Annotated in this window: 52 protein-coding genes (1 of these 52 cut by a window edge); 32 read left to right on the forward strand and 20 right to left on the reverse strand. The window is 68.3% G+C overall.

Annotated features, from left to right (window positions below; genetic code table 11):
- Nucleotides 1-1,078 carry the 3' portion of an MFS transporter gene (locus tag ABZU76_RS32530; protein ID WP_354876133.1) on the forward strand. 122 nt of this gene lie to the left of the window's left edge, so the window shows 1,078 of its 1,200 coding nt (coding positions 123-1,200); its start codon lies off the left edge, out of view; it ends in the stop codon at nt 1,076-1,078.
- On the opposite strand, the gene ABZU76_RS32535 is transcribed toward ABZU76_RS32530, so the two are convergent.
- Nucleotides 1,075-1,257: a DUF1918 domain-containing protein gene (locus tag ABZU76_RS32535; protein WP_220246197.1), complete on the reverse strand. Its 183-nt coding sequence runs from the start codon at nt 1,255-1,257 to the stop codon at nt 1,075-1,077. The two genes, ABZU76_RS32530 and ABZU76_RS32535, sit on opposite strands and share 4 nt — an antisense overlap.
- Before the next feature lie 74 nt (nt 1,258-1,331).
- Between ABZU76_RS32535 and ABZU76_RS32540 the strand changes: the two genes are divergently transcribed.
- The 4 genes from ABZU76_RS32540 to ABZU76_RS32555 all read left to right on the forward strand — a co-directional run bounded on the left by ABZU76_RS32540 (nt 1,332) and on the right by ABZU76_RS32555 (nt 4,076).
- Nucleotides 1,332-1,976, forward strand: a complete 645-nt coding sequence (locus ABZU76_RS32540; RefSeq protein WP_354876135.1) for a spermidine synthase — start codon at nt 1,332-1,334, stop codon at nt 1,974-1,976.
- Nucleotides 1,970-2,536 (forward strand): hypothetical protein, encoded by a 567-nt coding sequence (locus tag ABZU76_RS32545; RefSeq protein WP_354876137.1) that lies wholly within the window; start codon nt 1,970-1,972, stop codon nt 2,534-2,536. Before ABZU76_RS32540 ends, ABZU76_RS32545 begins: the two co-directional genes overlap by 7 nt.
- Complete coding sequence (locus tag ABZU76_RS32550; RefSeq protein WP_354876139.1) at nt 2,526-3,110, forward strand: HhH-GPD-type base excision DNA repair protein; 585 nt, start codon at nt 2,526-2,528, stop codon at nt 3,108-3,110. The genes ABZU76_RS32545 and ABZU76_RS32550 overlap by 11 nt, the downstream gene beginning before the upstream one ends.
- A 567-nt stretch (nt 3,111-3,677) precedes the next feature.
- A complete protein-coding gene (locus ABZU76_RS32555) occupies nt 3,678-4,076 on the forward strand; it encodes a hypothetical protein (RefSeq protein WP_354876141.1) in 399 nt (132 codons plus the stop codon).
- Between the two features lie 69 nt (nt 4,077-4,145).
- On the opposite strand, the gene ABZU76_RS32560 is transcribed toward ABZU76_RS32555, so the two are convergent.
- Genes ABZU76_RS32560 through ABZU76_RS32570 form a run of 3 tightly spaced genes read right to left on the reverse strand, consistent with a single transcriptional unit; the run spans nt 4,146 to nt 5,363 of the window.
- Nucleotides 4,146-4,745 carry a class I SAM-dependent methyltransferase gene (locus ABZU76_RS32560; RefSeq protein WP_354876143.1) on the reverse strand — a complete coding sequence of 200 codons (600 nt, stop codon included), beginning with the start codon at nt 4,743-4,745 and terminating at the stop codon, nt 4,146-4,148.
- A 34-nt stretch (nt 4,746-4,779) separates the two neighbouring features.
- The gene (locus ABZU76_RS32565) at nt 4,780-5,142 is read right to left on the reverse strand and encodes a DUF2203 domain-containing protein (protein ID WP_220246203.1); all 363 of its coding nucleotides are present in this window, start codon (nt 5,140-5,142) and stop codon (nt 4,780-4,782) included.
- A gap of 32 nt (nt 5,143-5,174) precedes the next feature.
- Nucleotides 5,175-5,363 carry a hypothetical protein gene (locus ABZU76_RS32570; protein WP_354876145.1) on the reverse strand — a complete coding sequence of 63 codons (189 nt, stop codon included), beginning with the start codon at nt 5,361-5,363 and terminating at the stop codon, nt 5,175-5,177.
- A gap of 530 nt (nt 5,364-5,893) precedes the next feature.
- Between ABZU76_RS32570 and ABZU76_RS32575 the strand changes: the two genes are divergently transcribed.
- Together ABZU76_RS32575 and ABZU76_RS32580 are read left to right on the forward strand one after the other, a co-directional pair.
- Nucleotides 5,894-7,117: an NADP-dependent isocitrate dehydrogenase gene (locus tag ABZU76_RS32575; RefSeq protein WP_354876147.1), complete on the forward strand. Its 1,224-nt coding sequence runs from the start codon at nt 5,894-5,896 to the stop codon at nt 7,115-7,117.
- 236 nt (nt 7,118-7,353) lie between these two features.
- Nucleotides 7,354-7,668 (forward strand): SH3 domain-containing protein, encoded by a 315-nt coding sequence (locus ABZU76_RS32580; protein WP_255638651.1) that lies wholly within the window; start codon nt 7,354-7,356, stop codon nt 7,666-7,668.
- Between the two features lie 31 nt (nt 7,669-7,699).
- Here the strand turns inward: ABZU76_RS32580 and ABZU76_RS32585 are convergent, their stop codons facing one another.
- From ABZU76_RS32585 to ABZU76_RS32595, 3 genes are all read right to left on the reverse strand, one after another.
- Nucleotides 7,700-8,257 carry a permease gene (locus ABZU76_RS32585; protein ID WP_354876149.1) on the reverse strand — a complete coding sequence of 186 codons (558 nt, stop codon included), beginning with the start codon at nt 8,255-8,257 and terminating at the stop codon, nt 7,700-7,702.
- A gap of 115 nt (nt 8,258-8,372) precedes the next feature.
- Entirely contained in the window at nt 8,373-8,942 is a 570-nt protein-coding gene (locus ABZU76_RS32590; protein WP_354876151.1) for a TetR-like C-terminal domain-containing protein, read from the reverse strand.
- A 42-nt stretch (nt 8,943-8,984) separates the two neighbouring features.
- Entirely contained in the window at nt 8,985-9,725 is a 741-nt protein-coding gene (locus tag ABZU76_RS32595; protein ID WP_354876153.1) for an MBL fold metallo-hydrolase, read from the reverse strand.
- 41 nt (nt 9,726-9,766) lie between these two features.
- Between ABZU76_RS32595 and ABZU76_RS32600 the strand changes: the two genes are divergently transcribed.
- Nucleotides 9,767-10,582 (forward strand): exodeoxyribonuclease III, encoded by an 816-nt coding sequence (locus ABZU76_RS32600; RefSeq protein WP_354876155.1) that lies wholly within the window; start codon nt 9,767-9,769, stop codon nt 10,580-10,582.
- A 126-nt stretch (nt 10,583-10,708) separates the two neighbouring features.
- Here ABZU76_RS32600 and ABZU76_RS32605 read toward each other — a convergent pair whose 3' ends face one another.
- Complete coding sequence (locus ABZU76_RS32605) at nt 10,709-11,428, reverse strand: chitinase (RefSeq protein ID WP_354876157.1); 720 nt, start codon at nt 11,426-11,428, stop codon at nt 10,709-10,711.
- 461 nt (nt 11,429-11,889) lie between these two features.
- Between ABZU76_RS32605 and ABZU76_RS32610 the strand changes: the two genes are divergently transcribed.
- The 6 genes from ABZU76_RS32610 (at nt 11,890) to ABZU76_RS32635 (ending at nt 15,857) form a co-directional block, all read left to right on the forward strand.
- Nucleotides 11,890-12,222 carry a hypothetical protein gene (locus ABZU76_RS32610; RefSeq protein ID WP_354876159.1) on the forward strand — a complete coding sequence of 111 codons (333 nt, stop codon included), beginning with the start codon at nt 11,890-11,892 and terminating at the stop codon, nt 12,220-12,222.
- 117 nt (nt 12,223-12,339) lie between these two features.
- The gene (gene trpS, locus ABZU76_RS32615; protein ID WP_220246211.1) at nt 12,340-13,362 is read left to right on the forward strand and encodes a tryptophan--tRNA ligase; all 1,023 of its coding nucleotides are present in this window, start codon (nt 12,340-12,342) and stop codon (nt 13,360-13,362) included.
- Nucleotides 13,363-13,386: 24 nt separating this feature from the next.
- Complete coding sequence (locus ABZU76_RS32620) at nt 13,387-14,100, forward strand: hypothetical protein (protein WP_354876161.1); 714 nt, start codon at nt 13,387-13,389, stop codon at nt 14,098-14,100.
- Nucleotides 14,097-14,279 (forward strand): hypothetical protein, encoded by a 183-nt coding sequence (locus ABZU76_RS32625; RefSeq protein ID WP_354876163.1) that lies wholly within the window; start codon nt 14,097-14,099, stop codon nt 14,277-14,279. Before ABZU76_RS32620 ends, ABZU76_RS32625 begins: the two co-directional genes overlap by 4 nt.
- Nucleotides 14,276-14,788, forward strand: a complete 513-nt coding sequence (locus ABZU76_RS32630; protein WP_354876165.1) for an AAA family ATPase — start codon at nt 14,276-14,278, stop codon at nt 14,786-14,788. Before ABZU76_RS32625 ends, ABZU76_RS32630 begins: the two co-directional genes overlap by 4 nt.
- A gap of 55 nt (nt 14,789-14,843) precedes the next feature.
- Nucleotides 14,844-15,857 carry a YhjD/YihY/BrkB family envelope integrity protein gene (locus ABZU76_RS32635; RefSeq protein ID WP_354876167.1) on the forward strand — a complete coding sequence of 338 codons (1,014 nt, stop codon included), beginning with the start codon at nt 14,844-14,846 and terminating at the stop codon, nt 15,855-15,857.
- A gap of 7 nt (nt 15,858-15,864) precedes the next feature.
- Here ABZU76_RS32635 and ABZU76_RS32640 read toward each other — a convergent pair whose 3' ends face one another.
- Complete coding sequence (locus ABZU76_RS32640; protein WP_354876169.1) at nt 15,865-17,040, reverse strand: serine hydrolase; 1,176 nt, start codon at nt 17,038-17,040, stop codon at nt 15,865-15,867.
- A 94-nt stretch (nt 17,041-17,134) separates the two neighbouring features.
- On the opposite strand from ABZU76_RS32640, the gene ABZU76_RS32645 reads away from it, so the two are divergent.
- Nucleotides 17,135-17,389, forward strand: a complete 255-nt coding sequence (locus ABZU76_RS32645) for an SCO4848 family membrane protein (protein WP_220246216.1) — start codon at nt 17,135-17,137, stop codon at nt 17,387-17,389.
- Between the two features lie 227 nt (nt 17,390-17,616).
- Here ABZU76_RS32645 and ABZU76_RS32650 read toward each other — a convergent pair whose 3' ends face one another.
- The 5 genes from ABZU76_RS32650 to sdhC form a co-directional block, all read right to left on the reverse strand.
- Nucleotides 17,617-18,498 carry a hypothetical protein gene (locus ABZU76_RS32650; RefSeq protein ID WP_354876171.1) on the reverse strand — a complete coding sequence of 294 codons (882 nt, stop codon included), beginning with the start codon at nt 18,496-18,498 and terminating at the stop codon, nt 17,617-17,619.
- 217 nt (nt 18,499-18,715) lie between these two features.
- A complete protein-coding gene (locus ABZU76_RS32655; protein ID WP_354876173.1) occupies nt 18,716-19,486 on the reverse strand; it encodes a succinate dehydrogenase iron-sulfur subunit in 771 nt (256 codons plus the stop codon).
- Nucleotides 19,486-21,240 carry a succinate dehydrogenase flavoprotein subunit gene (gene sdhA / locus ABZU76_RS32660; RefSeq protein ID WP_220246219.1) on the reverse strand — a complete coding sequence of 585 codons (1,755 nt, stop codon included), beginning with the start codon at nt 21,238-21,240 and terminating at the stop codon, nt 19,486-19,488. The genes ABZU76_RS32655 and sdhA overlap by 1 nt, the downstream gene beginning before the upstream one ends.
- A 50-nt stretch (nt 21,241-21,290) precedes the next feature.
- Nucleotides 21,291-21,707: a succinate dehydrogenase hydrophobic membrane anchor subunit gene (locus ABZU76_RS32665; protein WP_220246220.1), complete on the reverse strand. Its 417-nt coding sequence runs from the start codon at nt 21,705-21,707 to the stop codon at nt 21,291-21,293.
- Between the two features lie 2 nt (nt 21,708-21,709).
- Nucleotides 21,710-22,153 carry a succinate dehydrogenase, cytochrome b556 subunit gene (gene sdhC / locus ABZU76_RS32670; RefSeq protein ID WP_354876176.1) on the reverse strand — a complete coding sequence of 148 codons (444 nt, stop codon included), beginning with the start codon at nt 22,151-22,153 and terminating at the stop codon, nt 21,710-21,712.
- 698 nt (nt 22,154-22,851) lie between these two features.
- Between sdhC and ABZU76_RS32675 the strand changes: the two genes are divergently transcribed.
- The 6 genes from ABZU76_RS32675 to ABZU76_RS32700 all read left to right on the forward strand — a co-directional run bounded on the left by ABZU76_RS32675 (nt 22,852) and on the right by ABZU76_RS32700 (nt 29,681).
- Nucleotides 22,852-23,997 (forward strand): BMP family ABC transporter substrate-binding protein, encoded by a 1,146-nt coding sequence (locus ABZU76_RS32675; protein ID WP_354876178.1) that lies wholly within the window; start codon nt 22,852-22,854, stop codon nt 23,995-23,997.
- A 78-nt stretch (nt 23,998-24,075) separates the two neighbouring features.
- Nucleotides 24,076-25,641 (forward strand): ABC transporter ATP-binding protein, encoded by a 1,566-nt coding sequence (locus tag ABZU76_RS32680; RefSeq protein WP_220246223.1) that lies wholly within the window; start codon nt 24,076-24,078, stop codon nt 25,639-25,641.
- Nucleotides 25,641-26,738, forward strand: coding sequence for an ABC transporter permease (locus ABZU76_RS32685; RefSeq protein WP_354876180.1), 1,098 nt, complete (start codon nt 25,641-25,643; stop codon nt 26,736-26,738). The genes ABZU76_RS32680 and ABZU76_RS32685 overlap by 1 nt, the downstream gene beginning before the upstream one ends.
- 20 nt (nt 26,739-26,758) lie before the next feature.
- Nucleotides 26,759-28,018 (forward strand): ABC transporter permease, encoded by a 1,260-nt coding sequence (locus ABZU76_RS32690; RefSeq protein WP_354876182.1) that lies wholly within the window; start codon nt 26,759-26,761, stop codon nt 28,016-28,018.
- On the forward strand, nt 28,018-28,407 hold the full coding sequence (locus tag ABZU76_RS32695; protein ID WP_220246226.1) for a cytidine deaminase: 390 nt from the start codon (nt 28,018-28,020) through the stop codon (nt 28,405-28,407). The genes ABZU76_RS32690 and ABZU76_RS32695 overlap by 1 nt, the downstream gene beginning before the upstream one ends.
- A complete protein-coding gene (locus tag ABZU76_RS32700) occupies nt 28,404-29,681 on the forward strand; it encodes a thymidine phosphorylase (RefSeq protein ID WP_354876184.1) in 1,278 nt (425 codons plus the stop codon). The genes ABZU76_RS32695 and ABZU76_RS32700 overlap by 4 nt, the downstream gene beginning before the upstream one ends.
- A gap of 77 nt (nt 29,682-29,758) precedes the next feature.
- Here ABZU76_RS32700 and ABZU76_RS32705 read toward each other — a convergent pair whose 3' ends face one another.
- Nucleotides 29,759-30,853, reverse strand: coding sequence for a PA containing protein (locus ABZU76_RS32705; protein ID WP_354876186.1), 1,095 nt, complete (start codon nt 30,851-30,853; stop codon nt 29,759-29,761).
- A 211-nt stretch (nt 30,854-31,064) separates the two neighbouring features.
- Between ABZU76_RS32705 and ABZU76_RS32710 the strand changes: the two genes are divergently transcribed.
- Both ABZU76_RS32710 and ABZU76_RS32715 read left to right on the forward strand, forming a co-directional pair.
- Nucleotides 31,065-32,156, forward strand: a complete 1,092-nt coding sequence (locus tag ABZU76_RS32710; RefSeq protein WP_354876188.1) for an adenosine deaminase — start codon at nt 31,065-31,067, stop codon at nt 32,154-32,156.
- Between the two features lie 111 nt (nt 32,157-32,267).
- Nucleotides 32,268-33,482, forward strand: coding sequence for an MFS transporter (locus ABZU76_RS32715; RefSeq protein ID WP_354876190.1), 1,215 nt, complete (start codon nt 32,268-32,270; stop codon nt 33,480-33,482).
- A 22-nt stretch (nt 33,483-33,504) separates the two neighbouring features.
- Here the strand turns inward: ABZU76_RS32715 and ABZU76_RS32720 are convergent, their stop codons facing one another.
- Nucleotides 33,505-33,663: a hypothetical protein gene (locus ABZU76_RS32720; protein ID WP_354876192.1), complete on the reverse strand. Its 159-nt coding sequence runs from the start codon at nt 33,661-33,663 to the stop codon at nt 33,505-33,507.
- Nucleotides 33,664-33,810: 147 nt separating this feature from the next.
- Between ABZU76_RS32720 and ABZU76_RS32725 the strand changes: the two genes are divergently transcribed.
- Entirely contained in the window at nt 33,811-34,362 is a 552-nt protein-coding gene (locus tag ABZU76_RS32725) for a hypothetical protein (RefSeq protein WP_354876194.1), read from the forward strand.
- A 263-nt stretch (nt 34,363-34,625) separates the two neighbouring features.
- Here the strand turns inward: ABZU76_RS32725 and ABZU76_RS32730 are convergent, their stop codons facing one another.
- On the reverse strand, nt 34,626-35,873 hold the full coding sequence (locus ABZU76_RS32730) for a primosomal protein (protein WP_220246232.1): 1,248 nt from the start codon (nt 35,871-35,873) through the stop codon (nt 34,626-34,628).
- 154 nt (nt 35,874-36,027) lie between these two features.
- On the opposite strand from ABZU76_RS32730, the gene ABZU76_RS32735 reads away from it, so the two are divergent.
- Both ABZU76_RS32735 and ABZU76_RS32740 read left to right on the forward strand, forming a co-directional pair.
- On the forward strand, nt 36,028-38,532 hold the full coding sequence (locus tag ABZU76_RS32735; RefSeq protein WP_354876196.1) for a DUF3516 domain-containing protein: 2,505 nt from the start codon (nt 36,028-36,030) through the stop codon (nt 38,530-38,532).
- A 94-nt stretch (nt 38,533-38,626) separates the two neighbouring features.
- The gene (locus ABZU76_RS32740) at nt 38,627-38,758 is read left to right on the forward strand and encodes a hypothetical protein (protein WP_255638653.1); all 132 of its coding nucleotides are present in this window, start codon (nt 38,627-38,629) and stop codon (nt 38,756-38,758) included.
- 13 nt (nt 38,759-38,771) lie between these two features.
- Here ABZU76_RS32740 and ABZU76_RS32745 read toward each other — a convergent pair whose 3' ends face one another.
- Together ABZU76_RS32745 and ABZU76_RS32750 are read right to left on the reverse strand one after the other, a co-directional pair.
- Nucleotides 38,772-39,398 carry a hypothetical protein gene (locus ABZU76_RS32745; RefSeq protein ID WP_354876198.1) on the reverse strand — a complete coding sequence of 209 codons (627 nt, stop codon included), beginning with the start codon at nt 39,396-39,398 and terminating at the stop codon, nt 38,772-38,774.
- Nucleotides 39,399-39,453: 55 nt separating this feature from the next.
- Nucleotides 39,454-40,047: an NAD(P)-binding domain-containing protein gene (locus tag ABZU76_RS32750; RefSeq protein ID WP_354876200.1), complete on the reverse strand. Its 594-nt coding sequence runs from the start codon at nt 40,045-40,047 to the stop codon at nt 39,454-39,456.
- Between the two features lie 66 nt (nt 40,048-40,113).
- Here ABZU76_RS32750 and ABZU76_RS32755 point away from each other — a divergent pair, with 66 nt between their 5' ends.
- Nucleotides 40,114-40,425: a helix-turn-helix domain-containing protein gene (locus ABZU76_RS32755; RefSeq protein WP_354876202.1), complete on the forward strand. Its 312-nt coding sequence runs from the start codon at nt 40,114-40,116 to the stop codon at nt 40,423-40,425.
- Between the two features lie 77 nt (nt 40,426-40,502).
- The gene (locus ABZU76_RS32760) at nt 40,503-41,117 is read left to right on the forward strand and encodes a LysE family translocator (protein WP_354876204.1); all 615 of its coding nucleotides are present in this window, start codon (nt 40,503-40,505) and stop codon (nt 41,115-41,117) included.
- Here ABZU76_RS32760 and ABZU76_RS32765 read toward each other — a convergent pair.
- Nucleotides 41,109-42,092, reverse strand: a complete 984-nt coding sequence (locus ABZU76_RS32765) for a sugar-binding domain-containing protein (protein ID WP_354876206.1) — start codon at nt 42,090-42,092, stop codon at nt 41,109-41,111. The two genes, ABZU76_RS32760 and ABZU76_RS32765, sit on opposite strands and share 9 nt — an antisense overlap.
- A 131-nt stretch (nt 42,093-42,223) precedes the next feature.
- Here ABZU76_RS32765 and ABZU76_RS32770 point away from each other — a divergent pair, with 131 nt between their 5' ends.
- The 4 genes from ABZU76_RS32770 to ABZU76_RS32785 are packed head-to-tail and all read left to right on the forward strand — an operon-like array spanning nt 42,224 to nt 46,344.
- Complete coding sequence (locus tag ABZU76_RS32770) at nt 42,224-43,228, forward strand: zinc-dependent alcohol dehydrogenase family protein (protein ID WP_354876208.1); 1,005 nt, start codon at nt 42,224-42,226, stop codon at nt 43,226-43,228.
- Nucleotides 43,215-44,561 (forward strand): sugar ABC transporter substrate-binding protein, encoded by a 1,347-nt coding sequence (locus ABZU76_RS32775; protein ID WP_354876210.1) that lies wholly within the window; start codon nt 43,215-43,217, stop codon nt 44,559-44,561. The genes ABZU76_RS32770 and ABZU76_RS32775 overlap by 14 nt, the downstream gene beginning before the upstream one ends.
- Complete coding sequence (locus ABZU76_RS32780) at nt 44,558-45,493, forward strand: sugar ABC transporter permease (protein WP_354876212.1); 936 nt, start codon at nt 44,558-44,560, stop codon at nt 45,491-45,493. The genes ABZU76_RS32775 and ABZU76_RS32780 overlap by 4 nt, the downstream gene beginning before the upstream one ends.
- Complete coding sequence (locus ABZU76_RS32785) at nt 45,490-46,344, forward strand: carbohydrate ABC transporter permease (RefSeq protein WP_354876214.1); 855 nt, start codon at nt 45,490-45,492, stop codon at nt 46,342-46,344. The genes ABZU76_RS32780 and ABZU76_RS32785 overlap by 4 nt, the downstream gene beginning before the upstream one ends.
- The last annotated feature ends 102 nt before the right edge of the window (nt 46,345-46,446 follow it).

The following is a 46,446-nucleotide window of genomic DNA, read 5'->3' on the forward strand; positions in this document are numbered from 1 at the left end:
CGTGTCGGCCACCGCCGCCGCGCAGCTCGTCACGTCGTTCGCCATCGCGTATGCAATCGGCTCACCGTTGTTCGCCGCCGTCACCGGACGCTGGGAGCGCCGGACGCTCCTGGTGGCCGCGCTCGTCGTCACCGGACTCGGCAACCTGTTCGCCGCCGTCGCGCCTGGCTACACCACGCTGCTTCTCGCGCGGGTTGTCACGGCCGTCGGCGCCGCTGTGTTCACACCGGCCGCCAGCGCCGTGGCCGCGGAGCTGACCACGCCGGAACGCCGCGGCCGCGCAGTCGCGATGGTGTTCGGCGGGCTCACGGTCGCGTTGATCTTCGGGGTGCCGCTCGGCAGCCTGGTCTCGCAGCAGTGGGACTACCAGACCGCGTTCCTGCTCGTCGGCGTGCTGTCGCTGGCCGGCGCGATCGCCGTGCGGCTCGTGCTGCCGCGGGTCGCGCCGCCGCCCGCGGTGCGGCTGGCCGAGCGCTTCGCGGTGGCGCGCGACAAGCGCGTGGTCGCGCTGCTCGTCACCACGGTGCTCGCGTGCCTTGGCGCGTTCATGGTCTACACGCTCTCGTCGCCGCTGCTCGCCGTGACGGCCGGGATCACCGGCGGCACCGTGACCGTGCTGCTGTTCTGCTACGGCATCGGCGGCGCCCTGGGCAACTACCTCGGCGGCCGCGCGGCCGACCGGTGGGGCGCGCGGGTGCCGGTGCTCCTGGTGCTGGGCGGGATGACCGTCGTGCTGGCGCTGCTGCCGTTCACGTCGGTGACCGTGGCCGGCGCGGGCGTGACGTTCTTCGTGTGGGGCACGATCACGTGGGCGATCAACCCGCCGATGCAGCACCGGCTCATCGAGCTGTCCCCCGGGCACGCCGGGCTGGCCCTCTCGCTCAACGCGTCGGCGATCTACCTCGGCGTCGGGCTCTCCGGCATCGTGGGCGGCGCCGTGCTGACGTCGGCGGGGCCGACGGTGCTGCCGGAGATCGCCGCGGTGCTGAGCGCAGTCGCGATCGCGGTGATGGTGTTCTTCTGGGAGACGCGCCGCGCTCGTCGCGTGACGGCCCGGGAAGAAGTGGCCGTCGGCTAGTCGGTGACGATCTCGCAGTCGGGCCCGGGGTACAGCAAAGCTTCGTGTCCGTCGGCGAACCGGACCACGTACGGTGGTGAGCCGTCCGGGCCTCGCACCTCGAGGATCTCGGCGCGCTGCTCGGCAGCTCCCACCGTGCGGCCGTGGACCTGGATCTCGTCTCCTACCGTCGCGTGCATGGGGTTTCACCTCCGTGGTTGAGAGTAGGAGCGCTTTGCGGCCGCGTACAGGGCAATTGTGCGAAGCTGACGGCGTGGCTGAGGTTCTGGACGTGGCCCGCGGGTTGGGCGGTGAGCTCGTGCTCCGTCGCGAAGGCGCGGCGCTCGAGGTGATCGAGAACGGTGTGTTCCTGATGGACACGCGAAACGGGGAATCCGAACGGCCTCTCGTGACCGGGGCCGCCGACCTGCTGGCGCCGGGCGCCCGCGTGCTCATCGGCGGCCTGGGGGTGGGTTTTTCATTGCGGGCGGCGCTGGATCACCCGAACGTCGGGTCGGTTGTGGTGGTGGAGAGTGAGCCCGCGGTGATCGCGTGGAACCGCACGGGCCCGCTTCGCGCGGTGCACGGTGCGGCGCTGGAGGATCACCGGGTGTCGCTGGTGGAGGCGGATCTGGTGTCGTGGCTGCGTTCTTCGGGGGAAACCTTTGACGCCCTGTGCCTCGACACCGACAACGGTCCCGAGTGGACGGTGACCGAGGGCAACGCCTCGTTGTACGGCGAGTCCGGAGTGGACGGTCTGGCCCGCCTGCTGCGCCCGGGCGGCGTCTTGGCGGTGTGGAGTGCCGACGCGTCTCCTGCGTTCACGGATCGGTTGCAGGGGCGCTTCGCTGACGTGCGCGTGGTGGAGGTCCCGGTGCCGCGCGGTGAACCGGACGTGCTGTGGTTCGCCCGTTGCTGAGGGCGGCCGTTTCGGAGAACGCGGCCTGGTGCGACGTTTTCTGCCGCATCGGCGGAGTTTCGGGTGTCTTCGGCCCGCACGCGTGGACTTCGCCCACGCGCACGCCGGAGTTCTACCCCGACGCGGTGACCTTGTCGCCGGACGCGACCGCCGCCGACATCTTGCCGTTCGTGGACGCTTCGGCCGGCTGCTCGGTGAAGGACAGCTTCGCGTCGCTTGAGCTGCCGGGCTTCGAGGTGCTGTTCTCGGCGACGTGGTTGCAGTTCCCGGTGCGGTCGTCGTCGGGGTGGCCCTCGTCTGCGTCACCGGACCCGTCGTTCGTCCACCTGCGTGGCGCGGCCATCGCCCACCGCGGCGCGACCGCGGTCGGCCTGTGGAACTTCACCGGCGACGACTGGGCCGGCGCGGTCGCCGGCGCCGCAGCCGCGTTCCCGGGCCTGCCGATCGTCGGCTACGAACACGGCGACGAGCTGGCGTCGGCGCTGGCCTACGGCGCCACCCCGCTCGGGGAGCTGCGCGTCTGGGTCGCGACCTGCCAAAATGGACCGCATGACGCGTGAAGTGCACCTGAGCGGGGACGCCGAGGCCGACAAACTGCTGAGCGAGGACCCGGTCGCGCTGCTTGTCGGCATGCTCCTCGACCAGCAGATCTCCATGGAGGTCGCCTTCCTCGGCCCGCGCAAGATCGCCGACCGCATGGGCGGCTTCGACGTGCGGCGCATCGCCGAGGCGGACACGGAGGAGTTCGTCGAGAAGTGTGTGACGCCGCCTGCGATTCACCGCTACGGAGGGTCGATGGCGCGTCGGGTGCAGGCTCTGTGCCAGTTCATCATGGAGCACTACGACGGCAATGCCGAGGCGATCTGGACCGAGGGGCGGCCCAAGCCGGACGGGCCGGAGGTGCTGAAGCGGCTCAAGGCGCTGCCCGGGTATGGGGAGCAGAAGGCCAAGATCTTTCTTGCGCTGCTGGGGAAGCAGTACGGAGTGCAGCCCAAGGGCTGGCGCGAGGCGGCGGGTGCGTATGGGGATCGTGGGTCGCGGCGGTCTATCGCCGATGTGGTGAATGCGAAGACGTTGGCGGAGGTCCGGGCTTTCAAGAAGGCTGCGAAGGCTGAGGCGGCGGCGAAGAAGTAGTCTCGGGACTTTTGCCTTTTCAGCCGAATATCCTTCGGGCAATTGCGCTCTTTGGGTGAAAATACAAAGGACAGAAGTGCTCCCCGAAGCGCGTTGTGACTTCTCGTCGGGGAGCGGCCGGGGGAAGGGTCGGGGGAGGGGTTGGGTAGAGCCTGAGTTGTGTCGCCGGCTGTCTGCTTGGTGGTGGGTGGTTGCTTGCGTGTGTTGGGCGCAAGGGAGCGGGTGTGTTTAGGAGTTGGCAGTCGGGTGTCGGGCTGAACCGCTCGAAATGGGTGGGTCGTAGCCTGGCGAGATTCGGTCCCGCCGCACGGGCGGTGCGATGAGCGCCACTGCACGATGCTCCGCTCACCGGCATCCGTCCAATGGCGGCTTTCCGCGGCAGGCTCGGCGTTGGAAGGATCTTCGCGGAGCTGCGAATCGGCAGCCGCCCAGGGGAGGGAATCCAACGTGCGCCGTGTTCTGTTTACCGCCGTTGTTGCTGTTGCGGTTGCCGGAGGGACGGCGACGTCCGCGAATGCCGCGCCGGTCGCGGAGTTTTCGTATACGGCCGAAGCCGGGGCTACGCCGTTGAGCGGTTCGGCGAGATGGGCGGCGCCGGCTGACGAGGTCGATGTCTGGGAGTACGACGGCGCCGTGAAGGTCGACGCGTCGTCAGCCGACGGCTGGGACAACGCCCGCGTGGAGCTCAGCGCGCCGGCAGGGGAGCAGTTGCACGAAGGTACCTACGTCGGGGCGCGTTACCGAGGCCAGACCGCTCCGCAGCTCGATTCGCCGGGGTTCTTCGTCGCGCGTGGAGACCGCAGTGGCGGGCTCGGGTGCGCCGACGTCGTCCAGGCTGACTTCACCATCTCCCAGCTCACGCGCGCCGCCGATGGCAGCATTGCCGATCTCGAAGCCACGTTCGTCCAGCGCTGCGGCGGCCCTGGCACCCCCGCTGCCACCGGCGAGGTCCACTTCCACGGCTGACCACCGAACCAGCTCGGTGGTCACCGCGGCAGGTGGTGGCCGCCGATCCGGCCCGACTGACAGTGCCGCCTACCGAACCGCCCTCACCGCGAACACCGACCGCTCCCGTCCTCCGAGGTGGGCCTTCACCGTCTGACCCTCCGCCGACGAGAATCCCGCCGCCGTGGCCAGCGCGGCGGCCTCTTGCTCCGAGCCTGGAATCCGCAGGTCCCGGGGCATCAGCTCGGCCATCGGCCCGTCCCGCTTGAAGCGCGCCGACGAAGAGATGCTGAACGCCAGCACCCCGCCCGGCCGCAGCACCCGCGCCCAGTCGGCCAGGGCTGTGGCGCCCAGGAAGTGCAGCGCCGACGCGCACACCACCGCGTCGGCGGCGCCGTCGGCGACCGGCAGGGGCACGGCGGGACCCACCTGCCACGAGATCACGCCCGCCGGATCCAGCGAAGTGGCCTTCGCGCGTGCCCGCTCGATCATCAAGGTGGAGAAGTCCACCCCGAGCACCGACGAGGGCGAAAGCCGCAGCGATGCGAACGCCGCGGCGCCCGTGCCGGTGGCGGCGTCGACGAGCAACGCGGGGCGCGGGGGCAGAAGGGAGATCAGGGTGTCCGCCACCAGGGGGTGGAAGAGATCGTCGTCGTAACTGGCGGCCTGTTCGTCGAAGATTGAGGTCACGACAAGCACCGTATCGGCCCTGACCAGCGGTTTTTCAGCGAAGTCGACGCCGCCCCGCGAAGCCGAGGTCGACGCGGTGGTACCAGGCGAGCTCGCGGTCGCCCTCGAGCCAGCAGAGCAGCACGTCGTCGCCGTCCAAGGACGCCGGGAAGTCGACCAGAAGGGGCGCGAAGCCCTTCAGCTCGGCGCCGGTGCGTTGGACGGTGGTCATCAGCTCGTCGAGGCGGGCCTGTGCGGCCTTCCACTCCGGCAGGCCGCCGAGGGGGGTGTCGCGGCCGCCCGGGCGCAGTGACGCGGCGAGCTCGGCGGCGTCGGCGCGCACGCGGACGAGCTCGGCGAGGACCGGGAGCAGCCGGGAGAGCTCGGCGCGCGCCTCGGCCACGGTGAACAGACCCATGTGACGATGTTCTCACTGCGCCCCGAACCCCATCACCGCACAGGTCGCCGTCGCGCCACCGTCGTCGCCAGACCCGTGCCCACCAGCAGAAACCCGGCCGCGAGCAGCGCACCGGAGAACAGCCACGACGTCAACCCGAACGAGAGCCCGCCGTGCGGGAGACCGTTCAGCAGGTCGAAGCCCCATTCCGGCATCGCCGGCGCGATCACGCCGGGCAGCACGGCCCCACACGAGCCCGCCGAGCAGCGGCCCCGAGGACGACCGAGCGCCCGGCGCGGCGACACCCAGTAACAGGATCGCGCCGGTCACCATCAGGGCAATGCCGAGCGCGTCGCGGCGCGCGGCGAAGGCCTCCATCACGATCACCTGCTGCCGGTAGCCCCCGGCCGCGAGCAGGCCCAGGGCCACGGGCGCGAGGACGAGACCCAGCAGCCCGCTGAACACGCGCGCCAAGGCCCGGCTGGGCGGTGGTGGCTGGTAGGCGGGGGGTGAAAGGTGGTGTACGGGTCGGAGTACGACATAGCGTGACCTCCCGCGTGGCTGGTTCCCCGATGGGATGGTCGTGGACCTCACCCGGTTCCGCGACCGGCCAACGCGTGGTGTGCCCACCCGTCGGAGCCTCGCGCCAGGGGTGGAGACTTGATGCCGACCACTTCTGGAACCATCCAGCTCCGGCAAGCAGTACGCTTGTACCGCTACCGACGAAGTCGAAGAAATAACGCGAAGATCCGCGGAAGGAGCACCGCTGCTCATGGCCAAGATCAAGGTCCAGGGCACCGTCGTCGAGCTCGACGGCGATGAGATGACCCGCATTATCTGGCAGTTCATCAAGGACAAGCTGATCCACCCGTACCTGGACGTCGACCTGGACTACTACGACCTGGGCATCGAGGAGCGGGACCGCACCGACGACCAGATCACCATCGACTCCGCCAACGCCATCAAGAAGCACGGCGTCGGCGTCAAGTGCGCCACGATCACGCCCGACGAGGCGCGCGTGGAGGAGTTCGGCCTGAAGAAGATGTGGCGGAGCCCCAACGGCACCATCCGCAACATCCTCGGCGGCGTGGTCTTCCGCGAGCCGATCATCATGCAGAACGTGCCGCGTCTGGTACCGGGCTGGACCAAGCCGATCATCATCGGCCGCCACGCCCACGGTGACCAGTACAAGGCCACCGACTTCAAGGTCCCCGGCCCCGGCACGGTCACCATGACCTACACCCCGGCCGACGGCTCCGAGCCGATGGAGTTCGAGGTCACCAACTTCCCCGAGGGCGGCGGCGTCGCCATGGGGATGTACAACTACCGCAAGTCGATCGAGGACTTCGCGCGCGCGTCGCTGCAGTACGGCCTCGACCGCGGCTACCCGGTCTACCTCTCCACCAAGAACACGATCCTCAAGGCCTACGACGGCATGTTCAAGGACGTGTTCCAGGAGGTCTTCGAGGCCGAGTACAAGGCCGACTTCGACGCCAAGGGCCTCACCTACGAGCACCGCCTCATCGACGACATGGTCGCCGCGGCGCTCAAGTGGGAGGGTGGCTACGTCTGGGCCACCAAGAACTACGACGGTGACGTGCAGTCCGACACCGTGGCCCAGGGCTTCGGCTCGCTCGGCCTGATGACGTCGGTGCTGCGCACGCCGGACGGCAAGACCGTCGAGGCCGAGGCGGCCCACGGCACGGTCACCCGCCACTACCGCCAGCACCAGCAGGGCAAGCCGACCTCCACGAACCCGATCGCGTCGATCTACGCGTGGACCCGGGGCCTGGAGCACCGCGGCAAGCTCGACGGCAACGCGGAGCTCATCGGCTTCTCGAACACCCTCGAGCGCGTGGTCATCGACACCGTCGAAGGCGGCAAGATGACGAAGGACCTGGCGCTGCTCGTCGGCAAGGAGCAGGCGTGGCAGACCACCGAGGAGTTCCTCGGGACGCTCGACGAGAACCTGGCCAAGAAGATCGCCCAGGGCTGATTCGAAGGCCGCACCAGCCACCGGCTGAACTGCCTTTCCCACCACCGCGAAGGGGCACCTCGGAGGAGTCTTCCGAGGTGCCCCTTCGTCGCGACTACCGGTTGTCACCAGGGAGTGACGCTGTTGGCGCCTCCGGGTGGTCTGCCCCGCCGGACCTGTCGGGCGGACCCACTCCGTGTCTACCCTGGCGGAGCCCGATTTTTCGCGACTGAGGTGCTGGCGACTGAGGAGCGGCCGTGATCCTGGGGTTGATACCGAAGAAGACCCTGATCATCATCGGTGTGATCGTTGCCGTGATCGTGATCTACGTCCTGAACCAGAAGGGCCAGGCCGACGCCCAGGGTTCCCCGACCGGGTGCAAGGTCGCGGTGACCGCCGACGTCCTCAACGCCCGCGAAACCCCGGACGGCAACGGCAAGATCGTCGGCAAGTACCTCAACGGCGCCGAGTTCGACGCGATGCCGGTGCAGCAGAACGGATTCCGCGAGGTCGCCAAGGACAAGTGGGTGGCGAGCAGCTTCGTGAAGCCGCTCGAAGGTTCGAAGTGCTGAATGGTTTTCGGCGCGAACGGGCTCTGAAGGGTTAAAGGCCCGCGAAGTCCAGCGCTACCGTGACCACGCCTGAAAGCGCCGCGATCAGCGCCAGTGCGCGCGCCTTGCGGCGGTCGCGCTTCGCCGCGGCCCGCCAGTAGAGGCCGATCCCGACCACGAGCAGCAGGACCTCCACGGTCATCGACACCGCCGGCAGCCGCCACAGGCCGAAGCCGAACGTCGGCAGGTTACCCGCGTTGCCGGGCAGGATCGGCAGGTCGGCGCGGTGTACGACGAGGTCGAGCACCCAGTGCGAGAACGCCACCGCGCCGAGCGTGACGCCGGCGCTGCGCCCGAGCCACCGCGCCGCGACCAGGCCGAACAGGGCGGAGAGCACGAGCGCGCCGACGAGCGAGTGGGTGTAGTCGGCGTGGATCACGCCCTCGCCGTAGCCCGTGCCGCCCGACTGGTCGATAGTCTCGATTCCGGTCAGGTAGAGCGGCGTGAACACGATGTCGAGCCACGCGGTCGCGAGCATCAGCGTCCACACGGGAATGGCGGGCCGGCCGGCTTTCACGGCGGCGGCGAGCCCGAAGTGCCCGGCGATCATCTGCCGACCTCGCTCTCGACGGGCGTGGCCTTGGCCTGCCAGGGGAATCGCGCGTCGGGGATTCCCAGCGCGACGGTGAACAGCAGAACGGCGAGGACGAAGGACATGGTTCTCCTCAACTGGCGTAGTCGGTGATGCCGCGGACGAGCATCGTTTTCAGGAGCGTGAAGCTGGCGTCGACGTCTTCGGGCCGGCCGAAGCCGCCGGACGCTTCGAGGCTCGAGAAGCCGTGCACAGCCGCGCGCAGGCACCGCGTCGCGTGCACGGTCTTCGCCTGGTCGAACCCGTACGGGCGAAGCACGGCGAAGGCGACTTCGGCCACGCCGTGGGTGGCCTTCGCGAGCTCCTCGTCGCCCTCGTCGGGCGCGGTTTCCAGTGCGGCGACGCGGTGGGGGTGGGTGCGCAAGTACGCGCGGTAGGCGTCGGCGAGCGCCTCGATCGCGTCGTCACCGGAACGGCCGGTCGCCGCGCCGCGCAACGCTTCGGTCATCTCGGCGACCACGCGCAGGTCGACCAGTCGGCGCAGGGCGGCGAGCCCGCCGACGTGCTTGTACAGCGAGGGCGTGGCGACGCCCGCGCGTTCGGCGACCTTGGCGAGGCTGAGCGCGTCGGCGCCGTCGGCGTCCACCACCTCGAGGGCGAGGGTGACGACGGCGTCCGGGGTGAGGCCGACCCTAGGGGACATCAGGTTGGCTAACTGTCATAGCTTTAAAGCTAAGACTGTTAGCTAGTGGGCGTCAAGCTCGATGGTCAGGCCTTCGTCCGCGATGAGCACCTCGCCGTCGAACTCCCGGCGCGCTTCCGCGGCGGACACGGAACGGTCGGCACCGGGCCAGAAATGGGTCAGCAGCAGGGTTCGGACGCCCGCCTCGGCCGCCGTCCGCCCGGCCTCCGCGGCGGTGAGCAGCCGGCGCGGCTCGTCCGGCGGCTCGCCTTGGAGGGTGGCTTCGCAGATGAGCAGATCGGCGTCACGCGCCAGTTCCACGAGCAGCCGCGACGGGCCGGTGTCACCGGAGTACGCGGCGGTGCCGTGCGGCGAGCTCAGCCGCACGCCGTGGTTGGGCACGTGGTGGGGGAGCGGCGTGGAGGTGAGCTGCCAGGGGCCGACGGTCTCGGGCCGCGCGAAGGTGTGGATGTCGAAGATCGTGGCCGGGTGCGGGCGCGGCTCGGCGGCTTCGAGGCGGCGCAGGACACCGGGGGTGCAGTGCAGCGGCAAGCGCTGGTCCTCGACGGTGTAGTGCCACGCGCGGCTGAGCGCAGTGAGGTCCGCGATGTGGTCGGGGTGCTCGTGGGTGATCACGACGGCGTCGAGGTCTTTCGCGGCCACGTGCGTGAAGAGCCGGCTCGCCGCGCCGTACCCGAGATCGAGCACGACGTGGTGGTTTCCTTGTGAGAGAAGGAATCCCGCGCACGCGCGGCCGGGTTCGGGCCAGGCGCCGCAGCTGCCGAGCACGGTGAGTCGCGCCATGCGCGCAGTCTGACACAGGATTGTCGGACCCGGCGGGTAGCGTGCGCGGGGTGCTGACCGTCTCCACCGTGAATGTCAACGGCCTGAGGGCCGCCGTGAAGAAGGGCTTCGTCGAGTGGCTCGCCACCACGAAGGCCGACGTCGTCGCCTGCCAGGAGGTACGGGCCGAGGCCGCGCAGCTGCCCGCGCACGTGGTCGAACCGGAGGGCTGGTTCGCCGCCCACGCGCCCTCGGTTGCGAAGGGCCGAAACGGCGTCTCGCTCTACAGCCGCGTCGAGCCCGACGAGGTGCGCGTCGGCTTCGGCGAGCCCGAGTTCGAGGACAGCGGGCGCTACCTCGAGATGCACCTGCCGGGTGTCGTCGTGGCGAGCCTGTACCTGCCGAGCGGCGATGTCGGCACCGAGCGTCAGGACGAGAAGGAGCGCTTCATGGCCGCCTTCCTGCCCTACCTCGGCGAGCTGCGCGCCAAGTCCGCCGCGGCCGGCCGCGAGGTTGTGGTGGTGGGCGACTGGAACATCGCCTACGACACCGTCGACCTGAAGAACTGGAAGGGCAACCACAAGAACTCGGGCTTCCTGCCCGAAGAACGCGCCTGGCTCGGCCGCGTCTTCGAAGAGGCCGGCTACGCCGACGTGCAACGCCGCCTCCACGACGGCCCGGGCCCCTACACCTGGTGGTCCTACCGCGGCCAGGCCTTCGACAACGACTCCGGCTGGCGCATCGACTGCCAGCTCGCCACCCCGGCCCTGGCTGAAGCCGTGCAGTCGGTCGTCGTGGAGCGCGCCGCCACCTACGCCGAACGCTGGTCCGACCACGCCCCCGTCACGGCGACGTACGACGTGCCTTTCCCGCGCTGATCTCTCACCGAAGCGCGGTGCAGCCCCGGCGCCGGTTTCCCCGGTGCCGGGGTCGATTTCCTTACCTGCCAAGCAGAAGGGCCCCTCAGCCGCCACTGAGGGGCCCTGCCGGCAACCTCGACAGCGTCAGCAGCTGAGGTTGCCACCCGGGTCGACGCCCAGGATGCCGGTGATCTTGTTGTACGCGTCGATGCGGCTCTGGACCTGGGCGGGGTTGCCGCCGTTGCATTCGATGGAGCCGTTGATGCTGCGGATCGTCTCGCCGAAGCCGCGGCCGTTGACCATGGCGTCGTGCGGGGTCATGGTGCCGGGGCCGGACTGGGTGTTCCAGTACCAGAGGCCGGTTTTCCACGCGACGGCCGAGTCGTTCTGCACGAGGCTCGGGTTGTTCAGCAGGTCGATGCCGAGCGCGTCGCCCGCGGCTTTGTAGTTGAAGTTCCAGCTGAGCTGGATCGGGCCGCGCCCGTAGTACGCGGCGGTGCCCGCGGGGCAGCCGTACGACTGGCTCGTGTCGCAGTAGTGCGGGTAGTTCGCGGTGTTCTGCTCCACGATGTACACCAGGCCACCGGTTTCGTGGCTCACGTTCGCGAGGAACGCCGCGGCTTCCTGCTTCTTCACGGTGTCACTGCCGGAATTCGCGAAGCCGGGGTATGCGCCGAGCGCGTTGGTCAGTCCACTGTAGCTGTAGAACGAGTTCCGGCCCGGGAACATCTGGTTGAACTGCGACTCGCTGACTACGAAGCTCGCGGCCGGCGCGGCATTCGCAACCGTGGTGGCCGGCACGAGCACCGTGATCGCGGCCGCGGCGGCCATCCCGACGGCGGTGAGGATCCTTCGGAGAGACATGGGCTCACTCCTTTGTTCGCCCCTGAAGTGGTCTACACCAAAGAGGTATAGACCAATCGCCCGAGAGAAAACAGGGCCCGGTGTCGTGATTCGGTCAAGAAGACGCGATCAGACCAACAAGGTTGGTGAATAACTTGCTGTCCGTAGCTCGCCGCCGCCAAACGGGTGAAGGTTTTTCGCGTTTTGCTCGCGCCGCGCGACCGGAATCGGACCAAGTCGACACTCGTGACAGCCGTTCGGGCGACCTCGGCGGCCCGAAAAACCGGCGAGAGAGCGCTGACCACCGGTGACACCGTCAGCCCGGGGGTGGTCACCCGCGCTCCCCGGACGGGCGCTAGTCTCGGCGCCCGAGTTGATCAGAACCGACAGGTCTTGACACGCTCGGTAGTTTTTTCACTGTATGACTCATCCTTACGGGTGAGAGATCTCGCCAGGAACATCACTTCGCGGGAGGCACTCCGGTGCGCAACCCAGGTCATCTCCTGTTGCGGTGCACGCTGCGGTCGGCTCGGTCGGCGACGCTCGTCGTGCTGCCGGCCGTCCTGCTGCTCGCGGGCAGCGGCACGGCGCTCGCCGACGACAGCGTCGTCCGTGCGGAGACCCCTTCGGCGGGCTTCGGCATCCTCGGCCCCGTCGGGCTGGTCGCCGTGGCGCTGGGCATCGTCGGCATGGCCCTCGGCGTCCTGCGCCAGCGCCGCAAGACGCGCGCGGCGACCGCGACGGCTCTGCCCACCCCTGGGCCTGCCGACACCGAGGAGCCCACCCGGCCCCTCGCGCCGATCCAGCACCCCTAGCAACGCCCTGGAAACGGCCCTGGAACCCAGCCGGAAGCCCCACTGAGAACCCCCGCCGAGCGCTCCAGAGAGACCTCCCTGTGACTCGCCTCTCCGGCTCCTGAAAGAATCGCCGACGTGTCCGACGAACAGAACGGGCGCCTGCGGGTGCTTTCCGGGATCCAGCCGACGGCCGACTCGTTCCACCTCGGCAACTACCTCGGCGCCCTGCGGCAGTGGGTGAAGCTGCAGGACACGCACGAGACCTTCTACTGCGTCGTCGACCTGCACGCCATCACGGTGGAGCAGGACCCGAAGGTGCTGCTGGAGCGCACGCGCCGTTCGGCCGCGCAGCTGCTCGCGATCGGCGTCGACCCTGACCGAAGTGCCCTGTTCGTCCAGAGTCACGTGCCCGAGCACGCGCAGCTCGGCTGGGTGCTCGAGTGCCAGACCGGTTTCGGCGAGGCCAGTCGGATGACGCAGTTCAAGGACAAGTCGGCCAAACAGGGCGCCGACCGCGCCAGTGTGGGCCTGTTCACGTACCCGATCCTGCAGGCCGCCGACATCCTGCTCTACCAGGCCAACGCCGTGCCGGTGGGCGAGGACCAGCGCCAGCACCTGGAGCTCACGCGCAACCTCGCGCAGCGCTTCAACAACCGTCTCGGCAAGACGTTCACGGTGCCCGAGCCCTACATCGTCAAGGACACCGCGAAGATCTACGACCTGCAGGACCCGACGGCGAAGATGAGCAAGTCGGCGTCCGCGGCCAACGGTCTCGTCGAGCTGCTCGAAGACCCCAAGCGCTCGGCCAAGAAGATCCGCTCCGCCGTGACCGACACCGGCCGCGAGGTCAAGTTCGACGCGGAGAACAAGGCCGGCGTCTCCAACCTGCTGAGCATCTACTCGGCGCTCACCGAGCGCTCGATCGCCGACCTCGAAGCGGCGTACGAGGGCAAGGGCTACGGCGACCTGAAGAAGGACCTCGCCGAGGTACTCGTCGAGTGGGTCACGCCGCTGCAGGCAAGCGTCCAGTCCTATTTGGACGACGTCGCCGAGCTCGACAAGGTTCTTGCCCGCGGTGCGCAGCGCGCGCGGGAGGTGGCAGCGCCCACGCTCGCCACCGTGTACGAGCGGTTGGGCTTCCTGCCCGCCTCTCGCTGATCGATCTTTTGTCGGGGGACAAAAGTGAAGACACGTCTGTCCTTTTTGGCTTACGCCCTGGAGTCGAAGGACGGCACGCTGCAGGAGAGCCTGGCCGTCGCGGTGTCGCAGCCCGCGTACGTGCCTCCCGTCGCCGACACGCCGGCGGCGTTCGCCGGCGCACTGGCGAGCATCACGCTCGGCCGGGTGCACGCGTACTCGAAGCGCCGCCCGGTCCCAGCGCCCGACGCTTCGGGTCAGGCCACCGTGATCCTCGGCGACACCGTGGTGAGCTTCGACTTCGATCTCAAGGGCAACGGCAGCGCCGGCAAGCTGCAGGACATCGCCAAGCGCGTGATGCAGAACCTCGAGAAGCAGACGAACGCGCCGGCCGGCCCGAGCACCGTCGACTACTTGAGCCCGGTCTTCCCGGAACCGGTCGCGCAGCCGTGCCCGCTGCTCACGGCCGACGTGGTGAGCCCCGCCATCGGCCCCGACGCGTCGCCGCTGGTGTCCGAGACGCCGGGGACGGCAGTCGGCGACATCGCGTTCCCGCACGACCCGCAGCAACGCAACTACGTACAGCTCACCTGCGAGCGCGGCACCGGCGAGGACGACCGGCTCTCGCGCAAGGCACTGTCGCTCACCGCCACGAGTTTCCTGGCCGACGACGCCGCCAAGGAGGACGTCGACAACACGCGGGTGCGCACGGCGGCCAGGCACCTTCGGCCGCGATCGGCGACGAGTCGCGGATCATGACCGACACGATGTCGGTGAGCACCCAGGGCGTGCTGATCTTCCGCAAGGGCCGCTTCGCGTTCGAGCTCTACCTGGTCGACCACGACGGCCACCCCAACGGCAGCACCCTCGCCGAGGCCAACAGCCTGCTGGTGCCGCCGGCCAGAAGATTGCCCAGGGTTTTCAGGGGACGTAAGTGAGGCTGATCGTCCTCAACGGACCGCCCGCCATCGGTAAGTCGACGTTGGCGGAGCGGTTCGCAGAGGACCACCCACCGACGCTGAACCTCGACGTCGACCGCGTGCGCTCGCTCGTGGGCGGCTGGCGCGCGCAGCCGAAAGAGTCCGGCTTGGCGGCGCGCGCGTTGACTCTCGCCGCCGCCCGCGCGCACCTCACCTCGGGCCACGACGTCGTCGTCCCGCAGCTTCTCGCGCTCCCGGGTTTCCTGCTGCAGCTGGAAGAACTGGCCGACGACGTCGGTGCTTCGTTTCATGAACTCGTGCTCTGGGACACCCGCGAAAACGTCCTCAGCCGCTTCGCCTCGCGCCCGCCCGGGCCGCATCACCACGACACGACCGCGGCCGATGTCGCCGCGTTCCACGACCGCCTCGAATCCCTCCTCGCAGACCGGCCGCGGGCGCGAGTCATCACGACGTCGGCCGGTCGCGTCGACGACGCCTACCGAGCGGTGCTCGCCGCCCTGGACTGACCCCCGGGTACCCGCTCGCGTTGCGGCTATCTCCCACCGTGGTTAGCGTTTTACGGTGGCGAACAAGAATGGTGACCAGGAAAAGCTGCTGCCTCGGCTGCGGCGGAAGTACCCGTGGCTGGATCACCTGATCCGAGCCAACGAATCCTTCGGCGAGCACTACGGCAACCACTACGCCGCCGCCATCACGTACTTCAGCGTGCTGGCGGTGTTCCCGATCTTCATGGTGGCGTTCGCGATCGTGGGCATGGTCGTGGGCGGCGACCCGGCGGTGATCGCCCAGATCACCAACGGCATCAAGAGTTCCGTGCCTGAGGCGTTGCAGGGGCTCGTGACGCAGATCGTCGACGCGGCGATCAAGTCCGGCAGCGGCATCGGGATCTTCGGTCTGCTCCTGGCGCTCTACTCGGGCATCGGCTGGATGTCGAACCTGCGCGACGCGCTCACGGCGCAGTGGGGGCAGGAGAAGAAGCCGCAGCCGATCGTGTCGACGACGATCAAGGACCTGGTGTCGCTCGTCGGGCTCGGCGTGGCGCTGATTGTGTCGTTCGCGGTGACCGCGGCGGGCGGCGGGGTGGGGCAGTACCTGCTGGAACTCGTCGGTCTGGAGAACGAGACCTGGGCGGTGTGGGTCCTTCGCGTGGCGACGATCATCCTCGGCCTGGCGGCCAATACGCTCGTGTTCCTGTGGGTCATCGCGCGGCTGCCGCGCGAGCACGTGGCGATGCGCAGCGCGGTGAAGGGCGCGATCGTCGCCGCGATCGGATTCATCATCCTGCAGCAGGTGGCGTCGATCTACCTGGCGAGCGTGACGAACTCGCCGGCGGCGGCGATCTTCGGGCCGATCATCGGTCTGCTCGTCTTCGCGAACCTCGTGTCGCGGTTCATCCTCATGGTCACGGCCTGGACCGCGACCGCGAAGGAGAACGAGCGCAAGGTCGTGCGGCCGCCGGCGCCGGTGCTGCTGGAGCCGCGCGTGACGGTCCAACGCGGGTTCGGTCTGGGCACGGCCGCGGGTGTGTTCGGCGTGGGTGCGCTGCTCGGCTGGATGGGGCGCCGGAGGGACTAGGCCCGATCTACTGCTGGGCCTGCTTCTTGCGCTGGTGGCCGATCACGAACCCGCCGATGATGATCAGGGCGACCACCAGCGTGAGGATCCAGCCCGTGGTGCCGAACGGGTCTTCCTTCTCGGGAGCGGCCGACGAAGCGGCGCCGGCGGCGACGTTCGCCGGGGGACCGGGCGGCGCCGTGGCCACGAGGGCCTCGTACGCGATGCGCCCGACGGGCTCGGCGTGGTCGGCTTCGAGCGCGAAGCCGTAGTCGAGCAGCTTGCCCGCCTGGTCGACGACCTTCGTGGGCCGCTGCTCGGCGCGCATCATCACCACGGCGAGGCGGCGGCCGTCCTTCTCCGCGGCGCCGACGTAGGTGTGGCGGGCGTCGTCGGTGAAGCCCGTCTTGCCGCCGAGGAAGCCGGGGTAGACACCGAGGAGCTTGTTGTCGTTGTAGACCGGAATGGCGGGTTTGCCGCCCGCCGCCGGAATCGTGTACGACTTCGTGGCCACGGCCTGCGCGAACTCCTGCTGCTTCATCGCGTAGTGGAAGATCACGCTCAGGTCGTAGGCCGAGGTCGACATCCCGGGCCCGTCGAGGCCCGACGGCGTCGCCGCGCGCGTGTCCGCGGCGCCGATGCGCCTGGCCAGCAGGTTCATCTTCGTGGTCGCGATGTCGACCCCGCCGAGCGCGGTCGCGAACGCGTGGGCGACGTCGTTGCCCGAGTGCATCAGCAGGCCGTGCAGCAGTTGGTCGACGGTGTAGCTCGCACCCGCCACGATGCCGACGCAGGTGCACTCCTGCTCGGCGTCCTCCTTCGTGGGCACCACGATCTGGTCGGGCTTCATCTCGCTGGTGACGACGAGCGCAAGCAGCGTCTTGATGAGCGACGCCGGCCGCTCCCGCGCGTGCGGGTTCTTCGCCGCGATGACGTCGCCGGTGTCGAGGTCCTGCACCACCCACGACGCGGCCGTGTTGCCGTCCGGCGGGTTGAGCGCGCCGTCGGGCAGGATCATCCCGCAGCCGCCCATACGCAGCCCCCCGACGGGCTCCACGGGCACCGGCAACGGCGGCGGGGTCGGCTGCCCGGGCGCCGGCTTCTCCGAGGTGTCCACCGGCGCGGGCGGCGCGGCCTGATCCTGACAGGGCTGGGCCTGGGCTACGGCTGCCGTCGGGCCGATTCCGCCGCCGAAAAGCCCCATGACCACTACTGCGACGAGAACCGGGAGCGACCGGGAGAAAACGCTGTGCACCCACGCAATCTAGCGTCGCGAGGCCAGTTGCATACTCAGGGGCATGCGCATTTCACGAGGTACTGCGGTCTTCCTGCTGTTGTTCGGCGTGTGGTCCTGGATCATCTGGATCACCTTCGCCAAGAACCTCTGGGCCAGCTCCCAGTCCTGGTCAGCCGATGGTTCCCCCACGGCGTACTTCATCGTGCACGCGGTGCTCACGGTGGTGTCCTTCGTGCTGGGAACGATCATCGGGGTGCTGGGCTGGCGGGCGCTGCGCTCCACCCGATCGAAGGAACGATCTTCGGGCGATTCCTGAGCCAGGGGCGGGTGGCCCGGCGTTCGCCGGATAGGCCGTCCGTCGGTATGACAGGGGGGCGCGAATGGAGTAGTGTCAGCGCTCACGCGAGCCCCTCCAGCGTCGGCTCGCATTACCCGAATGGAATTCGTATGTCCGGCGGTTCCGAAACGGGTGGCAACTGATCGGTAGTTGCGATCGCACACCCGAAAAACCCGGAGTCCGCACTCCGGGTTTTTTTATGGCCGTCATAAATCGGGTGAATAGTCGGCGATGAACCCCATGTACTGAGCCATCTTCGGATTCGCCGCGGAGAACTCCACGATCACGTCCTTGCCCTGCCGGAGCCGCCGCAGTCCTTGTGCGCCCTGGTTTCGCACGACGAAGGCCGAGTCGCGCCTGACGTTGCGGAAGATCACCCGGTGCTCGAACTTGCTGATTTCTTTGCGGAACATCACGTCGAACGATTCCGGCTCGGCGCCCGACATCAGGTCCACCGAGTACCTCGGCCAAGTCCATTCCACGGTGACCACGTCACCTTCCTGAACGATCGTGCCGAGGTGGATGTAGATGTCCAGTTTCGGTTTCCCGTTCGCGGAGGTGGACCAGATCGAAGTCGCGTTGGCGCGGGTCTTCTGGTCGATGTCTTCGGGCCCGGCGTGGAAAGCCTTGTACTGCACCAATCGACGAGCCCGCTCGGACAGCGGCGTGGTTCCGTAATACACGAGGTTCACGGACAGGTAACGCGGAACGTTGTCGTTCGCCTCGTGGAGCACGAGCACGCGCCGGCAGAACGCGTCGCCGTTGTCCTCAATGGTCACTTCCTGCATCCACTCCTGCACGGCGATGGGCTTGCGCGTGCGCCCGGCGAGCGCGTCGGCGTACCGGTGCAGCAGCTCCTCGCTGTGCTGCGCCTGGGTGCGGAGTTTGTGGGTGCCGGCGAAGGAGATCGCGCTGGCGATCACGAACAGCCCACCCGCGATGCTGGCGAACGTCGTGCGCAGCCACTCCATGCCGAGCACCTCGCCGAGCAGGCCGACGCTGCCGAGCATGGCGACCGTCGCCGCGAACACCCGCAAGTAGCCCTGTCGGAACACGAGTTCTTCGACATCTGCGATGAACCGTGCCAAGTGTTGGGAAAGCACCTTACGTAGTTCCACACCAGCACTCATCTGCTCGTTCCCCGTCGCACGACCGTCCGAGTCATCGGTAACTCGTCAGGCTAGTCCCATCACACACAGTCGCCCTAGCTCCGTTCAGGGGAGTTTTGTCCGCCTCGGCTGCGAATCGGCAACGAAAAGGCCCCCATCCGGCGAACCGGACGGGGGCCTCTCCACAACGAAATTCTCAGACGCGCTTGAACAAAAGTGCGCGCTTCACTTCCTGAATCGCCTTCGTCACCTGGATCCCACGCGGGCAAGCGTCCGTGCAGTTGAAGGTCGTCCGGCAGCGCCACACGCCCTCGGCGTCGTTCAGGATGTCCAGCCGCTCCTCCGCCGCGTCGTCGCGGGAGTCGAAGATGAAGCGGTGCGCGTTGACGATCGCGGCGGGGCCGAAGTACGAGCCGTCGTTCCAGTAGACCGGGCAGGACGACGTGCAGCAGGCGCAGAGGATGCACTTGGTGGTGTCGTCGAAGCGGTCGCGGTCGGCCTGGGACTGGATGCGCTCGCGGGAGGGCTCGTGGCCGTAGTTGATGAGGTACGGCTTGACCGACCGGTAGGCCTCGAAGAACGGGTCCATGTCGACGTAGAGGTCCTTCAACGTCGTCAGGCCCTTGATCGGGGCGATCGAGATGACGGTCTTCTTGCCGTCCTTCTCGAGCAGGTCCTTCATGAGCACCTTGCAGGCCAAACGGTTGATGCCGTTGATCTGCATGGCGTCGGAGCCGCACACGCCGTGCGCGCACGACCGGCGGAACGAGAACGTGCCGTCGAGGTAGTCCTTGACGTAGAACAGCAGGTTCAGCAGCCGGTCGGTGCGCTGCGCCGGGACGTCGTAGGACTCCCAGTGCGGCTCGGTGTCGACCTCGGGGTTGAAACGCAGGATCTTCAGCGTGACCGTGATCGGCGTGTGGTCCTGCGAGGCCGCGGGTGCTTCTTCGGTGGTTGCCGCAGTCATCAGTACTTCCGCTCCATCGGCTCGTAACGCGTGAAGGTCACCGGCTTGTAGTCGAGGCGGATGTCCGACGACAGCCCCTCGCCCTGCTTGTAGGCCATGGTGTGGCGCATGAAGTTCGTGTCGTCGCGGTTCGGGTAGTCCTCGCGGGCGTGGCCGCCGCGCGACTCCTTGCGCGCCAGGGCGCCCACGATCAGGACCTCGGCCAGCTCGAGCAGGAAGCCCAGCTCAACGGCCTCGAGCAGGTCGGTGTTGTACCGCTTGCCCTTGTCCGACACGGTGATCCGCGTGTACCGCTCCTTCAGCGCCTGGATGTCGGTCAGCGCCTGCTTGAGCGTGTCCTCGGTGCGGTACACCGAGGCGTGCGAGTCCATCGTCTGCTGCATTTCCTTGCGGATGTCGGCGACGCGCTCGTCGCCGTGCTCCGACAGCAGGCCCGACAGCTGCTCCTCGACCAGCTTGGTCGGCAGCTCCGGAAGCTCGACGTGCTCGTGGGCCAGCGCGTACTCCGCGGCCGCGATGCCGGCGCGGCGGCCGAACACGTTGATGTCCAGCAGCGAGTTGGTGCCTAGGCGGTTCGAGCCGTGCACCGACACGCACGCGACCTCGCCGGCCGCGTACAGGCCCGGGATCACGTTCTCGTTGTCGCGCAGCGCTTCGCCGTGGATGTTGGTCGGGATGCCGCCCATCACGTAGTGGCAGGTCGGGAACACCGGCACCGGCTCCTTCACCGGGTCGACGCCCAGGTAGGTGCGCGAGAACTCGGTGATGTCCGGCAGCTTGGTCTCGAGGACCTCCACCGGCAGGTGCGTCACGTCGAGGACCACGTAGTCCTTGTTCGGGCCCATGCCGCGGCCCTGCAGCACCTCCTGGACCATCGAGCGGGCGACGATGTCGCGCGGCGCGAGGTCCTTGATGGTGGGGGCGTAGCGCTCCATGAACCGCTCGCCCTCGGAGTTGCGCAGGATCCCGCCCTCGCCGCGGACGGCTTCGGAGATCAGGATGCCCAGGCCCGCGAGGCCGGTCGGGTGGAACTGGAAGAACTCCATGTCCTCCAGCGGCAGGCCCTTGCGGAAGATGATGCCGAGGCCGTCACCGGTGAGGGTGTGCGCGTTCGACGTCGTCTTGAAGATCTTGCCCGCGCCGCCGGTGGCGAACACGATGGACTTGGCCTGGAACACGTGCAGCTCGCCGGTGGCCAGCTCGTAGGCCACGACGCCCGACGCGATCGGGTTGCCGTTCTCGTCCTCGCTGGTCACGAGGTCGAGCACGTAGAACTCGTTGAAGAACTCCGTGCCGTACTTGACACAGTTTTGGTACAGCGTCTGCAGGATCATGTGGCCGGTGCGGTCCGCGGCGTAGCAGGCGCGGCGCACGGCCGCCTTGCCGTGGTCACGGGTGTGGCCGCCGAAGCGGCGCTGGTCGATCTTGCCCTCGGGCGTGCGGTTGAACGGCAGGCCCATCTTCTCGAGGTCGAGGACCGCGTCGATGGCCTCCTTGGCCATGATCTCCGCGGCGTCCTGGTCGACGAGGTAGTCACCGCCCTTGACGGTGTCGAAGGTGTGCCACTCCCAGTTGTCCTCTTCGACGTTCGCCAGCGCGGCGCACATGCCGCCCTGCGCGGCGCCGGTGTGGGACCGCGTCGGGTACAGCTTGGTGAGGACCGCGGTGCGGGCGCGCTGGCCGGACTCGATGGCCGCGCGCATGCCGGCGCCGCCGGCGCCGACGATCACCACGTCGTACTTGTGGAACTGCATAGGGATTGCTCCGCTTATCAGGAATCGAGCACTGTGTGTGGTGGGTGCGCCTAGCTGGCGGGCATCTCGGGGTCGAACGTGAAGATCACCAGCGTGCCGACGGCCAGGATCAGGACCATCGAGACGTACAGCAGGATCTTCAGCCAGAACCGCGTGGAGTCCTTGCGGGCGTAGTCGTCGATGATCGTGCGCAGGCCGTTGCCGCCGTGGATCTCGGCGAGCCACAGCATCGCGAGGTCCCAGAACTGCCAGAACGGCGAAGCCCAGCGGCCGGCGACGAAGCCCCAGTTGATGCGGTGCACACCGCCGTCGAGGATGTTCATGATCAGCAGGTGGCCCAGCACCAGGATGATCAGCGCGAGGCCCGAGATGCGCATGAACAGCCAGCTGTAGAGCTCGAAGTTGCTGCGGCGGGCCGCCGGGCGCTTCGGGGTGCGCGGCGATTCGATGACGAGCGAGTCGGCCATGGTCAGTTACCCCCGAAGAGCGTCTCGACCGTGCGCTTCAGCATGAAGAACGCACCCGGAATCATCACGACGACCCACACGACACCGATCACCCACAGCATCGTCTTCTGGAACTTCGGGCCCTTGGACCAGAAGTCGACCAGCATGACGCGGACGCCGTTGAGGGCGTGGAAGAGAACCGCGCCGACCAGACCGACCTCGAGCAGATTCACGAGCGGCGTCTTGTACGTCTCGATCACCTGGTCGTAGGTGTTCGGCGACACGCGGACGAGCGAGGTGTCGAGCACGTGCACGAACAGGAAGAAGAATGTCAGCACGCCGGTGATGCGGTGCAGCACCCAGGACCACATGCCGGGGTCGCCCCGGTAGAAGGTCCCCTGCCGGCGCGAGGCACCCGCCCGATCGCTCGCTCCTGCCTCGGTGGCAGTGCTCGCCGTGGTGGACATCGGTGAACGGCCTCCAACGTCATCTGTTGTGCCCGGCTGACCGGTGAGGTCCGCAACCCGCTTCCGCGTCGGTCCACTGGGGACAACGCCGGCAGCGATGCCGAGATCTAGGGCCATCGAGCGTGGATGAAAGGATGCTAGACCCGCCATCTGGACCCGGCTCACCTCCGGGTTCGTCTCTGTGATGGACCAGACACCCGGAGCGTCCCGCACCACTCGGACGTGTGGCGCCGGCCACGCGGCGCGGGCGGTCCAGGGCGAATCCGACCAGGGGCTCCCGGCCCGGTCGATTCGATTCAGCAGGCCGGTACCGCTTGCGGCGGCGAGTGAAAAACCAGCCGGGCCCGAACGGTTTTCGTGATGTCCGCAACGCCCGGTCGGCGGGGCCCTCCGCCGGGGGGTGGACGAAGATCGTCCGGACGGGTTTCACCGCGCGGCGAAGACGGGCCGCGAGACCCCGGGCTGTGACAGCTGGTGAGTACCTTCCTGAACCAGTTGATCACCGTAAGTACACGATCGGTCGCGAATCAGACCGCTGAGTAAACGTTTGTGTTACGTAGCGTGCCTTTCCTATGGCGTTTTTCTGGCTGTTGGGTACGGTCTGGCGGTTGAACTCGGCACCGAAGGAAGACACCGGTACCGGGTCGCTTCCACTTAGTCCGCTGGATCAGCGGGGAGGGAGACACACGTTGCGTCGCATGCGTGGAACCGCGCTGGCCGCCGCGACCATGGCCGGGGTCCTCACCTTGGCAGGGTGCGCGAAGGACACCGGCGGGGGCAGCAGCAGCAACACCGCCGCGGCTGGCAGCTCTGGCACGAGCTGCGTCACCGCGCCGAAGCCGCCCGCGGCTCCGGCAGCAGCCACGACCAGCAGCTCGTCCGGCGAGAAGGTGGACGGCAGCAAGCTCAAGGTCGGCCTGGCGTTCGACATCGGCGGCCGGGGTGACGCCTCGTTCAACGACGCGGCCGCGGCCGGCGTCGACAAGGCGAAGTCCGAGCTCGGCATCACGACCGTCAACGAGAGCACGGCCAGCGCGAGCGAGAGCGAGTCGGCCAAGCAGCAGCGGCTCGAGCAGATGGCGTCGCAGGGCCTGAACCCGGTCATCGCCGTCGGCTTCGCGTACGCGCAGGCCGTGGGCGCGGTCGCGCCCAAGCACCCGGACACCAAGTTCGCGATCATCGACGACGACACCGTCAAGGCGCCGAACGTGACGCCGCTGGTGTTCGCCGAGGAGCAGGGCTCGTTCCTGGCCGGCGTCGCCGCCGCATACAAGAGCAAGAACTGCCACATCGGCTTCATCGGTGGTGTGAACACGCCCCTGATCCAGAAGTTCGAGGCCGGCTACCTCCAGGGCGCGAAGGCCGTTTCGGACAAGATCAAGATCGAGGACGAGTACCTGACGCCGGCCGGTGACTACTCCGGCTTCCAGGACCCGGCCAAGGGCAACGTGAAGGCCGCCGCCGAGATCAACAACGGCGCGGACGTGATCTACCACGCCGCCGGCGCCTCCGGTAAGGGTGTGTTCGACGCCGCGAAGACGTCGGGCAAGGCCGTGGCCATCGGAGTCGACTCCGACCAGTACAACCAGGCCACTGTCGCCGCCGACAAGGACATCATCATCACCTCGATGATGAAGCGCGTGGACGTCGCGGTGTTCGACTTCCTGCAGGCCGACGCGAAGGGTGACCTGAGCGTGCTGCCGCAGCGCTTCGACCTGAAGGTCGACGGCGTCGGCTACGCCACCTCCGGCGGCAAGGTCGACGACATCAAGGACGTGCTGGAAGGGTACAAGGCCCAGATCATCTCGGGCGCCATCCAGGTTTCGGACAAGCCGACCAAGTAGGACCCGCCACGTGCCAGGGCTCGGAAGGATCTTCCTTCCGAGCCCTCACGCGTTTCGACAGAACTGGATGCCTCTCCCATGAGCACTGCCGAGGCCGATGCCGTCCCCGACCGGGGCACGACGGCCGTCCAGCTGACCGGGATCACCAAGCGGTTCCCGGGTGTGGTCGCCAACTCCGACGTCAACCTCACCGTGGCCGCGGGCGAGGTGCACGCCCTCTGCGGCGAGAACGGCGCGGGCAAGTCGACCCTGATGAAGATCCTCTACGGGATGCAGCAGCCCGACGAGGGAACCATCGCCATCAACGGCACCGAGGTGAAACTGCGCAACCCGCAGGACGCCATCCAGGCCGGGATCGGCATGGTGCACCAGCACTTCATGCTCGCCGACAACTTCACCGTCGCCGAGAACGTGTTCCTCGGCGGCGAGGCCCTGCACGGCATCGGCGGTGAAGCGCGCGCCCGGCTCAAGAAGCTCTCCGAGCAGACGGGCCTGCGCGCCAAGCCGGACGCGTTGCTGGAAGAGCTCGGCGTGGCCGACCGCCAGCGCGTGGAGATCGTGAAGGTCCTCTACCGCGGCGCGAAGATCATCATCCTCGACGAGCCCACCGCGGTGCTCGTGCCGCAGGAGGTCGACGCGCTGTTCAGCACGGTCCGCGAGATGCAGGCCGACGGCTATACCTTCCTCTTCATCTCCCACAAGCTCGACGAGGTGCGGGCCATCGCCGACACCGTCACGGTGATCCGGCGCGGCACCACCGTCGGCACGGCCGACCCGAAGACCATCACCAGCCGTCAGCTGGCGGAGATGATGGTCGGTTCGGAGCTGCCCAGCCCCGAGACGCGCGAGTCGACGGTGACCGACCGCGACGTGCTGCGATTGAAGGACCTGAGCCTCACGGCCGAGAACTCCGAGCTGAAGCTGCTGGACGACATCGCGTTCACGGTGCACGCGGGTGAGGTGCTCGGCATCGCGGGCGTCGAGGGCAACGGCCAGACCGAGCTCGTCGAGACCATCATGGGCATGCGCAAGGCCAGCGGCGGGCACATCGAGCTCGCCGAGGCCGACGGCAAGACCCACGACCTGGTGAAGCTGGGCACGCTCGCGCGGCGCGAGGCCGGCATCGGCTACATCGCCGAGGACCGCACGCGCCACAGCCTGCTGCTCACGCAACCGTTGTGGGCCAACCGGATCCTCGGCTACCAGACGCGCAAACCCGTCTCGAGTGGACAGTTGCTCGACATCGCCGGCGCGCGCCGCGACACCGAGCGCATCGTGCGCGAGTACGACGTGCGCACGCCGGGCATCGACGTGCCGGCCGCCGCGCTCTCGGGCGGCAACCAGCAGAAGCTGATCGTCGGGCGCGAGCTGTCGGGCAACCCCGTGCTGCTCATCGCTTCGCACCCGACGCGCGGGGTCGACGTCGGTGCGCAGGCCATGATCTGGGAGCAGATCCGGCAGGCGCGCGCCGACGGCCTGGCGGTGCTGCTGATCTCCGCCGACCTCGACGAGCTGATCGGGCTCTCCGACACGATCCGCGTGATGCTGCGCGGGCGCCTGGTGAGCGAGGCGAACCCCGCCACGGTGACCCCGCAGGAACTCGGTTCCGCCATGACCGGTGCCGAAGAAGGTGAAGAAGCGTAATGACTTCGTGGCGCACGCGGCTGCTGCCGCCCCTGCTCGCGATCGTGTTCGCCGTGCTGCTCTCGGCGATCGCGCTCGTCATCTCCGGCGCCGACCCGCTGGAGGCGTACGGGACCATGGTGGGGCAGCTCTTCAAGGGCTCCACCGCCGTGGACACGGTGAACCTCGCGACGGTGTACTACCTGTCTGGGCTCGCGGTGGCCATCGGCTTCCAGATGAACCTGTTCAACATCGGTGTCGAGGGCCAGTACCGGTTCGCGGCCGTGGTCGCCGCGATCATCGGCGGCGCGCTGCAGCTGCCGCCGATCCTCCACACCATCGTGATCCTGATCGTCGCGGTCGCGTCGGGTGCGCTGTACGCGCTGGTCCCCGCCGTGCTGAAGGTGACCCGTGGTGTCAGCGAGGTCATCTCGACGATCATGCTGAACTCGATCGTCGCCGGCATCATCGCGTTCCTCGTCAACGCCGACCAATTCGGCGTGCAGTCGGGCAACAACATCGGCACGCGCACGATCGCGCCGTCGGGCCGGATCCCGGGCATCCCCCTCGGCTCGGGCGTGCTGTTCGGGTTCTTCTTCATCGCCATCGTGATCGGCATCGCCTACTGGTTCATGCTCAACCGCACGCGGTTCGGCTTCGAGCTCAAGGCGAGCGGTGAGTCGTCGACGGCCGCGGCCGCCGGTGGCGTGAGCGCGAAGAAGATGACGCTGATCGCGATGCTGCTCTCGGGCGCGGTGGCGGGTCTCGTCGCCATGCCGGAGCTGCTCGGCCGCGACTACAGCTACGGCATCACGGCCACGCAGATGTACGGCTTCACCGGGATCGCCGTGGCGCTGCTGGGCCGCAACCACCCCGGCGGCATTGCGTTCGGCGCGCTGCTGTGGGCGTTCCTCGACACCTCGGCGGTGTCGCTGGAGCAGATCAACGTGTCCAAGGAGATCGCGACGATCATGCAGGGCATCATCGTGCTGTCGGTCGTCGTCGCGTACGAGATCGTTCGCCGCGCCGACCTCGCGGCCGAACAACGCAGGGTGGGCCGGGCGCTCGCCGGCAACGGGCGCAAGGGTGCCTCCGTCGCGGAAGGCGGTGCGGTGTGAGCCAGGTGACGGAGTTCCCCATGAAGGAGCCCGCCTCCGGCATGCCGGAGCCGGTGGTGGAACGGCGGCGACGGATTCCCGGCTGGCTGCGCGGCGTGATCTGGGCCGTGGTGGCGATCGCGGTGATGTCCACGGCGTCGTACGCGACCGGTGTTTCGGCGCTGACGTCGAGCAACACGGCGTCGACGGCCCTGCGGCTCGCGCTGCCGATCCTGCTGTGTGCGCTCGGCGGCCTGTGGTCGGAGCGCGCGGGCGTGGTCAACATCGGCCTCGAGGGCATGATGATCCTCGGCACCTTCGGCGCGGCGTGGGGCGCGTACTACGGCGGCGTGTGGGTCGGCCTGCTCTCGGCCATCGCGTTCGGAGCCATCGGCGGCCTGCTGCACGCGATCGCGACGGTGACGTTCAACGTCAACCACATCGTCTCCGGTGTGGCGATCAACCTGCTGGGGTTGGGCGTCGCGAAATACCTGGCGAACCTGATCTTCGAGCCGATCTCGGGCAACCCGCGGCAGTCGCCGCCGGTGCCGAAGTTCGACACGTACTCCGCGTCGGGCCTGTCCGACTGGCTCGGCACGCTCGAGAACGAGCAGCGCGTGGGGATCTCCGACGTCGCCGGCATCCTGCGTGGTCTGATCACCGGCGTCGCGCCGCTGACGATGATCGCGATCATCCTGGTGCCGGTGAGCTACTGGATCCTCTGGCACACGCGGTTCGGCCTGCGGCTGCGTTCGTGCGGTGAGAACCCGGTGGCCGCGGAGTCGCTGGGTGTCAACGTGTACCGCTACAAGTACCTTGGTGTGCTGATCTCCGGCGGTTTCGCCGGCATGGGTGGCGCTTCGCTGGTGCTGCTCAAGGGCGGCGCGGACTACCTCGAGAACCAGACCAACGGCCGCGGGTACATCGGTCTCGCCGCCATGATCTTCGGCAACTGGCGCCCGGGCGGCCTGCTCGGCGGCGCGGCGCTGTTCGGGTACGCGGACGGCCTGCAGCTCGCCGGCGGTGGCGAGGCGGTGCTCGCGCTGCTGTACGGCGCGGTGATCCTGCTGGCGATCATCGTCGTGGTGCAGCTGATTCGGAAGCGTTGGCTGGCGGCGGCTCTGGGCGTCATCGGGGCCGGGGCGCTGTACGCGATCTACTGGACCAACGACACGCTGCCGAGCGACCTGATCCCGTACACGGCGCACTTCGTGACGCTGATCGTGCTCGCGGTGGCGTCGCAACGGCTGCGTCCGCCGAAGGCCGACGGTGCGCCTTATCGGCGAGGGGAGGGGGACTGATGACCTCTGTGGACTGGGACGCGCTGCGGGCTTCGGCGGTGTCGGCTGCTGCCTCGGCCTACGCGCCCTACTCGGGCCTGCACGTCGGCGTCGCGGGCATCGTGGACGACGGCCGGATGGTGACGGGCTGCAACGTCGAGAACGCTTCATACGGCCTGGGTCTGTGCGCGGAATGCACGATGGCGGGCCAGCTGCGGTTGTCGGGCGGCGGCCGGCTCGTGGCCGTCGCCTGCCGCAGCGGCGCGGGTGAGCTGCTCATGCCGTGCGGGCGGTGCCGGCAGATCCTGTTCGAGCTGGGCGGGTCGTCGTGTCTGGTCGATACTCCACGCGGGATCCTGCCGATGTCCGACGTCCTCCCCGACGCCTTCGGGCCCGAGGACCTCCCGTGACCTTCGCGGCGGTCGACATCATCCGGGCGAAACGCGACGGCGGAGAGCTGTCCGACGCGCAGATCGACTGGGTCGTCGACGCCTACACGCACGGGGTTGTGGCCGAGGAACAGATGGCCGCGCTGGCGATGGCCATCTTCCTGCGGGGGATGACTCCTGGCGAGACCTCCCGCTGGACCGGCGCGATGATCGCCTCGGGCTCGCGCTTGTCGCTGTCCGTGTCGCGCCCGACGGTGGACAAGCACTCGACGGGCGGTGTCGGGGACAAGATCACCTTGCCGTTGGCGCCGTTGGTCGCTGCTTGTGGTGCGGCCGTGCCTCAGCTGTCCGGCCGCGGGCTCGGCCACACGGGCGGCACCCTGGACAAACTGGAGTCCATCCCGGGCTGGCGCGCGGCCCTGTCGTTGGACGAGATCACTCACCAGCTGTCTTCGGTCGGCGCTGTCGTGTGCGCGGCCACAGAAGGCTTGGCTCCGGCGGACAAGAAGCTGTATGCCCTGCGGGATGTCACTTCGACCGTGGAGTCGATCCCGCTTATCGCGTCGTCGATCATGTCGAAGAAGATCGCCGAGGGTGCGTCGGGGCTGGTCCTGGACGTGAAGGCGGGTTCGGGTGCCTTCATGAAGACCGTTTCGGATGCTCGGGTTTTGGCTTCCACGCTGGTCTCGATCGGCGCCGCCCACGGGGTTGCGACGACCGCGCTGATCACGGACATGAACGTCCCGCTCGGCCGCGCGGTCGGCAACGCGGTCGAGGTCGCGGAGGCGGTGTCGGTTCTGCAGGGCGGCGGTCCGGCTGACGTGGTTTCGCTGACTGTGGCACTGGCCCGCGAGATGCTCGCTTTGGCCGGTTTGTCCTCAGTGGACCCCGCGGCCGTGCTGGCTTCGGGCGAGGCTTACGAAACGTGGTCCCGCATGATCACCGCTCAAGGCGGCGATCCTTCGGCGCCACTTCCTACGCCTGGGCATGTCCACGTGGTCCCGGCTCCGGCTTCGGGCGTCCTGTTTTCGCTGGACGCCTACGCGGTCGGCGTCGCTGCTTGGCGGCTCGGCGCGGGGCGGGCTCGGAAGGAAGATCCGGTCCAGTCCGCTGCGGGCATCCTGTGCCTGGCCAAACCCGGCGAGGCGGTTACCGCGGGCGAGCCTTTGCTTGAGCTGCACACGGACACGCCTGATGCGGTGGCCGGCGCGTTGGAGGCTTTGGCGGGCGCGTTCACGATGTCGGATACGGCTCCGGCTGTGGGTCCGATCGTCCTGGAGACCATCCGCTCCTGACCCACGATCTTTGCGTTGGATATGAAAGTGCCCCCACCATCAGGCGGGGGCACTTTCATGTCCAAGAGGTTCAGACTTCACTCACCAGCAGCATCTTCCGGCTCAGACCCGTTCTTCGCCTTCGGGTCCACCGCCTTCGGGGACCGGCCGTTGCGCGAGCTGCGCCGCGGCTGACGCGGCGCCGGAGCCGGCGGGGAGATCTGCTGCACGGCCGGCCCGCCACCGAGCATCAGCTCGGCGAAGGTGGCCATGGCCTCGTCAAGCTGGCCGCCGATCCGTCGCACGGACTCGTCGTTCGAGCGGCGCACCAGGGAGTCGACGGAGTCGGTGTCGGGCTGCTTGGCGAGCGTGACCTCGACCTTGGAGAGGCCGGACTTGATGGAGCCGTCCAGGTCGCCCAGCTGGGAGACGAAGCCATCTTCGACCTTGTCCAGGCGGTTGCCCAGGTCGTCGAGGCGCTGGGTGACCGTGTCGAGGCGGTTGACCAGACCTTCGAGGCGCTCGGAGGCGTCGACCATTTCGCCGGTCTCGGTGATGGCGGTGCGCAGCGCGTCGGCGGTGCTGTCAAAGCGCTCGCGAGTGGCGCGGTCGAGCTCGTCGACGCGGGTGCGCAGCTCGTGGTCGGCCGTCTCGATGCGTTCGCGCAGGGTGGCCTCCGCGAGCTCGATGCGCTCGCGCACCGGGGCCTGCGTGGTCTGCGGGATCGAGTCGAGCTTGGCGTCCTGCTTGTCCAGGTGGCCGCCCAGCTCGTCGAGCCGGCGGTGGATGTTCTGCAGCTTGTCCTCGAGCCCGTCCATCCGGCCCGCGACACCCTCGAACCGCGCGGCGACGCCGTCGAGCCGGCCGTCGAGCTGCGCGAACGGCTTGGCCAGCTTGTCGACGATGCTCTCGACCGCGTGGGTGATCGCGGCGATCGCGTTGTCCTGGGCCTCCAGCCGCGTCATGGCCTCGTCGAGGCGCTCCGCGATCACGCCGACCTCGGTGCGGTCGGGCATCTCGGACAGCCGCTTGCGAACGGCACCCAGCGAGTCGACCGGGGCGAGCCGGGCGTAGATGTCGTCCAGCGCGTCGAAGATCTGCTGCTGTTCGCTCTCGCGCACTTCGGCCGCGCGCACCAGCATGTTGCGCATCCGGTCGAAGGACGGAGCGGCAATGTGGTTGTCAGTGGTCACTGCTGTGTCCTTCGTCGGCGGGGAAATGGAAGGGACGTGGGACGAAGCTTATCCAGTGAAAAATTGCTGTGCGTATGGGCCCCGCTAAGACGGGATAACGGCCGCGTGACCCGGATGGCCGATTCCTTCCTTGATCGTCAAAGCTGAGGGTTGCCTCGACGCTGAGAGTTACCGCCATGTAGGGGAATGACAACGAGACTACCGTTGGTGCATGCCAGACGTAACCCCGCTCGACGCAGAGACCCTGCTTCGGGCCCCCAAGGTCCTGCTGCACGACCACCTGGACGGCGGCCTTCGCCCGGCCACCGTCGTCGAGCTCGCCGAAGCGACGGGCTACGACGCTCTGCCGACCACCGACGTCGCGGCCCTCGGCCGCTGGTTCCGCGAAGCCGCCGACTCCGGCTCGCTCGTGTCCTACCTCGAGACGTTCGCCCACACCTGCGGCGTGATGCAGACCGAGGAAGCGCTGGTCAGGGTTGCGGCCGAGGCTGTGGAAGACCTCGCGGCCGACGGGGTGGTCTACGCCGAGCTGCGCTACGCACCCGAATTGTTCGTCGAACGCGGCCTGTCACTCGATACGGTGGTCGAAGCGGTCCAGACCGGTCTCGCCGAGGGAACACAGCGCGTGGCCGCCGCGGGCGGTGCGATCAAGGTCCGCACGTTGCTCTGCGCGATGCGCCAGCACGCCCGCGCCCTCGAGATCGCCGAGCTGGCGGTGCGCCATCGCGACGCCGGCGTGGCGGGTTTCGACATCGCCGGCCCCGAGGACGGCTTTCCGCCGACTCGAAATCTCGACGCATTTGAATATCTGCGTCAGAACAACGCGCATTTCACGATTCACGCGGGTGAGGCATTCGGCTTGCCGTCCATTTGGGAGGCCATCCAGTATTGCGGCGCCGAACGGCTCGGCCACGGCGTGCGGATCGTCGAGGACATCAAGACCGATTCGGACGGAACGGTCCACCTTGGACGGTTGGCGAGCTACGTTCGGGACCGCCGCATACCCCTGGAGATCTGCCCGACGTCGAACGTGCAGACGGGCACCGTCGCGTCGTTCGCCGAGCACCCGATCGCCCAGCTCGCCCGGCTGCACTTCCGGGTCACGGTGAACACCGACAACCGGCTGATGAGCGGATGCACGATGACCAGTGAATTCACCGCTCTGGCGACCACGTTCGGGTTCGGTCTTGATGATCTTCGCTGGTTCACGATCAATGCCATGAAATCCGCGTTCCTCGATTTCGACGCCCGGTTGTCGCTGATCAACGACGTGATCAAGCCCGGGTACGCCGCTCTGGCCTGACCCCTGACGCTTCCGGACGTGACCGCCCCCTTGGCGGTTGCGTTCGTTAGCATGCCCAACTAAAGTTCAGAATGTAGGAACTAATTCTCAATATGTGAGACGGTGAGAAAGATGTCGCAGGTCGCGGCCGGTGAGTCGATACGCGAAAAGCCCAGTTCTCGACGGTGGCTCATTCTCGCGCTCGGCCTCGCCGCGCAGACCGCGAGCTGTTCCTTCCTCTACGGGCTGCCCTTTCTGATCCCCGCGATGCGCGCTGCCGACGACCTGACGCTCGCCGAGGCCGGCACCGTCGTCGCCGCGCCGAGCATCGGCCTGCTGCTCACCCTGATCGTGTGGGGCGCGGCTGCGGACCGTTACGGAGAGCGCCTGATCATGGCCCTTGGACTGGGCGGTTCGGGGTTACTCCTGGTGTACGCCGCACTGTGGCATCACCCGGTCGGGCTGCTCTTCGGCGTGTTCCTTGTTGCCGGAGCGTGCACGGCTTCGGTCAACGCGGCGAGCGGCCGCGTCGTGATGGGCTGGTTCTCGAAGTCCGAACGGGGCATGGCGATGGGTATCCGGCAGACAGCGCAGCCGCTGGGCGTCGGCGTGGCCGCGCTGGGCCTGCCGCCGCTGGCCGCGCGCTGGGGGTTCCAGGCCGCGATGCTGCTGCCGGCCGTGCTCGGGATCGTGGTCGCGCTGCTGGTCGCGCTGTTCGTGGCCGACCCGCCGCGGCCACCGCGCCCTGCCGCTGGTGCTTCGAAGCCGCCTTCGCCGTACCGCAAGCCGTGGCTCTGGCGCGTGCACGGCGCGAGCGCGCTGCTGGTCGTGCCGCAGTTCACGGTGTCGGCGTTCGCGCCGGTCTACCTCGTGTCGCAGCACCACTGGAGCCCGTCGGGCGCCGGCGTGTTCCTCGCGGTGGCCCAGGTGCTCGGCGCGGCGGGCCGGCTGGGGTCGGGCTACTGGTCCGACCGCGTCGGCAGCCGCCTGCGCCCGATGCGGCAGCTCGCGGTGGCCGGCGTGGTCGTGATGCTGCTCGTGGCCCTCGGCGACGTGACGTGGCTGTGGCTCGTGCTGCTCGCCCTGGTCCTCGCCGCGATCATCACGGTCGCCGACAACGGCCTCGGCTTCACCGCCTCCGCCGAGCTCGCCGGCGTCGCCTGGTCGGGCCGCGCGATGGCCACCCAGAACACCGCGCAGAACATCGCCGGGGCCCTCACGCCGCCCCTGCTCGGCCTCGTCATCGGCGACAGCCGCTACGCGCTGGCGTTCTGCCTCGTCGCGATCTTCCCCGCGCTGGCCATCGCTGTGGTCCCGGTCCGTGCGGAAGCTGAAGTGGCCCACTGATCGGGAGGCGGTCCGAAGAGGACTAGGCGCGTAGCCCATCCCGAAAGAACGCGCGGTGGCGACGCCAGGTGTCCGGCGTGGACTCGCGGATCAGCTGCGCCATCGCGGACACCAGCGGCGCCGGGTCGGTCGGTTCGAAGTCCACGCGCAGGCGCCCGGCCGACTTGGCGCAGTCCAGCACTACTCGGAGTTTGTGTGTGGACAGAACCAGTGGTGGTGTTTTTGCAGCTCAGGAAGGGTTCCTGCAGCCGTCCTGGCCGATGGGCGATCCTGAGGGTCGGCCCGGCCTGGCGGAAGACTCGAAGAGATCCGCTTTGACTAAATCGTTGTGGGCACGTCCCTCTGGTCGGGCATCATGGCCGGCATGCACGACTGGCCGGCACCCGGCTCCGCTGGGCTCCCGACCCCGGAGTTGGTCGCCGCATGGGTAACGCTCGGCACGGTACCGTCCGAGCGCATCCCCCTTTGGGCAGCGCACTGGCTCGTTTGGGGCTACGACGGAGAGGCACTCAGGGCCTTGGCCGGTCTTGGCGGCGCTGAGCCCTATGAGGTCCACGACCTGCTGCCCGCGGCGCTGGCCGACTGCCGTGCAGCTATCCCGGATTCAGATGCTGCCGCAGCCCAGGTGGTGTTCGCCCAACTTGCGCGTATGCAGGCCGACGGGCGAGCCACCGAGCGGTGGGTCCTGGGCAAAGTTTGCGAGATCGTGGCCCGATCCGATTACTCCGACAGCGTCATCGAGCTCCCGCTCGGCCAAGTGTTCGGCCTTGAGGACGAGTGGGCCGCAGGTTGGGGCCGGCCGAAGGGTCAGCTTGTGCGCGAGATCCAGGCCGCATGCAGAGCTCAACTCGCGGCCGGGGAAGCAACAACCGACTGCTGATCAAGGGGCCCCGCACCGGCCCCGGGCAATCGCCGCCCCGCGCAACCTGGAAACGAGCGCCCTGCCCAACACAGGCCACGTCAACACCGCGACACAAGGCCGATGACACTCTTCGAAATCACCCCATGACCAGCACAAACAACTTTGCCAGAGCCCTGCCGCGGGAGGGCGGGGTTCCCTGCCGGGATCTGGCCGAGGCCCACAACGACAAAGGCCACCCACCGGGAATCCCCAGCGGATGGCCTTTCGTCAACTCAGGAGGTTCAGACCACCGTCAGGCGATTCTCGAACGACTCCACCAGCTTGCGCCACGCGCTCTGCTCGGTGTCGAACGGCGCGCTCGGCTCGAGGCGCGTCGGGTCGGGGCGCAGGACGAACGAGACCAGCCAGCCGAGGCTTTCGTTCTGCGACAGCGCCGTCTCGACGGAGTCGTCCTCGGCCCAGTCGGCGGCGTCGGTGATGAGCTCGACCGCCAGCTCCAGCTGGTTGGGGTCGATGGACTCGACGCCGTCGGCGATGTCGTCGTCGAGGCCGGTGAGCACGTAGGTGTTCTCGGCGTCGATGTCGATCTCGAGGTCGTCCGCCGCCGCCTTCGTGAGCACGTCGTCCCAAGTGGACACGTCGGCGAGGTCGGTGTCGGCCACGTCCTTGCCGTCCTTGAGGGCGGCGAGCAGGGCCTTCTCGGAGGAGAAGACGTCGATCTCGCCCTCGCTGCCGAGGAAGATCGGCTTGTCGTCGAGGTAGCAGCGCAGCGTGTAGTACTCGGCGCCGGCCGTGACGATCTTGATCGGGTCGATGCCGACCTCGCCCCAGAAGCCGACCGGCTCGTCGTCCTCCTCCTCGTCGGAGTCGGGCGCGTCCACGGCTTCGAGGTCCTCCGGCTGCGCGGCCTCGGCCTCGGCCGACTCCTCGTGGAACGCCGCCAGCTCCTCGGCGGTCTGCTCCAGCACGGCGGCGTCGACGTCGGGCACGGTCACGAGGTTGTCGATCGCGTCGAGCACGATGTCCCACTTCTCGGACACGGCCTTCGACAGGTCGTTCCACAGGGCCTCGCCCTCGCGGCCGGTGAACGGCAGCCGGCCCTGCTCCAGGAGCGAGAAGCCCTCGTACGCGTCGAGGACCTCGTGCACCTCTTCGAGCTCGCAGACGTCGGCGAGCGAACGGACGATGCCGACGATCTCCGCGAGCTCCGCGATCGTCCACGAGTCGGGCTCCTCGGCGACCAGCTCGGGCACGCCGACGAGGTCGTAGGAGTGGTCGTCGTCCGGGATCAGCTCGGGCACGTTCAGCGCCGGCACCGCGTCCCACGCCGGGTGGTCGAGCAGGTCGTGCTGGTCGGACGTGCGCACGAAAGCGGCCAGGTGAGCGGCGTCCGGGAAGGCGTACAGGTCGTCCTCGTCGCCGAGGAACGCTTCCCACTCCTCGCCGTCCTCCCGCCACCGCGGAGCCCACAGGGTGACGACGTCGCCCTGCGGCAGCCCGAGCTCGATCGGGATGATGTCCTGTGCCATGCCTGAACCCTCCGGAGTAACGCCCGTGTACGCGCGCGTGCCCGGAAGTATCCCCCGGTCGGTGCGCGGTACCGCGAAGCCTACGGGTTGGGGCAAGCACCCGCGATCGCCCCTGCGGAACTGACGGCCCGGGGATGGCACGATGGGCAGCGCGATGACACTCACAGACCTCCTGCCAGCGGATCCCGACGCCGACTCCCTGTTCGAAGCCTTCTCCACGTGGACGGCCGAGCGGGGCATCCAGCTGTACCCGGCCCAGGAGGAGGCGCTGATCGAGGTCGTCTCGGGCGCCAACGTGATCCTCTCGACGCCCACCGGCTCCGGGAAGAGCCTCGTGGCCGTCGGCGCCCACTTCACGGCGCTCGCCCACGGCCGCCGCAGCTACTACACCGCCCCGATCAAAGCACTGGTCTCGGAGAAGTTCTTCCAGCTCATCGAGATCTTCGGCGCCGACAAGGTCGGCATGATGACCGGCGACTCCAGCGTGAACGCGGACGCGCCGATCATCTGCTGCACCGCGGAAATCTTGGCGAACATCGCGTTGCGCTTCGGTGCCGACGCGCCCGTGGGCCAGGTGATCGCCGACGAGTTCCACTTCTACTCCGAGCCCGACCGCGGCTGGGCGTGGCAGGTCCCGATCATCGAGCTGACGGGCGCGCAATTCGTGCTCATGTCGGCCACTTTGGGCGACGTCTCGTTCTTCCAGAAGGACCTCGCCCGGCGCACGGGCCGCTCGACGGCGGTCGTCACGTCGGCGGAGCGGCCGGTGCCGCTGACGTTCCGCTACGCGCTCACGCCCATCCACGAGACCATGTCCGAGCTGCTCCACGGCGGCCAGGCGCCCGTGTACGTCGTGCACTTCTCCCAGGCCGCGGCCATCGAGCGGGCGCAGACGTTGATGAGCATCAACGTGACGACGAAGGCCGAGAAGGACGCGATCGCCGACCTCATCGGCGACTTCCGCTTCTCCGCGGGCTTCGGCAAGACGCTCTCGCGGCTCGTGCGCCACGGCATCGGCGTGCACCACGCCGGGATGCTGCCGAAGTACCGGCGCCTGGTCGAGACGCTCGCGCAGTCCGGGCTGCTCAAGGTGATCTGCGGGACGGACACGCTCGGCGTCGGCATCAACGTGCCCATCCGCACGGTGGTGTTCTCCGCCCTGACCAAGTACGACGGCGTGCGCCAGCGCCATCTGAAGGCGCGCGAGTTCCACCAGATCGCCGGCCGCGCGGGTCGCGCCGGGTACGACACCGACGGGTACGTGGTCGTCGAGGCGCCCGACCACGTCGTGGAGAACGCGAAGGCCCTTGAGAAGGCGGGCGACGACCCCAAGAAGAGGAAGAAGATCGTCCGGAAGAAGGCGCCGGAGGGGTTCGTCAACTGGACGGAGAGCACGTTCGACCGCCTGATCGCGGCCGACCCCGAGCCGCTGACCTCGAGTTTCCGCGTCAGCCACTCGATGCTGCTGAACGTGATCTCCCGGCCGGGCAACGCGTTCGACCACATGCGCCACCTGCTGGAGGACAACCACTCCGACCGTCCGGCGCAGCGCAAGCTGATCCTGCGGGCGATCGCCATCTACCGGGCGTTGCTGGCCGCGGGTGTCGTCGAGCGTCTGTCGACGCCGGATGCTGACGGCCGGATTGTGCGGCTGACGGTGGATCTGCAGTTCGACTTCGCTTTGAACCAGCCGTTGTCGCCGTTCGCTTTGGCGGCGGTGGAGCTGCTGGATGTGGAATCGCCTTCGTATGCTTTGGATGTCGTGACCATTGTGGAATCCACTGTGGACGACCCGCGGCCCGTGCTGTCGCAGCAGCAGTTCAAGGCCCGCGGCGAGGCCGTGCAGGCGATGAAGGCGGAAGGCATCGAGTACGACGAGCGCATGGAGCTGCTCGAGGCGGTGACGTACCCGAAGCCGTTGGAGGAGCTGCTTTCCGCGGCGTACTCCAGCTACCGCCAGGGCCACCCGTGGGTCGCGGACTACGAGCTGTCCCCGAAGTCCGTGGTGCGCGACATGTACGAGCGCGCGATGAACTTCGTGGAGTACATCGGCTTCTACCAGCTGGCGCGCTCCGAGGGCCTGGTGCTGCGGTACCTGGCGGACACCTACGACGCTCTGCGCCACACCGTCCCGGACGAGGCGAAGACCGAGGCGCTGCAGGACCTCATCGAATGGCTGGGCGAGCTCGTCCGCCAGGTCGACTCCAGCCTCCTGGACGAGTGGGAAGCGTTGCGGCATCCGTCTGCTGACGGTTCTCCTGTGGAACGCCGGCCTTCCGAGCCACCCGCGGTCACCCGCAACGAACGCGCCTTCCGCGTCCTGGTGCGCAACGAGCTCTTCCGCCGCGTCGAACTCGCCGCCCGCCGCAACTACTACGCGCTGGGCGAGCTCGACGCCGCCGCCGGCTGGGACGCCGACGCCTGGGAAGACGCCATCGAGGACTACTTCGACGAGCACGATTCCCTGGGCATCGGCCCCGACGCCCGCGGGCCCGCGTTGCTGCTCATCGAGCAGGAACCCGACGTGTGGCGCGTCCGCCAGATCTTCGACGACCCCGCCGGTGACCACGACTGGGGCATCAGCGCGGAGGTCGACCTGCGCGCCTCGGACGAGATCGGCTCGGCCGTCGTGCGCATCACGGACGTCAATCAGCTCTGACGACGCGCGTCCGTTTGAGTGAGGTTTGTCCAAGTGGCCGTGGGGCTCCGCGGTGCGCCTTAGCGTTGGGCGCGTCGAGAAGGAGGAGGGAACCATGGTGGAGGACAAGAACAACAGCGGTGGTGACGTCGAGGCCAAGCCGGCCAGTGGCGGGGATGTGGAAGCGAAGCCGGCGAGCGGCGGCGACGTCGAGGCCAAGCCCGCCAGCGGCGGAGACGTCGAGTGAACGAGCGGCAGCGTCAGGCCACGGCCAGGCGCTGCCGCCGCCCGCTGAGCAGGACGATGAGCATCACCAGGGACAGCGCGGGCAACGGGTAGCCCAGCACCAGACCCATGGTGGTGTCGAGAACCGGCGCGACGATCGCCGCCACGAACACCCACGTGGGCGCCGTCGCGGGTTTCGCGGCGGGGGACCAGGGTGTGCGGGACCACGGCTTCGCCACGGAAATCCACGCCTGCACGGCCAGGCCACCCGCCATGAGTCCCGCGCCGGCGGCCTGCTGCCACGTCGGGGTGGCCGTCGCGGCGGCGTTCTCGAGGGCGGGTGACAGCAGGAAGATCCCGGCGTACAGCTGCACCAGCGTGAGCCCGAACTTCACGAGTACCCACCAGTGCCGGAAGAACCCCCAGGCCGTCGCGCCCGCAAGCACCAGCCCGGTGAACGCGGCGGCGTTCGCCATGGGTGCCAGCAACGCCGTGTCCAGGTGCCGCGCCATGTTCATCGCGGCGGCGCGCGTGGCCGCGTCGCCCTGGAGCGCCACGAGCGTCAGCGTCATGAGCCCGAACGCCTGGCTCATCCACGCGATCGACGAAACCGCGTGCAGCCACACCACCGCCTGCCGCCACCGCGGCGAAACCCGAGTCACGGCAATAACAATCGCCTGGACACCACCGCGGGCACATCCGGTGAACACCCTGAGATCACCCCGAGACGAACGCCGCCCGCGTGTCGAAGCCGCCGCGCCACAAGCCGATCGCGAACGCGGCAGTCGCCTCCAGCAAGGCAGCGCGGTCGAGGCCACCGGCAGGCAGGGGAGTGCAGCCGACGTCCCGGACGAGCTCCGACACCACGTCGACCGCCGCCGGAGCGCCGCACAACGGCACCGCGAGCGGCCGCCCCTCGAACAGCGGCGGCGTCATTCGCCAGGTTTCCACGGGGGCGAGGTTGAACGCCTTCACCACCAAAGCACCGGGCGCAGCCGCGGCGAGTCCGGCGGCGACAGGCGTTCCCGGAGGAAGAGAATCGCTGTTGCCCGGTGTGTTCGTGCAGTCGATCAGCACCTTCCCGGCCAGCGGTAAGCCCGTCATCACCGAAAGCGCCGAAACCGGCAGCCCCAGCAACACCACGTCCGCCCACTCGGCGGCCGAAGCCCACGGCAGCGCCGAGGCGCCCAGCTCCCGAGCCAGAGCGGCAGCACGTCCGGGGTCCCGGCCCGAGACGGCCAGCGAGTGCCGAGACCAGTGCGCGCCCAACGCCTGCGCCATTCCGCCCGTGCCGAACAATGCGATCCGCATGCCGAGTCCTTTCGTAACCTGGCACCGACGCTACGAACCCCGGCAGGAACCGAAAGGTAACCGGACATGGACTTCCTCGCGGACTGCCGCACACGGCTCGCGTTCGACCTCGTCTCGAACACGTGGAACCCGGTGGTGCTGTGGGCTCTGCGCCACGGCCCGCGCCGCCACGGTGAGCTGCGCACGCACATCGGCGGCATCAGCGCGAAGGTGCTGACGGAGGCCGTCCGCCGCCTCGAGCGCGACGGGCTCGTCAGCCGCGTCGACGGTCGCTACGCCCTCACCGCGCTGGGGGAAATCTTCCTCGGGCCGATCGAGGCGTTCGGCCGATGGGCTGACGAGCACGGGGATGAAGTGGTCAAGGCCCAGAACGCCTGAAGACTTCGTCACAAACCCTGCCCCAGCCGGACAAACCCGGGTTACCGTCCCCCGGACGAAACCCGAGGAGGCGAGCCATGGTCGATTGGGCCGGATTTGTCCCCGCCGCGGTCCTGGTATCGCTCATCCCGGGCGCCAACCAGCTGCTGGGCCTGCGCAACGCCGCCCGCTACGGCGTCGGCTACGCCATGGCCGGCATCGGCGGCCGGTTCGTGGCGTTCGTGGTCCTGATCGGCCTCGTCGCGGCCGGGCTGGGGACGCTGCTGGCCGCGTCCGCCGAGCTGCTCACGATCCTCAAGTGGATCGGCGTCGCCTACCTGCTGTGGCTCGGCCTCAGCAGCATCCTCAAGGCCCGCCGCGAGATGAGCCAGACGCAGGATCCGCCCAAGAGCAGGAACCTGCGAGCCGTGGTGGTCAACGAGTTCGCCGTCGCCATCAGCAACCCCAAGGCGCTGCTGCTCTTCGCCGCCCTCCTGCCGCAGTTCACCACGACCGGCAGCCCCACAGCGCTCGCCGAGCTGGGCGCCGCCTACCTCGGGGTGGAGCTCGTTGTCGGCCTCGCCTACGTGCTGGTCGGCCGGGCCATCGGCGTCGCCGGCGTCAAGGCCAAGACCCAGCGGAAGGTCGACGCCGGCTCGGGCATCTGCTTCGTCATCCTCGCCGGCGTGCTCGCCGTCGACAGCTCACTCTGACAGAGGCCGCTTCTCCGCCAGCTCCAGCAACGGCACCGCGGCCGCCGCGTCCGTGATGAGCGTCGACACCATGCCGGATCTCAGCACGGCGTCCACCGCGGCCGCCTTCGGTTCGCTGTAGCCGATCGCGATCACCTCCGGCACCGCGAGCAGCTCCTCCGTGCTGATCGCCAGGACGTGGTGCGCCAGACCCGTCGACAAAGCGTTTCCCGAAGTGTCGAACAGTCGAGCCGCGACCTCGGCCGTCGCCCCGCGCGCGGCGATGGCGGCGCGTTCGGCTTCGTCCAGGGCGTCGTACACGGTGGACTCGCCGGGTGACCAGGCGCCGATGCTCACCACGGCTTTCGTCAGCTTGCCGAACTGCCCGAAAGTCTCCGCGATGCCGGGCTGGTGGCGCAGGATCTCCGTGGTCCGCCGGTCCGGCAGCACGAGCGGGCCGAAGATCGGATAAGCGTCGCCGCCGGAGACCGAGGTCACGCGGCTCACGGTTTCGACCGAGCGCCCGCGCATGTCCATGCCGGCCTGCACGCCGCACAACTGCACGATCGGGCAGCGCGGAAGTGTTCTGATGGCCTCGGTCATCGCGTTGACCGACCGGGCCCACGACAGCCCGATGACGTCCGTCGGGCGGGCGATCTCCTCGAGGAGGTGAGCGGCGAGCGTTCCGACCTTCTTGCGCACGACCTCGCGCGGCTCCTTCGCCGCCGCTCGTTCGAGCACCAAAGCGCGGCGAAGCCCGTACGCGCGCCTGACCTCGTCGGACAGCTCCACGTCGAGCGGCGCGGGCAGGTCGAACTCCACCCTGACCAGGCCCGTCTCCCGGGCGGTGTCGAGCAGGCGCGCGACCTTGAACCGGCTCACGCCGAACTCTTCGGCGATCTCCAGCTTCGAGCGGCCCTGCACGTAGAAGCGGCGGGCGATGGTGGCCAGCTCCAAGCTCTCGGTCAGCAGTGGCCGGGGCTTCTTCCTGCTCATATGAGCACCATAGCGCAGAATCCAACCCAAAAGGTTGACGAAAGCCCTAGAAAACACCTGTAATGCTTCCACCAATTAGCCGCACCACTCGTTAATACCGCTCATATGAGCGCCTAGGAAGGGGATGAGGCATGCGTGCCGCGATCGTGGACCGGCCCGGGGAAATCCGGGTCGGCGACGTTCCCGATCCGAAGCCCGGAGAGCGCCAGGTCGTCGTGAAGGTCGGCGCCTGCGGGATCTGCGGGACCGACCTGCACATCGCCGACGGGCACTTCCCGCCGACGCCGTACCCCATCGTTCCCGGCCACGAGTTCGCCGGCGAGATCGTCGAGCTCGGCGCCGACGTGCCAGGTGAGTGGAAGATCGGCGACCGCGTGGCCGTCGACCCGTCGCTGTACTGCGGCTACTGCACGCCGTGCCGCTCCGGCCACGGCAACCTCTGCGCCAACTGGAACGCCACCGGCGACACGGTCAACGGCGCGTTCGCCGAGTACGTCGCCGTGCCGGCCGACACCTGCCACAAGATGCCGGACTCGATGACGTGGGAACAGGGCGCGCTCGTGGAACCCGTCTCGTGCGCCGTGCACGGTGTGCGCCGCATCGGCGTCGAGGCCGACGAACGGTTCCTCGTGGTCGGCGCCGGCACGATGGGCCTGATCATGCAGCAGCTGCTGCAGCGCGCGGGCGCCGAAGTCACGGTCGTCGATCGCAACGCGAGCCGCCTGCCGCGCGCCACCAGCCTCGGCGCCACCGCCGTGGCCGAGGACGTGTCCGCTTTGGACGGTGAGCTCTACGACGCCGCTGTCGACTGCACCGGCGCCGCCCCCGCCATCGAGTCGGCTTTCGACGCGCTGCGCCGCGGCGGCCGCCTGCTCGTGTTCGGCGTCGCGCCCGCCGAGGCGCGCGTGGCGCTCTCACCCTTCCGCATCTACAACGACGAGATCACCATCGTCGGCTCCATGGCCGTGCTCAACAGCTACGCGAGCGCGCTCGACCTCGTCGCCAAGGGCTTCATCGACACCGAAGCGCTGATCACCGACACGCTCCCGCTGGAGCAGTACCCCGACGCGCTGGCCAAGATGCGCGGCGGCTCCGGCCTCAAGATCCAGGTGCTCCCCGGAGGTGGCCGTGCGTAAGCTCCTGTGCCTCCTTGCCGCAACAGCGTTGTTCGTCACGGGATGCGCCGGAGCCGGATCGTTCGGCAACGGTGGGCGGACGCTCGTCATCGCGATCGTCTCGAACCCCCAGATGAAGGACGCCATCTCGCTCTCGGGTGAGTTCGAGAAGGCGAACCCGGGCGTGCACCTCAAGTTCGTCTCCCTGCCGGAGAACGAGGCACGCGCGAAGATCACCGCGTCCACCGCCACGCAGGGCGGCGAGTTCGACGTGGTGATGATCAGCAACTACGAGGCCCCGCAGTGGGCGGCCAACGGCTGGCTCGAGAACCTCGAACCGCACATGTTGGCCACCCCCGGCTACGACGAGGACGACTTCATCCCGAGCATCCGGCAGTCGCTGTCGTATGAGAACCAGATGTACGCGGTGCCGTTCTACGGGGAATCGTCCTTTGTGGTCTACCGCAAGGACCTGTTCGCCAAGGCCGGGATCACGATGCCGGCGCACCCCACGTGGCAGCAGATCGCGGACGACGCGGCGAAGCTCGACGACAAGAACGCCGGCATCGCGGGCATCTGCCTGCGCGGCAAGCCGGGCTGGGGCGAGAGCCTCGCGCCGTTCACCACGGTCGCCAACACCTTCGGCGCGCAGTGGTTCGACAAGGACTGGAACGCCAAGCTCACCAGCCCGGAGTTCACACAGGCGGCGAACTTCTACGTGAACCTCGTGCGCGACCACGGTGAGGTCGGCGCCTCCAGTGCAGGGTTCTCCGAGTGCGGCACGCGCTACGCCCAGGGCCAGGCCGCGATGTGGTACGACGCCACGTCGATGACCGGCACCACCGAAGACCCCACCAGCAGCAAGGTCGTCGGCAAGAACGGCTACGCGCCGGCCCCGGTCGAGAAGACACAGGCCAGCGGCTGGCTCTACACCTGGGCGCTCGGGATCCCGAAGGTCGCCAAGGACAAGGACGACGCCTGGAAGTTCATGGCGTGGATGACCGACAAGGCGTACGCGAAGAAGGTCGGCGAGACCTACGGCTGGAACCGCGTGCCGCCGGGCACGCGCCAGTCGACGTATGAGATCCCGCAGTACCGCGATGCGGCCAAGGCCTACGCCCAGCCGACGCTCGACGGGATCGCCGACGCCAACCAACAGAAGGCCATGGTGAGCCCGGTGCCGTACCCGGGGATCCAGTTCGTGGGGATCCCGGAGTTCCAGGACCTCGGCACGCGCGTCAGCCAGCAGTTGTCGGCGGCGATCGCGGGCCAGACCTCAGTAGCGGACGCGTTACAGCAGTCGCAGAAGTACGCGGCCACAGTCGGCGAGTCCTACCAGGCGGTGAAGCCATGAGTACGATTTCGGTCCCCACCGGCACGGCGCCGGTCACCACCCGCACTGCGAGCACGAAGAAGGCCACCAACAAGGCGGGGAAGCGGCGGCTGCCCCTGTTGCCCGCGTTGATCTTCGTGATCGCGGTGACGCAGATTCCCTTCCTGCTCACCATCTACTACTCGTTCCAGTCGTGGAACCTGGTGCGGCCGGGTTCGTTCCACTTCGTCGGCTTCCAGAACTACGCCGACGTTTTCACCGACTCGACGTTCCTCGGTGCGCTGCTCAACACCGTGGTGCTCACGGTGGTGTGCGTGTTCCTGTCGCTGCTGCTCGGGCTGGGCTTGGCGATCCTGCTGGACCGCAAGTTCGTCGGCCGCGGTTTCGTGCGCACGCTGCTGATCACGCCGTTCCTGATCCTGCCGGCGGCCGGCGCACTGCTGTGGAAGACCACGATGTTCGACCCGACCTACGGCCTGCTGCACTTCGTGTTCGGCACCGACATCGACTGGCTTTCGCAGTTCCCGCTCGCCGCGGTGATGGCGCAGATCATCTGGCAGTGGACGCCGTTCATGATGCTGCTGACGCTCGCCGGCCTGCAGAGTCAGCCGAAGGACGTGCTGGAGGCCGCGTCGGTCGACGGCGCGGGCCGCTGGCGCACGTTCGTGTCCATCACGCTGCCGCACCTGTCGCGGTTCCTGCAACTGGCGACGCTGCTGGGCGCGATCTACATCGTGAACAGCTTCGACGCGATCTTCCTCATGACGCAGGGCGGTCCGGGCACGGCGAGCACGAACCTGCCGTTCTACATCTACCAGCGCGCGTTCGAGGGCTTCGACATCGGCCAGTCGTCGGCGATGGGTGTGGTGGTCGTGATCATCACGATGATCGTGGCAACGTTCGCCCTGCGCCTGATGTTCCGCGCGTTCTCCGTGGACGGAGGCACGAAATGACCACGGCTGTTTCCGAGGTTTCGGCGGTTTCCGGGCGCAAGCGCCGCTACGGGGCGGGTTCACTCACGGTCGTCACGTGGATCGTCGCGATCCTGTTCGTGTTCCCGCTGCTGTGGATGATCCTCACGGCGTTCAAGCAGGAATCCGACGCCTACACGGACCCGCCGAAGCTCTTCTTCAGCCCGACGTTCGACCAGATCTCCGGGGTTCTCAAGGGCGGCTTCCTGCCGTACCTGGCGAACTCGGCGTTCGTGACTGTGGTGTCCACGCTGTTGGTGCTGCTGCTCGGTATCCCGGCGGCGTACGCGCTTTCGCTGGCGCCCGTGAAGAAGACGAAGAACGCCCTGAGCTTCTTCCTGTCCACCAAGATGCTGCCGATCGTCGCGGCCATCATCCCGCTGTACGTGATCTCCCAGAACACCAACCTGCTCGACACGGTGTGGGCGCTGATCATCCTGTACACGTCGATGAACCTGCCGCTCGCGATCTGGATGATGCGGTCGTTTTTCCTGGAGGTACCGGGGGAGATGATCGAGGCGGCGCACATCGACGGCGCCAACCTCCCGACGCTGCTGCGCAAGATCATCATGCCGGTCGTCGCCCCGGGCATCGCCGCGACGGCGCTGATCTGCGTGATTTTCTCGTGGACGGAGTTCTTCTACGCGGTGAACCTCACGGCCGCTCGGGCCGGGACGGTGCCGGTGTTCCTGGTCGGGTTCATCACGAGTGAAGGGCTGTACTGGGCCCAGCTGTCGGCGGCGGCGTTGTTGGCTTCGCTGCCGGTGATGATCGTGGGGTGGTTCGCGCAGAACCATCTGGTGCGGGGGTTGTCGATGGGTGCGGTGAAGTAGCTCGTCCCCGGCTCTCACGCGCCCCAATGTGGCGGGGGGAGTGGTGCCGGCACCACCCACCCCCACACGAAATACAAAAAACAACACCAAAAAACAAAATTA

The sequence above is a fragment of the Amycolatopsis sp. NPDC005232 genome (genome assembly GCF_040607795.1).
GTDB lineage: Bacteria > Actinomycetota > Actinomycetes > Mycobacteriales > Pseudonocardiaceae > Amycolatopsis.

What these genes read in the sequence shown, in the direction of transcription:
- ABZU76_RS32605 (WP_354876157.1), bottom strand. Translation starts at nt 11,428, where the DNA reads ATGTCTCTCCGAAGGATCCTCACCGCCGTCGGGATGGCCGCCGCGGCC.
- ABZU76_RS32685 (WP_354876180.1), top strand. Translation starts at nt 25,641, where the DNA reads ATGACTTCGTGGCGCACGCGGCTGCTGCCGCCCCTGCTCGCGATCGTG.
- ABZU76_RS32735 (WP_354876196.1), top strand. Translation starts at nt 36,028, where the DNA reads ATGACACTCACAGACCTCCTGCCAGCGGATCCCGACGCCGACTCCCTG.
- ABZU76_RS32770 (WP_354876208.1), top strand. Translation starts at nt 42,224, where the DNA reads ATGCGTGCCGCGATCGTGGACCGGCCCGGGGAAATCCGGGTCGGCGAC.
- ABZU76_RS32765 (WP_354876206.1), bottom strand. Translation starts at nt 42,092, where the DNA reads ATGAGCAGGAAGAAGCCCCGGCCACTGCTGACCGAGAGCTTGGAGCTG.
- ABZU76_RS32740 (WP_255638653.1), top strand. Translation starts at nt 38,627, where the DNA reads ATGGTGGAGGACAAGAACAACAGCGGTGGTGACGTCGAGGCCAAGCCG.
- ABZU76_RS32755 (WP_354876202.1), top strand. Translation starts at nt 40,114, where the DNA reads ATGGACTTCCTCGCGGACTGCCGCACACGGCTCGCGTTCGACCTCGTC.
- ABZU76_RS32590 (WP_354876151.1), bottom strand. Translation starts at nt 8,942, where the DNA reads ATGTCCCCTAGGGTCGGCCTCACCCCGGACGCCGTCGTCACCCTCGCC.
- ABZU76_RS32715 (WP_354876190.1), top strand. Translation starts at nt 32,268, where the DNA reads ATGTCGCAGGTCGCGGCCGGTGAGTCGATACGCGAAAAGCCCAGTTCT.
- ABZU76_RS32680 (WP_220246223.1), top strand. Translation starts at nt 24,076, where the DNA reads ATGAGCACTGCCGAGGCCGATGCCGTCCCCGACCGGGGCACGACGGCC.
- ABZU76_RS32625 (WP_354876163.1), top strand. Translation starts at nt 14,097, where the DNA reads ATGACCGACACGATGTCGGTGAGCACCCAGGGCGTGCTGATCTTCCGC.
- ABZU76_RS32575 (WP_354876147.1), top strand. Translation starts at nt 5,894, where the DNA reads ATGGCCAAGATCAAGGTCCAGGGCACCGTCGTCGAGCTCGACGGCGAT.
- ABZU76_RS32690 (WP_354876182.1), top strand. Translation starts at nt 26,759, where the DNA reads ATGAAGGAGCCCGCCTCCGGCATGCCGGAGCCGGTGGTGGAACGGCGG.
- ABZU76_RS32780 (WP_354876212.1), top strand. Translation starts at nt 44,558, where the DNA reads ATGAGTACGATTTCGGTCCCCACCGGCACGGCGCCGGTCACCACCCGC.
- ABZU76_RS32585 (WP_354876149.1), bottom strand. Translation starts at nt 8,257, where the DNA reads ATGATCGCCGGGCACTTCGGGCTCGCCGCCGCCGTGAAAGCCGGCCGG.
- ABZU76_RS32710 (WP_354876188.1), top strand. Translation starts at nt 31,065, where the DNA reads ATGCCAGACGTAACCCCGCTCGACGCAGAGACCCTGCTTCGGGCCCCC.
- ABZU76_RS32675 (WP_354876178.1), top strand. Translation starts at nt 22,852, where the DNA reads ATGCGTGGAACCGCGCTGGCCGCCGCGACCATGGCCGGGGTCCTCACC.
- ABZU76_RS32785 (WP_354876214.1), top strand. Translation starts at nt 45,490, where the DNA reads ATGACCACGGCTGTTTCCGAGGTTTCGGCGGTTTCCGGGCGCAAGCGC.
- ABZU76_RS32655 (WP_354876173.1), bottom strand. Translation starts at nt 19,486, where the DNA reads ATGACTGCGGCAACCACCGAAGAAGCACCCGCGGCCTCGCAGGACCAC.
- ABZU76_RS32665 (WP_220246220.1), bottom strand. Translation starts at nt 21,707, where the DNA reads ATGGCCGACTCGCTCGTCATCGAATCGCCGCGCACCCCGAAGCGCCCG.
- ABZU76_RS32535 (WP_220246197.1), bottom strand. Translation starts at nt 1,257, where the DNA reads ATGCACGCGACGGTAGGAGACGAGATCCAGGTCCACGGCCGCACGGTG.
- ABZU76_RS32595 (WP_354876153.1), bottom strand. Translation starts at nt 9,725, where the DNA reads ATGGCGCGACTCACCGTGCTCGGCAGCTGCGGCGCCTGGCCCGAACCC.
- ABZU76_RS32565 (WP_220246203.1), bottom strand. Translation starts at nt 5,142, where the DNA reads ATGGGTCTGTTCACCGTGGCCGAGGCGCGCGCCGAGCTCTCCCGGCTG.
- ABZU76_RS32750 (WP_354876200.1), bottom strand. Translation starts at nt 40,047, where the DNA reads ATGCGGATCGCATTGTTCGGCACGGGCGGAATGGCGCAGGCGTTGGGC.
- ABZU76_RS32645 (WP_220246216.1), top strand. Translation starts at nt 17,135, where the DNA reads ATGCGCATTTCACGAGGTACTGCGGTCTTCCTGCTGTTGTTCGGCGTG.
- sdhC (WP_354876176.1), bottom strand. Translation starts at nt 22,153, where the DNA reads ATGTCCACCACGGCGAGCACTGCCACCGAGGCAGGAGCGAGCGATCGG.
- ABZU76_RS32695 (WP_220246226.1), top strand. Translation starts at nt 28,018, where the DNA reads ATGACCTCTGTGGACTGGGACGCGCTGCGGGCTTCGGCGGTGTCGGCT.
- sdhA (WP_220246219.1), bottom strand. Translation starts at nt 21,240, where the DNA reads ATGCAGTTCCACAAGTACGACGTGGTGATCGTCGGCGCCGGCGGCGCC.
- ABZU76_RS32550 (WP_354876139.1), top strand. Translation starts at nt 2,526, where the DNA reads ATGACGCGTGAAGTGCACCTGAGCGGGGACGCCGAGGCCGACAAACTG.
- ABZU76_RS32760 (WP_354876204.1), top strand. Translation starts at nt 40,503, where the DNA reads ATGGTCGATTGGGCCGGATTTGTCCCCGCCGCGGTCCTGGTATCGCTC.
- ABZU76_RS32640 (WP_354876169.1), bottom strand. Translation starts at nt 17,040, where the DNA reads ATGGGGCTTTTCGGCGGCGGAATCGGCCCGACGGCAGCCGTAGCCCAG.
- ABZU76_RS32730 (WP_220246232.1), bottom strand. Translation starts at nt 35,873, where the DNA reads ATGGCACAGGACATCATCCCGATCGAGCTCGGGCTGCCGCAGGGCGAC.